55 protein-coding genes and 1 riboswitch (2 of these 56 cut by a window edge) are annotated in these 55,091 nt (G+C 62.2%); of the genes, 27 read left to right on the forward strand and 28 right to left on the reverse strand.

The window, feature by feature from the left end; genetic code table 11:
* The 3 genes from kdpB to N2A41_RS30755 all read right to left on the reverse strand — a co-directional run.
* A protein-coding gene (gene kdpB / locus N2A41_RS30745; protein ID WP_260111830.1) for a potassium-transporting ATPase subunit KdpB crosses the window boundary here: on the reverse strand, positions 1–1,289 show its 5' portion. The gene continues 772 nt to the left of window position 1, outside the view; the window shows 1,289 of its 2,061 coding nt (coding positions 1–1,289); the start codon lies at positions 1,287–1,289; its stop codon lies beyond the left edge, outside the window.
* A gap of 207 nt (positions 1,290–1,496) precedes the next feature.
* Positions 1,497–3,200 carry a potassium-transporting ATPase subunit KdpA gene (kdpA, locus tag N2A41_RS30750; RefSeq protein ID WP_170277682.1) on the reverse strand — a complete coding sequence of 568 codons (1,704 nt, stop codon included), beginning with the start codon at positions 3,198–3,200 and terminating at the stop codon, positions 1,497–1,499.
* Positions 3,201–3,269: 69 nt separating this feature from the next.
* Entirely contained in the window at positions 3,270–3,359 is a 90-nt protein-coding gene (locus N2A41_RS30755) for a K(+)-transporting ATPase subunit F (protein WP_003547774.1), read from the reverse strand.
* 490 nt (positions 3,360–3,849) lie between these two features.
* Here N2A41_RS30755 and N2A41_RS30760 point away from each other — a divergent pair, with 490 nt between their 5' ends.
* Complete coding sequence (locus tag N2A41_RS30760; RefSeq protein ID WP_260111831.1) at positions 3,850–4,893, forward strand: NAD(P)-dependent alcohol dehydrogenase; 1,044 nt, start codon at positions 3,850–3,852, stop codon at positions 4,891–4,893.
* 12 nt (positions 4,894–4,905) lie between these two features.
* Here the strand turns inward: N2A41_RS30760 and N2A41_RS30765 are convergent, their stop codons facing one another.
* The 4 genes from N2A41_RS30765 to N2A41_RS30780 form a co-directional block, all read right to left on the reverse strand.
* The gene (locus tag N2A41_RS30765; RefSeq protein WP_260111832.1) at positions 4,906–5,475 is read right to left on the reverse strand and encodes a DedA family protein; all 570 of its coding nucleotides are present in this window, start codon (positions 5,473–5,475) and stop codon (positions 4,906–4,908) included.
* A gap of 30 nt (positions 5,476–5,505) precedes the next feature.
* Entirely contained in the window at positions 5,506–6,867 is a 1,362-nt protein-coding gene (locus tag N2A41_RS30770; RefSeq protein ID WP_222280270.1) for an FAD-containing oxidoreductase, read from the reverse strand.
* On the reverse strand, positions 6,864–7,322 hold the full coding sequence (locus N2A41_RS30775) for a DUF4126 domain-containing protein (RefSeq protein WP_162115298.1): 459 nt from the start codon (positions 7,320–7,322) through the stop codon (positions 6,864–6,866). Before N2A41_RS30775 ends, N2A41_RS30770 begins: the two co-directional genes overlap by 4 nt.
* A gap of 92 nt (positions 7,323–7,414) precedes the next feature.
* A complete protein-coding gene (locus N2A41_RS30780; RefSeq protein ID WP_260060262.1) occupies positions 7,415–8,602 on the reverse strand; it encodes an acyl-CoA dehydrogenase in 1,188 nt (395 codons plus the stop codon).
* 171 nt (positions 8,603–8,773) lie between these two features.
* Between N2A41_RS30780 and N2A41_RS30785 the strand changes: the two genes are divergently transcribed.
* Positions 8,774–9,133 carry a cupin domain-containing protein gene (locus N2A41_RS30785; protein ID WP_260111833.1) on the forward strand — a complete coding sequence of 120 codons (360 nt, stop codon included), beginning with the start codon at positions 8,774–8,776 and terminating at the stop codon, positions 9,131–9,133.
* Between the two features lies 1 nt (position 9,134).
* Here the strand turns inward: N2A41_RS30785 and N2A41_RS30790 are convergent, their stop codons facing one another.
* Entirely contained in the window at positions 9,135–10,088 is a 954-nt protein-coding gene (locus tag N2A41_RS30790) for a LysR family transcriptional regulator (protein ID WP_170258358.1), read from the reverse strand.
* A 175-nt stretch (positions 10,089–10,263) separates the two neighbouring features.
* On the opposite strand from N2A41_RS30790, the gene N2A41_RS30795 reads away from it, so the two are divergent.
* The 7 genes from N2A41_RS30795 to mmsB all read left to right on the forward strand — a co-directional run bounded on the left by N2A41_RS30795 (position 10,264) and on the right by mmsB (position 17,460).
* Positions 10,264–11,469, forward strand: coding sequence for an ABC transporter substrate-binding protein (locus N2A41_RS30795; RefSeq protein WP_170279524.1), 1,206 nt, complete (start codon positions 10,264–10,266; stop codon positions 11,467–11,469).
* Positions 11,470–11,474: 5 nt separating this feature from the next.
* Positions 11,475–12,257, forward strand: a complete 783-nt coding sequence (locus N2A41_RS30800; RefSeq protein ID WP_170279523.1) for an ABC transporter ATP-binding protein — start codon at positions 11,475–11,477, stop codon at positions 12,255–12,257.
* Positions 12,257–12,958: an ABC transporter ATP-binding protein gene (locus N2A41_RS30805; protein WP_260111834.1), complete on the forward strand. Its 702-nt coding sequence runs from the start codon at positions 12,257–12,259 to the stop codon at positions 12,956–12,958. Before N2A41_RS30800 ends, N2A41_RS30805 begins: the two co-directional genes overlap by 1 nt.
* Positions 12,959–12,962: 4 nt before the next feature.
* On the forward strand, positions 12,963–13,850 hold the full coding sequence (locus N2A41_RS30810; protein WP_003553893.1) for a branched-chain amino acid ABC transporter permease: 888 nt from the start codon (positions 12,963–12,965) through the stop codon (positions 13,848–13,850).
* Between the two features lies 1 nt (position 13,851).
* Complete coding sequence (locus N2A41_RS30815; protein ID WP_170279521.1) at positions 13,852–14,841, forward strand: branched-chain amino acid ABC transporter permease; 990 nt, start codon at positions 13,852–13,854, stop codon at positions 14,839–14,841.
* Between the two features lie 132 nt (positions 14,842–14,973).
* Entirely contained in the window at positions 14,974–16,566 is a 1,593-nt protein-coding gene (locus tag N2A41_RS30820; protein WP_222385258.1) for a GMC family oxidoreductase, read from the forward strand.
* 12 nt (positions 16,567–16,578) lie between these two features.
* On the forward strand, positions 16,579–17,460 hold the full coding sequence (mmsB, locus tag N2A41_RS30825; protein WP_222385259.1) for a 3-hydroxyisobutyrate dehydrogenase: 882 nt from the start codon (positions 16,579–16,581) through the stop codon (positions 17,458–17,460).
* A 17-nt stretch (positions 17,461–17,477) separates the two neighbouring features.
* On the opposite strand, the gene N2A41_RS30830 is transcribed toward mmsB, so the two are convergent.
* From N2A41_RS30830 to N2A41_RS30865, 8 genes are all read right to left on the reverse strand, one after another.
* The gene (locus N2A41_RS30830; RefSeq protein WP_170279519.1) at positions 17,478–18,236 is read right to left on the reverse strand and encodes a fumarylacetoacetate hydrolase family protein; all 759 of its coding nucleotides are present in this window, start codon (positions 18,234–18,236) and stop codon (positions 17,478–17,480) included.
* Between the two features lie 79 nt (positions 18,237–18,315).
* Positions 18,316–19,695, reverse strand: a complete 1,380-nt coding sequence (locus N2A41_RS30835) for an FGGY-family carbohydrate kinase (protein WP_222385260.1) — start codon at positions 19,693–19,695, stop codon at positions 18,316–18,318.
* Positions 19,692–20,012, reverse strand: a complete 321-nt coding sequence (gene rhaM, locus N2A41_RS30840; RefSeq protein ID WP_260111835.1) for an L-rhamnose mutarotase — start codon at positions 20,010–20,012, stop codon at positions 19,692–19,694. Before rhaM ends, N2A41_RS30835 begins: the two co-directional genes overlap by 4 nt.
* Positions 20,009–21,016, reverse strand: coding sequence for an ABC transporter permease (locus N2A41_RS30845; protein WP_130703870.1), 1,008 nt, complete (start codon positions 21,014–21,016; stop codon positions 20,009–20,011). The genes rhaM and N2A41_RS30845 overlap by 4 nt, the downstream gene beginning before the upstream one ends.
* The gene (locus tag N2A41_RS30850; protein ID WP_170258347.1) at positions 21,013–22,014 is read right to left on the reverse strand and encodes an ABC transporter permease; all 1,002 of its coding nucleotides are present in this window, start codon (positions 22,012–22,014) and stop codon (positions 21,013–21,015) included. The genes N2A41_RS30845 and N2A41_RS30850 overlap by 4 nt, the downstream gene beginning before the upstream one ends.
* A 9-nt stretch (positions 22,015–22,023) precedes the next feature.
* On the reverse strand, positions 22,024–23,559 hold the full coding sequence (locus N2A41_RS30855; RefSeq protein WP_260111836.1) for a sugar ABC transporter ATP-binding protein: 1,536 nt from the start codon (positions 23,557–23,559) through the stop codon (positions 22,024–22,026).
* A 75-nt stretch (positions 23,560–23,634) separates the two neighbouring features.
* Entirely contained in the window at positions 23,635–24,630 is a 996-nt protein-coding gene (gene rhaS / locus N2A41_RS30860) for a rhamnose ABC transporter substrate-binding protein (RefSeq protein ID WP_260111837.1), read from the reverse strand.
* Between the two features lie 48 nt (positions 24,631–24,678).
* Positions 24,679–25,491, reverse strand: coding sequence for a DeoR/GlpR family DNA-binding transcription regulator (locus N2A41_RS30865; protein ID WP_170277693.1), 813 nt, complete (start codon positions 25,489–25,491; stop codon positions 24,679–24,681).
* A gap of 198 nt (positions 25,492–25,689) precedes the next feature.
* On the opposite strand from N2A41_RS30865, the gene N2A41_RS30870 reads away from it, so the two are divergent.
* Complete coding sequence (locus N2A41_RS30870; protein ID WP_170258345.1) at positions 25,690–27,786, forward strand: bifunctional rhamnulose-1-phosphate aldolase/short-chain dehydrogenase; 2,097 nt, start codon at positions 25,690–25,692, stop codon at positions 27,784–27,786.
* A 215-nt stretch (positions 27,787–28,001) separates the two neighbouring features.
* Positions 28,002–29,294, forward strand: a complete 1,293-nt coding sequence (rhaI, locus tag N2A41_RS30875) for an L-rhamnose catabolism isomerase (protein WP_260111838.1) — start codon at positions 28,002–28,004, stop codon at positions 29,292–29,294.
* A 94-nt stretch (positions 29,295–29,388) separates the two neighbouring features.
* Here the strand turns inward: rhaI and N2A41_RS30880 are convergent, their stop codons facing one another.
* Positions 29,389–29,847 carry a carboxymuconolactone decarboxylase family protein gene (locus N2A41_RS30880; RefSeq protein WP_260112011.1) on the reverse strand — a complete coding sequence of 153 codons (459 nt, stop codon included), beginning with the start codon at positions 29,845–29,847 and terminating at the stop codon, positions 29,389–29,391.
* A gap of 124 nt (positions 29,848–29,971) precedes the next feature.
* Between N2A41_RS30880 and N2A41_RS30885 the strand changes: the two genes are divergently transcribed.
* Positions 29,972–30,841, forward strand: coding sequence for a sigma-70 family RNA polymerase sigma factor (locus tag N2A41_RS30885; protein WP_260111839.1), 870 nt, complete (start codon positions 29,972–29,974; stop codon positions 30,839–30,841).
* A 265-nt stretch (positions 30,842–31,106) separates the two neighbouring features.
* Positions 31,107–32,315 (forward strand): amidohydrolase/deacetylase family metallohydrolase, encoded by a 1,209-nt coding sequence (locus N2A41_RS30890; RefSeq protein ID WP_260111840.1) that lies wholly within the window; start codon positions 31,107–31,109, stop codon positions 32,313–32,315.
* A gap of 22 nt (positions 32,316–32,337) precedes the next feature.
* Here the strand turns inward: N2A41_RS30890 and N2A41_RS30895 are convergent, their stop codons facing one another.
* Positions 32,338–33,186 carry an IclR family transcriptional regulator gene (locus N2A41_RS30895; protein ID WP_032985793.1) on the reverse strand — a complete coding sequence of 283 codons (849 nt, stop codon included), beginning with the start codon at positions 33,184–33,186 and terminating at the stop codon, positions 32,338–32,340.
* A 152-nt stretch (positions 33,187–33,338) separates the two neighbouring features.
* Here N2A41_RS30895 and N2A41_RS30900 point away from each other — a divergent pair, with 152 nt between their 5' ends.
* Positions 33,339–34,196: an SDR family oxidoreductase gene (locus N2A41_RS30900; protein WP_170260465.1), complete on the forward strand. Its 858-nt coding sequence runs from the start codon at positions 33,339–33,341 to the stop codon at positions 34,194–34,196.
* Positions 34,197–34,316: 120 nt separating this feature from the next.
* Here the strand turns inward: N2A41_RS30900 and N2A41_RS30905 are convergent, their stop codons facing one another.
* A complete protein-coding gene (locus N2A41_RS30905; RefSeq protein ID WP_222360358.1) occupies positions 34,317–34,532 on the reverse strand; it encodes a hypothetical protein in 216 nt (71 codons plus the stop codon).
* 127 nt (positions 34,533–34,659) lie between these two features.
* Here N2A41_RS30905 and N2A41_RS30910 point away from each other — a divergent pair, with 127 nt between their 5' ends.
* On the forward strand, positions 34,660–35,283 hold the full coding sequence (locus N2A41_RS30910; protein ID WP_017968388.1) for a TetR/AcrR family transcriptional regulator: 624 nt from the start codon (positions 34,660–34,662) through the stop codon (positions 35,281–35,283).
* Between the two features lie 80 nt (positions 35,284–35,363).
* Positions 35,364–35,552 carry a hypothetical protein gene (locus N2A41_RS30915; protein ID WP_003547852.1) on the forward strand — a complete coding sequence of 63 codons (189 nt, stop codon included), beginning with the start codon at positions 35,364–35,366 and terminating at the stop codon, positions 35,550–35,552.
* Positions 35,553–35,601: 49 nt separating this feature from the next.
* On the opposite strand, the gene N2A41_RS30920 is transcribed toward N2A41_RS30915, so the two are convergent.
* Together N2A41_RS30920 and N2A41_RS30925 are read right to left on the reverse strand one after the other, a co-directional pair.
* Positions 35,602–36,042, reverse strand: coding sequence for a DUF1810 domain-containing protein (locus N2A41_RS30920; RefSeq protein WP_162115321.1), 441 nt, complete (start codon positions 36,040–36,042; stop codon positions 35,602–35,604).
* 73 nt (positions 36,043–36,115) lie between these two features.
* Positions 36,116–36,394, reverse strand: a complete 279-nt coding sequence (locus tag N2A41_RS30925; protein WP_017968391.1) for a hypothetical protein — start codon at positions 36,392–36,394, stop codon at positions 36,116–36,118.
* Between the two features lie 276 nt (positions 36,395–36,670).
* On the opposite strand from N2A41_RS30925, the gene N2A41_RS30930 reads away from it, so the two are divergent.
* Both N2A41_RS30930 and N2A41_RS30935 read left to right on the forward strand, forming a co-directional pair.
* Positions 36,671–38,041, forward strand: coding sequence for an amidase (locus N2A41_RS30930; RefSeq protein WP_260111841.1), 1,371 nt, complete (start codon positions 36,671–36,673; stop codon positions 38,039–38,041).
* Positions 38,042–38,107: 66 nt separating this feature from the next.
* The gene (locus tag N2A41_RS30935; protein ID WP_260111842.1) at positions 38,108–38,968 is read left to right on the forward strand and encodes a sugar phosphate isomerase/epimerase family protein; all 861 of its coding nucleotides are present in this window, start codon (positions 38,108–38,110) and stop codon (positions 38,966–38,968) included.
* A 138-nt stretch (positions 38,969–39,106) separates the two neighbouring features.
* On the opposite strand, the gene betC is transcribed toward N2A41_RS30935, so the two are convergent.
* Entirely contained in the window at positions 39,107–40,615 is a 1,509-nt protein-coding gene (gene betC / locus N2A41_RS30940; protein WP_260111843.1) for a choline-sulfatase, read from the reverse strand.
* A gap of 144 nt (positions 40,616–40,759) precedes the next feature.
* On the opposite strand from betC, the gene N2A41_RS30945 reads away from it, so the two are divergent.
* The 3 genes from N2A41_RS30945 (at position 40,760) to N2A41_RS30955 (ending at position 42,878) form a co-directional block, all read left to right on the forward strand.
* Complete coding sequence (locus N2A41_RS30945; protein ID WP_170260461.1) at positions 40,760–41,662, forward strand: choline sulfate utilization transcriptional regulator; 903 nt, start codon at positions 40,760–40,762, stop codon at positions 41,660–41,662.
* A gap of 120 nt (positions 41,663–41,782) precedes the next feature.
* Positions 41,783–41,986 carry a hypothetical protein gene (locus tag N2A41_RS30950; RefSeq protein WP_026154593.1) on the forward strand — a complete coding sequence of 68 codons (204 nt, stop codon included), beginning with the start codon at positions 41,783–41,785 and terminating at the stop codon, positions 41,984–41,986.
* A 100-nt stretch (positions 41,987–42,086) separates the two neighbouring features.
* Entirely contained in the window at positions 42,087–42,878 is a 792-nt protein-coding gene (locus N2A41_RS30955; RefSeq protein WP_162115326.1) for an HpcH/HpaI aldolase family protein, read from the forward strand.
* Positions 42,879–42,881: 3 nt separating this feature from the next.
* Here the strand turns inward: N2A41_RS30955 and N2A41_RS30960 are convergent, their stop codons facing one another.
* The 5 genes from N2A41_RS30960 to N2A41_RS30980 form a co-directional block, all read right to left on the reverse strand.
* Positions 42,882–43,562 carry a spermidine synthase gene (locus N2A41_RS30960; RefSeq protein WP_170277703.1) on the reverse strand — a complete coding sequence of 227 codons (681 nt, stop codon included), beginning with the start codon at positions 43,560–43,562 and terminating at the stop codon, positions 42,882–42,884.
* A gap of 161 nt (positions 43,563–43,723) precedes the next feature.
* Positions 43,724–44,533 carry a bifunctional hydroxymethylpyrimidine kinase/phosphomethylpyrimidine kinase gene (gene thiD, locus N2A41_RS30965; RefSeq protein ID WP_260111844.1) on the reverse strand — a complete coding sequence of 270 codons (810 nt, stop codon included), beginning with the start codon at positions 44,531–44,533 and terminating at the stop codon, positions 43,724–43,726.
* Positions 44,530–45,165: a thiamine phosphate synthase gene (thiE, locus tag N2A41_RS30970; protein WP_260111845.1), complete on the reverse strand. Its 636-nt coding sequence runs from the start codon at positions 45,163–45,165 to the stop codon at positions 44,530–44,532. The genes thiD and thiE overlap by 4 nt, the downstream gene beginning before the upstream one ends.
* The gene (thiM, locus tag N2A41_RS30975; protein WP_260111846.1) at positions 45,162–45,965 is read right to left on the reverse strand and encodes a hydroxyethylthiazole kinase; all 804 of its coding nucleotides are present in this window, start codon (positions 45,963–45,965) and stop codon (positions 45,162–45,164) included. Before thiM ends, thiE begins: the two co-directional genes overlap by 4 nt.
* Before the next feature lie 50 nt (positions 45,966–46,015).
* Positions 46,016–46,112, reverse strand: a riboswitch (TPP riboswitch).
* Positions 46,113–46,298: 186 nt separating this feature from the next.
* Positions 46,299–46,883 carry a DUF1349 domain-containing protein gene (locus N2A41_RS30980; RefSeq protein WP_260111847.1) on the reverse strand — a complete coding sequence of 195 codons (585 nt, stop codon included), beginning with the start codon at positions 46,881–46,883 and terminating at the stop codon, positions 46,299–46,301.
* Between the two features lie 226 nt (positions 46,884–47,109).
* Here N2A41_RS30980 and N2A41_RS30985 point away from each other — a divergent pair, with 226 nt between their 5' ends.
* The 6 genes from N2A41_RS30985 (at position 47,110) to N2A41_RS31010 (ending at position 54,220) form a co-directional block, all read left to right on the forward strand.
* On the forward strand, positions 47,110–48,636 hold the full coding sequence (locus tag N2A41_RS30985; RefSeq protein WP_170279495.1) for an ABC transporter substrate-binding protein: 1,527 nt from the start codon (positions 47,110–47,112) through the stop codon (positions 48,634–48,636).
* Positions 48,637–48,716: 80 nt separating this feature from the next.
* A complete protein-coding gene (locus N2A41_RS30990) occupies positions 48,717–49,658 on the forward strand; it encodes an ABC transporter permease (protein ID WP_168340072.1) in 942 nt (313 codons plus the stop codon).
* Entirely contained in the window at positions 49,658–50,527 is an 870-nt protein-coding gene (locus tag N2A41_RS30995; RefSeq protein WP_260111848.1) for an ABC transporter permease, read from the forward strand. The genes N2A41_RS30990 and N2A41_RS30995 overlap by 1 nt, the downstream gene beginning before the upstream one ends.
* Before the next feature lie 50 nt (positions 50,528–50,577).
* A complete protein-coding gene (locus tag N2A41_RS31000) occupies positions 50,578–51,090 on the forward strand; it encodes a RidA family protein (RefSeq protein WP_170261597.1) in 513 nt (170 codons plus the stop codon).
* 68 nt (positions 51,091–51,158) lie between these two features.
* Complete coding sequence (locus N2A41_RS31005; protein ID WP_260111849.1) at positions 51,159–52,355, forward strand: aminotransferase class V-fold PLP-dependent enzyme; 1,197 nt, start codon at positions 51,159–51,161, stop codon at positions 52,353–52,355.
* A 29-nt stretch (positions 52,356–52,384) separates the two neighbouring features.
* The gene (locus N2A41_RS31010; RefSeq protein ID WP_260111850.1) at positions 52,385–54,220 is read left to right on the forward strand and encodes an ABC transporter ATP-binding protein; all 1,836 of its coding nucleotides are present in this window, start codon (positions 52,385–52,387) and stop codon (positions 54,218–54,220) included.
* 32 nt (positions 54,221–54,252) lie between these two features.
* Here N2A41_RS31010 and N2A41_RS31015 read toward each other — a convergent pair whose 3' ends face one another.
* Positions 54,253–55,091, reverse strand: the 3' portion of a protein-coding gene (locus N2A41_RS31015; protein ID WP_162115336.1) for a polyhydroxyalkanoate depolymerase. Its footprint extends 376 nt past the window's final position; 839 of the gene's 1,215 nt are visible here — the last part of the coding sequence; its start codon lies off the right edge, out of view; its stop codon occupies positions 54,253–54,255.

Below are 55,091 nucleotides of genomic sequence, written 5' to 3' on the forward strand. Positions count from 1 at the left end.
GATTTGGCGACTTCGTCGGCGATCGACTGCAGTTCGCGCACGACCTCGCTGCCGTTTTTCGAGGATGAATCGCCGTTGACATAGGCCAGCACGGCATCGACCGCACCTTTGCGGATCGAGGCTCCTTCGAGATCGACGCCGCTCATGCGGGTCTGGGCGGTGAAGGGCACGAAGGTTGCTTTCAGGCTTGCCATGTCGCGGCCGCGGATCGCGTATTTCTCCTTGGCGAGCACGACGATCGAACGACCTTCCGGCGTTTCGTCGGCAAGCGAGGCGAGCTGGGCGGCATCGGCGAGATCCTGTTCGGAAACGCCGCGGACCGGACGGAAGGTCGTTGCCTGGCGATTGCCGAGCGTGATCGTGCCCGTCTTGTCGAGCAGCAGCGTGTCGACGTCGCCGGCAGCTTCGACCGCGCGGCCGGACATGGCGAGCACGTTGAAGCGGACGAGGCGGTCCATGCCGGCGATGCCGATTGCCGAGAGCAGTGCGCCGATCGTCGTCGGGATCAGGGTGACGAAGAGGGCGACGAGCACGATGATCGGGATCGAGCCGCCGGCATAGATGGCAAAGCTCGGGATCGTCGCGGTGGCAAGCACGAAGATCAGCGTCATGCCGGCAAGCAGGATGTTGAGTGCGATCTCATTCGGCGTCTTCTGGCGTTCGGCGCCTTCGACGAGCGCAATCATCCGGTCGATGAAGGTCGAGCCGGCAGCGGCGGTGATGCGGACACGGATCCAGTCGGAGAGTACCTGCGTGCCGCCGGTGACGGCCGAGCGGTCGCCGCCGGATTCGCGGATGACAGGGGCGGATTCGCCTGTTATCGCCGCTTCGTTGACGGAGGCTACACCTTCGATCACTTCGCCATCCGACGGGATGATGTCGCCGGCCTCGACGAGCACGATATCGCCGACCTTAAGGCTGGTGCCCGGCACCATGCGGTAGCCGCTGCCGTTGTTGGCGGTGAGTAGCTTCGCCTGGGTTTCGGTGCGCGCTTTGCGCAGCGAATCCGCCTGCGCTTTGCCGCGGCCTTCGGCGACGGCTTCGGCGAAGTTGGCGAAGAGGACGGTGAACCAGAGCCAAAGATTGATCTGAAACGAGAAGCCGAGATTACCGTTGCCTGCTACGAAATCGCGCAGGAAGAGCACGGTGGTCAGCACGGAGACCGTGGCCACGACGAACATGACCGGGTTTCTGGCAAGCGCGCGCGGGTTCAGCTTCTTGAAAGCGGCGCCCACGGCCGGAATGAGGATGCGAGAATCCATGATGCTCGCGGATTTTGCCTGGCTCATAAGAGACTCCAGCTTTGAAACGAGGATGGCGAACCGGCGGCCGGTCAGCCCTGTAGGATTTTGAAGATGGCGGCGATGACGAGGAGCCTGCCATCATCACCAGGATGACGTCGGGGGCGCGGGTCGTCGGGCCATTCCCTCGTCCCGGCGCACCGGGACGAGGGTGGGAGCGTTGCGAAGCCTGTGACGGAGGATCATGGCATCACCTCAGAAGGTCTGGCCGGCGATCATGACCAAGTGCTCGACGATAGGGCCGAGCGCCAAGGCCGGAAAGAAGGTCAGGCCGCCGACGATCAGGATCGTGCCGACCAGCAGGCCGACGAAGAGCGGTCCATCCGTCGGGAAGGTGCCTGCCGAAGCCGGAACCGTCTTTTTGGCGATCAGCGAGCCGGCGATGGCAAGCGCCGGGATGATGACCAGGAAGCGGCCGGCGAGCATGCCGATGCCGAGCGTCACGTTGTACCAGGGCGTGTTGCCGGTCAGGCCGCCGAAAGCCGAACCGTTGTTGGCCGCAGCCGAGGTATAGGCATAGAGGATTTCGGAGAAGCCGTGCGGACCGGCGGTGCCGATCGAGGCGACGGCGGAGGGCAGCACGGTGGCGATTGCGGTAAAGACCAGCATGGCGAGCGGCAGGCAGAGAATGGCGAGAACGGCCATCTTCATTTCCTTCGCCTCGATCTTCTTGCCGAGATATTCCGGCGTCCGGCCGACCATCAGGCCGGCGACGAAGACGGCGACGATGATGAAGAGAAGGATGCCGTAGAAACCCGCGCCGACACCGCCGACAATGATTTCGCCGAGCTGCATGTTGATCAAAGGGATCAGGCCACCAAGCGCGGTGAAGCTGCCGTGCATGGCATTGACCGCGCCACAGGAAGCGGCCGTCGTAATGACCGCAAAGAGCGAAGACAAGGCAACGCCGAAGCGGACTTCCTTGCCTTCCATATTGCCGCCGCCGAGACCGAAAACGTGCATCAGCGGGTTGCCGGCAGCTTCCGCCCAATATGTGACACCGACACCTGCGAGGAACAGCACGCCCATCGTGGCAAGGATCGCCCAGCCCTGGCGCTGGTTGCCGACCATGCGGCCGAAGACGTTGGTCAAAGCCGCGCCGATCGCGAAGATTGAGACCATCTGGATGAGATTGGAGATCGCGTTGGGATTTTCGAACGGATGGGCCGAATTGGCGTTGAAGAAGCCGCCGCCGTTGGTGCCGAGCATCTTGATCGCAAGCTGCGAGGCGACCGGGCCGACGGCAATCGTCTGCTGCGCACCTTCGAGCGTGGTCGCATTGACATAAGCGCCAAGCGTCTGCGGCACGCCGAGATAGACGTAGACGATGGTCAGCACGATGCAGATCGGCAGCAGGATATAGAACGTGCCGCGGATCATATCGACCCAGAAATTGCCGATCGCCTTGCCCGACGCCCGTGCGAAGGCACGGATGAAGGCGACCGCGATCGCCATGCCGGTCGCGGCCGACAGGAAGTTCTGCACCGTGAAGCCGGCCATCTGGGTCAGATACGACATGGTGCTTTCGCCGCCATAATTCTGCCAATTGGTATTTGTGGGAAAGCTGACGGCGGTGTTGAACGAAAGCTCCGGCGGGACGGCGGCCATGCCGGCCGGATTATAGGGCAGGACGTCCTGCAGGCGCAGGAGCGCGTAGAGGACGAGGACGCCGAGGAGGTTGAACATCAGCATCGCGAAGGCATAGGAGGTCCAGTGCTGCTCTTCGCGCTCGCTGGTGCCGGCAATACGGTAAAGCCCCTGTTCGATCGGGACGAGGACCGGGGAGAGGAATGTGCGCTCTCCGTTATAGACACGCGTCATATAACCGCCGAGCGGTTTGACGAGCACGAGGACGATCCCGCAGTAAAGCAGGATCTGAAGCCATCCGTTGAGGGTCATGGAGGTAAACTTTCAATACCCGGCTGCTTCTCGGTCGCGCATGCGCGACCCCAGAAGCGCCAGTTCTCTTCAGAAGCGTTCTGGGCGAAGGAGAGCGTAGGTGAGGTAAACGGTGAGAAACACGGTTACGGCACCGCTCAAGACATAATCGAGGGTCATCGTCGTTTCTCCTGTCAAAGCCTGTCGCAGGCTCGGGTGTAGGCAAAGCACAGCGCAAAGAATATGATCGCCGTGCCGAGTAGAATGATATCCATTATGATCGTGACTCCTGTCGTTCTTCTTGGAGTCAGACAAGACAAAGGGCGCTGGGAGGCCGCCTTTCATGCTTTCTGGCGTGGAGACGATCTTTCGATCTCTCGGACGTCAATATGGAGCCGAAGAGCATAAAGGTTCGAGACGGACGACAGGCCATCAATATAAAAATCTTATAAATGCGCTTGCGAGGCCGCTCACCATCGGACCAGGTTGGCGCAGTTTTCGGACGGGCCGCTGCCGGCACTGAGCCTCGGCAAGTACGAGTGAGCATTTTTTCATTTGTTGAGCAAAAGCCTTCGCAATCTGGTTGAATTGGGAAGGCTTCGGGCTTTATAGTCGGCTGCAACGCTGCCCGATGGAGTCATGGGCAAGCCATTAGGGAAGGAAACCGACGATGACCAAAGTCCGCGCGCTTGTCCTCGAGCGCCAGCATGAGCTTGCGCTCCGCGATATCGATCTGCCGCTCGAAACCGGCCCCGGCGAGGTGAAGATCAGGATCCACACGGTCGGCGTCTGTGGTTCGGACGTGCATTATTACACCCACGGCAAGATCGGCCCCTTCATCGTCAACGCGCCGATGGTGCTCGGCCATGAGGCGGCGGGCACGGTGGTCGAGGTCGGTACCGGCGTCACGCATCTGAAAGTGGGCGACCGCGTCTGCATGGAGCCCGGCATTCCCGATCCGAATTCGAAGGCAAGCCGGCTCGGCATGTACAATATCGACCCGGCTGTCACCTTCTGGGCGACCCCGCCGATCCATGGCGTGCTGACGCCAGAGGTCGTGCATCCCGCCAACTACACCTTCAAGCTGCCCGACAGTGTCAGCTTTGCCGAAGGCGCCATGGTCGAGCCCTTCGCCGTCGGCATGCAGGCGGCTGCCAAGGCGAAGATTACGCCTGGTGATACTGCCGTCGTTCTCGGCGCCGGGCCGATCGGCACGATGGTGGCGATCGCGGCGCTTGCCGGCGGCTGCGCCCGCGCGATCGTGGCTGATCTTGCCCAGCCGAAGCTCGATATCGCCGCACAATACCAGGGCGTCATCCCGGTCAATATCCGCGAGAAGAACCTGGCCGAAGAAGTTGCCCGGCTGACCGACGGCTGGGGCGCCGATGTCGTCTTCGAATGCTCCGGTTCGCCAAAGGCCTGGGAGACGATCATGGCGCTGCCGCGCCCGGGCGGCGTCATCGTCGTCGTCGGCCTGCCGGTCAACCCGATCGGCTTCGACGTCTCGACGGCATCCACCAAGGAAATCCGCATCGAGACGGTGTTCCGCTACGCGCACCAGTATGAGCGCTCGATCGCGCTGCTCGGCTCGGGTCGCGTGGATCTGAAGCCGCTGATATCAGAGACGTTCAAGTTCGAGGATTCCATCAAGGCGTTTGACCGCGCCGTCGAGGCGCGGCCGAGCGACGTGAAGCTGCAGATTGTGATGGAATAGGACGCCATACCTCTATGAGTGCTTGGCGTTCAGTTTCATCTTGCGAAAGGCAAGAGCCGCGGCTGCGACGACAGCCGCGGCTCCGACTGCGATCAGGAGATGGCGGTGAAGCGGAAGGCGGCCCAATGTCTGTTCAAGGCCGTGCCCAAACAAATAGCCCAGCGCCGTGAAGAGCTGCCCCCACACCAGCGCGGCCACGGCATTCAGGATCATGAATTTCCCGGTCGCTATTCGCGTCGTGCCGATGACGATCGGGCTGATCGTCCGCAATCCCACCAGGAAACGAAACGCAAGGATGAAGCCTGTGGGATATCTTTCCAGGAGCCGGGTTGCACGCGCCAGCGCCGGTGTCTCCATCAGCCGGCGGACGAGACCCCATCGAGCCGCATAACGGCCGGCGAAGAACCAGAACTGATCGCCGGCGAACGATCCTGCCGTTGCCGCAAGCGACGCCGACCAATAGGTCAGCAGCCCGCGGTGGGAAATCACGCCGCCAAGGAAGGCGGCTGTTTCGCCTTCGAAGGCTGAACCCAGAAATATCGCCAACAGGCCGTAGTGCTCGATCAGCAGTTCGATAGACACGCAGCTGTCCTCGGCCCGGGGTTTCTACAGCTAAACTGGCTTCAAATCCCCAAGCAGCGTCGGGATCAGCTCCGACACCGTCGGATGGATCGGCACCGACCATTGCAAGGCCGGATAGGTCGTTCCCGCATTCATCGCGTCTATGATGCCGTGGATCACCTCGTCGCCTTCGATGCCGAGGATCGCCGCACCGAGGATTTTTTTGGTCTCGGCGTCGGCGATCACCTTCATGAAGCCTTTGGTCTCGCCGCGCTCGTTGGCGCGGCCGACGCGGCTCATCGGCCGGGTCGAGATCATGATCTTGCGTCCCGAGGCACGCGCCTGCTTCTCCGTCATGCCGACGCGGCCAAGCGGCGGGTCGATATAAAGGGCATAGGCCAGGATGCGGCTCGAGACCTTGCGATCGTCGCCGTCGAGCAGGTTGGCGGCGGCGATCTCGAAATCATTGTAGGAAGTGTGGGTGAAGGCGCCGCGGCCGTTGCAGTCGCCGAGCGCTAAGATGCCGTCGACATTGGTGGCAAGCCTGTCGTCGACTGTGATATAGCCGTGCTTGTCGGTGATGACGCCGGCGGTATCGAGGCCGAGATCGTCGGTATTCGGCTTGCGGCCCGTGGCGATCAGCACATGGCTCGCATCGATTCTCGCTGAATCGGTGGCGACCGTTATTCCGTCGCTGCTCTTGGCGAAGGCGATGTCGCTGGCGCCGGTATGAATGTCGATGCCCTCCGAGCGCAGGACATCAGCGATCGCGTCGGATATATCCTCGTCCTCGCGCGATGCGAGCTTCGGGCCATGCTCGATGACGCTGACTTCGGCGCCGAAGCGGCGATACATCTGTGCGAATTCCAACCCGATATAACTGCCGCCGATGACGGCCAGATGCCGCGGCAGCGTGTCGAGATGGATGATCGAGGTGCTGGTGAGATAGTCGATATCGTTGATCCCGGGCAGGTCGGGGATGACGGGCCGCGCGCCGACATTGAGGAAGATGCGCGGTGCGGTCAGCGTCTCGCCGTTGACGCTGACGGTCTTCGGGCCCTCGAAACGGGCGTGGCCGTAAATCACGGTCATACCGTCCATGCCGGCGAACCAGCTGATCAAGCCGTTGCGGGCGTTCATGGTCACGGTTTCGGCACGGGCTTTGACCACCTTCATGTCGATGGCGATCTCGCCCTGGAGATTCACGCCGTAAACGGCGCCGTTTCTCGCGACATGGGCGGCGCGGGCGCTGGCGACCAGCGTCTTCGTCGGCATGCAGCCGGCATTGACGCAGGTGCCGCCGAGGAATTTGCGCTCGATCAGCGCCACCTTCATGCCCTTTTCGACCATCCGGGCAGCGAGGAAGGGGCCGGACTGACCGGCGCCGATAACGATGGCGTCGAAGCTCTTCATGACACGGCCACGATCAGCAGCGCGCCGATGACGGCGACGGCATCCTCGATGAGAGCAGCCGGCAGATCCTTGCCGAAGGACGCTGCGAGCCTGCCGCGGACGGCAGCACCGCCATATGTGCCGATGACGGCGCCGATCACCCCGACAATCAGCCCGCCGAAGAGCAGGCTGTTGGCGGCGCCGATCGTGGCACCTGCCAGCCCGCCCATGACAATGCGAGCGCCGAATTGCACCGGCACCTTGCGCGAAGGCGTAGATGGCAGCTGGTCGGTAATCAGTTCGACGACGGCGAGAAGCGTGAAGATCCACGGCGTCCATTGGTAAGCCATGAACGCAAGCGGCGTCTGCGAGACATCAAACCAGCCAAGCGCCGCGCCCCAGGCGACGGCGGCGGGCGCGGTCATGGCGCGAAGCCCGGCAATGACACCAATCAGCAATGCAACAAGCAGAAACATGCATGGTCCCCCCTTTTTGCCGGCTCTTGCCGCCTTCAGCGAAGGTTGCACATTGTCAGGCGCGTGGCAATTCGCCCTTTCGCGCCAAGAGGCTAGTTCGCAAAGGCGGCAATGCCGGTGATCGCCCGGCCGATGATCAGCGCGTGGATGTCGTGCGTGCCCTCATAGGTGTTGACCACTTCGAGGTTGACGAGGTGACGGGCGATGCCGAATTCGTCGGAGATGCCGTTGCCGCCGAGCATGTCGCGGGCCGCCCGCGCAATCTCCAGCGCCTTGCCGCAGCTGTTGCGCTTGAGGATCGAGGTCAGTTCCACCGGCGGATGGCCTTCCTCCTTCATGCGGCCAAGCCGCAGACAACCCTGAAGGCCGAGCGCGATTTCCGCCGCCATGTCGGCGAGCTTCTTCTGGATCAGCTGGTTGGCGGCAAGCGGCCGTCCGAACTGCTTGCGCTCGAGCGTATATTGCCGGGCTCTCGCATAACAATCCTCGGCAGCACCGAGTGCGCCCCAGGCGATGCCGAAGCGGGCCGAGTTGAGGCAGGTGAACGGCCCTTTGAGGCCTGTCACATCAGGCAGAAGGTTTTCCTCAGGCACGAAGACCCCGTCCATCACCACTTCACCGGTGATCGAGGCGCGTAAGCCCACCTTGCCGTGGATGGCGGGAGCCGAAAGCCCTTTCCAGCCCTTTTCGAGGATGAAGCCGCGGATGAGGCCATCCTCGGTCTTTGCCCAGACGACGAAGACATCGGCGATCGGTGCGTTGGAGATCCAGGTCTTCGAGCCGGTCAGGCTGTAGCCGCCGTCGACCTTTTTGGCACGTGTAGCCATCGAGCCGGGGTCGGAGCCGTGATCCGGTTCGGTCAGCCCGAAGCAGCCGATCCATTCGCCGGTGGCGAGTTTCGGCAGGTATTTCAGCTTCTGTGCCTGCGACCCGAAGGTTTCGATCGGCACCATTACGAGTGATGACTGGACGCTCATCATCGAACGATAACCACTATCGACCTTTTCGACCTCGCGGGCGATCAGGCCGTAGGCGGTGTAACCGAGGCCGGCGCCGCCATAATCCGGCGAGACCGTCGGGCCGAGCAGGCCGAGTTCGCCCATTTCGCGGAAGATCTCAGGATCGGTCTTTTCGTTACGGAAGGCGTCGAGAACGCGGGGCGCAAGCTTTTCCTGCGCATAGGCGTGGGCAGTATCCTGCACCATGCGCTCTTCGCTGGTCAGTTGCTCCACCAGGCGGAACGGATCGGCCCAGTCGAAAACTTCGCGCGTATGCTGCATGGCGGCGTCTCCTCATGGTTCAGGCTTGCCTCGCTCAAGTTGGCCATAGACCCGCCAGCCGACCGCGTCAACAGAAGGTCGTCGCGCCGAAAAGACGGGCCACGCCATCTTTTCAAAAGCGTCGGCATGATCCACTTTGCCCGCGATCGATTCTGGAACGAGGAGGCGGAAATGTCGTCAAGCGATCTGTTCGTATCGGCCGAAGGCGCCGAATGGGTCAATCCCGAGCCCGGCGTCGTCCGGCGCATCATGACCTACCTGCCCGAGATGATGATGGTGGAAGTGGCCTTCGAAAGCGGTGCCGTGGGTGCCGCCCATTCGCATCCGCACATCCAGGCGAGCTATGTCGCCGAAGGCAGTTTCGAAGTGACGATCGATGGCCGGACCGAGGTGCTCAAGCAGGGCGGCAGCTTCATCGTGCCCCCCAATCTGGTCCATGGCGTCAAGGCGCTGGAAAAGGGCCGACTGATCGATGCATTCACCCCGCACCGGGCCGAATTCCTGAAAGAGCTGGCATCATGCCACTCATGATCTAAACATCCGCTCTTGCCCGGCGCGCGGGGCCGGCGGCGGTGACATAGGGCGGGACGAAGCGCGCATCCTCGCCGCGCACCGCCTCACGGAGGAAATCGATGACGGCGCGCACGCGGGGCGCCTGTTTCAGGTCGCGATGGCAGGTGATCCAGTAATGGCGCTTGAGGTCGATCTCGTCTGGCAGCACGCGCACGAGTTCGGGATAACGGCTGGCGAAGAAATAGGGCAGGATGCAGAGGCCGAGGCCGTTTCTCGTGGCAGTCAGCTGCGCGAAGATGCTGGAGCTCTGGAACTGCGGCTTGATGCGCGGGTGCACATCGCCCAGATAATCCAGGCCCGGCGCGAAGATCATTTCCTCGATATAGCTGACGAAGGGATGGCTGAGCAGGTCTTCGCGGGAGTTGATGTCAGGCGCCTTGGCCAGATAATCGCACGAGCCGTATACCTGCAGGTGGTAATCCGTCAGCTTCTCGGCGAAATACGCCCCGCCCTTCGGTTCGTCGAGCACGACGGAAAGATCGGCCTCCTTGCGCGACAGCGACATGATCTGCTGGATCGTCACCAGTTCCAGCGCCAGGTGCGGATGCTGGGCGGCAAACTGCGGCAGCACGGTTGCGAAGAAGAAATTGGCAAAACCCTCCGGCGCGCTGAGCCGCACAAGGCCGCGCTGCGCCATCGAGCCGTCGGCGAGGTCGGCGCGCAGCCGTTCGGTCTCCTGCTCCATCCTCTCGGCCGTCTCGACGAAGCGCGTGCCCATGGCGGTTAGCACGTAGCCGCGGGGATTGCGCTCGAACAGCTTGACCTTGAGGGTGAACTCCAGCCGGTCGATGCGGCGCGAGACGGTGGCATGGCTGGAGCGCAGTTGCCTGGCGGCGGTCGACAGCTGTCCGGTGCGGGCGACGGCTAGAAAAAACTGCAGATCGTCCCAAGTAAACTGCGGTGGATTGTTCATCGCGATCCTCATCTGTTCAAAAACGAACAGATACTGTTTGGAATTAGTTGTAAACCACCCGTTGCTTCAACGGGGAATTTCCGTGATCGTAAGGGCAGGGTCCGCCGCTCTGAGGAGTGCGGCTGGCCAAATCTGAACAGATCCGCAATCTGGCCAATCTCTGGGAGGAGAGAATATGCGTAAGAATTTCATTGTATCAGTTGCATTTCTGCTCGCGAGCAGCACTGCGGTACTCGCGCAGAGCGCGACCGACGGCAAGGTCAAGATCGGCATCCTGAACGATCAGTCGGGTGTCTATGCCGATTTCGGCGGCAAGTCTTCTGTCGAAGCCGCCAAGATGGCGGTCGAAGATTTCGGCGGCAAGGTGCTTGATGTGCCGGTCGAGATCGTCGATGCCGACCACCAGAACAAGCCGGATATAGCCTCCAACATCGCCCGCCAGTGGTACGACACCGAGCAGGTGGATGCGATCATGGAACTGACGACCTCGTCGGTGGCGCTCGCCGTGCAGGCGATCGCCAAGGAGAAGAAGAAGATCGACATCGTCACAGGTGCGGCCACTACGGATCTCACCGGCAAGGCCTGCTCGCCTTATGGATTCCATTGGGCCTACGACACCCATGCGCTAGCTGTCGGCACCGGCGGCGCGCTCGTCAAGCAGGGCGGCGACAGCTGGTTCTTCCTGACTGCCGACTATGCCTTCGGCTATTCGCTGGAGCAGCAGACCAGTGATTACGTCAAGGCGAGTGGCGGCAAGGTCGTCGGCGCCGTCCGCCACCCACTGTCGACCCAGGACTTTTCGTCCTTCCTGCTGCAGGCGCAATCGTCCGGCGCCAAGGTGATCGGCCTTGCCAATGCCGGCCTCGACACCTCGAACGCCATCAAGCAGGCGGCCGAATTCGGCATCACCCAAGGCGGCCAGCATCTGGCGGCACTACTCTTCACATTGGCCGAAGTCCACGGTCTCGGCCTCGATGCGGCGCAGGGGCTAACGCTGACGGAAGGTTATTACTGGAACCGCGACGACGAAAGCCGCGCCTTCGCCAAGAAATTCTTCGCCCGCACCGGCAAGATGCCGAACATGATCCACACCGGTACCTATTCAGCAGTGACGCAATATCTGAAGGCGGTGCAGAAGGCCGGCACCGACGAGACGGAAGCCGTCGCCAAGCAGCTGCATGAACTGCCGGTCGACGACGTCTTCGGCCGCGGCGGCACGGTCGGCGCCAATGGCCGCATGATCCACGACATGTACCTGCTGCAGGTCAAGAAGCCTGCCGAAAGCAAGGAGCCGTGGGATTACTTCAACGTTCTCGCCACCATTCCCGGCAAGGAAGCCTATATCGATCCCGCCAAGAGCGGCTGCGATCTGGTGAAGTAAGCACGATGGCGGTCTCCGCAATTGAAACTCAGGAAAAGCCGCGGGTGGTATTGTCCGCCCGCGGCTTGCGCCGCGATTTCGGTGGCTTCACGGCCGTCAAGAACGTCGATCTCGACGTGCATGACGCGAGCGTGCATGCACTGATCGGCCCGAACGGCGCCGGCAAGACGACGGTCTTCAACCTGCTGACCAAGTTCCTGCAGCCGACCTCCGGCACCATCACGCTGATGGGCACCGACATCACCAAGACGCCGCCCGACAGAGTGGCGCGCATGGGGCTCGTTCGCTCCTTCCAGATCTCGGCGGTCTTTCCGCACCTGACCGTTCTCGACAATGTCCGCGTGGCGCTGCAGCGGCCGAACAATCTTTCCACGCAGTTCTGGCAGCCGCTGTCCGCGCTCGGCCGGCTGAACGAGCGCGCCGACGAACTGCTGGCGAGCGTCGGGCTGTCCAAGGAGCGCGATCACATCGCCGCCGATCTTTCCTATGGCCGCAAGCGCGTTCTGGAGATCGCCACCACGCTGGCATTGGATCCGAAAGTGCTGCTGCTCGACGAGCCGATGGCCGGCATGGGGCAGGAGGATGTCGGCGTCGTCTCGTCGATCATACGCGACGTCGCCCGCGACCGGGCGGTGCTGATGGTCGAACACAATCTCTCCGTCGTCGCCAATATCTGCCAGCATGTCACCGTGCTCCAGCGCGGCGAGATCCTCGCCGAGGGCGACTATGCCACCGTCAGCCAGGACGAGCGCGTGCGCGTGGCCTATATGGGCACGGAGGAGCATTGATGGCCGCTCTCCTCGAAGTCCAGGGGCTCAATGCCTGGTACGGCGAAAGCCACGTCCTGCACGGCGTCGACATGCGTGTGGCCGAAGGCGAGACGATCACCATTCTCGGCCGCAACGGCGTCGGCAAAACGACGACGCTGCGCACCATCACCGGCATCGTGGGGGCCCGCAGGGGCAAGATCAGCTTTGCCGGCAGCGATATGATGCAGGTGCCGCTGCACAAGACGGCGCATCGGGGCATCGGCTTCGTGCCGGAGGAACGCGGCATCTTCTCGACGCTGACCGTTTCGGAAAACCTGCTGCTGCCGCCTGTCGTGGCAGCGGGCGGCATGACGCTCGACGAGATCTATGAGCTCTTCCCCAATCTCCACGAGCGCCGCGGCAGCCCGGGCACCAAACTATCCGGCGGCGAGCAGCAGATGCTGGCGATCGCCCGGATCCTGCGTACCGGCGTCAGGCTGCTCATTCTCGACGAACCGACGGAGGGGCTTGCCCCCGTGATCGTCCAGCGCATCGGCGAGGTGCTGAAGACGCTGAAGGAGCGCGGCATGACGATCCTGCTGGTCGAGCAGAATTTCCGCTTCGCCAGCCGTATTGCCGATCGCTTCTATCTGATGGATCATGGGCAGATGGTGTCGGAATTCCCGGTCGGTGAACTGCCGCAGCGCATGGATACGCTGCACAAGGTTCTGGGAGTGTGACCAGATGACGATGATCTTCGGCATTCCCCTGCAGGCGCTGCTCGGCCAGCTGCTGATCGGCCTGATCAACGGCTCGTTCTACGCGCTGCTCAGCCTCGGCCTCGCCATCATCTTCGGCCTGCTTAGGGTGATCAACTTCGCCCATGGCGCGCAATATATGCTCGGCGCCTTCGTCGCCTACCTGCTGCTGACCTATGCCGGCATCGGCTACTGGCCGTCACTGATCCTGGCGCCCGTTATCGTTGGCCTTGCCGGCGCTATCATCGAGCGGCTGTTCCTGCGGCGGCTCTATGATCTCGATCCGCTCTACGGCCTGCTCTTCACCTTCGGACTGGCGCTCGCGGTCGAGGGCACCTTCCGTTATCTCTACGGCTCTTCCGGCCAGCCCTATGCGACACCGGCGGCCCTTGCCGGCGGGGCCAATCTCGGCTTCATGTTCCTGCCGATCTATCGCGGCTGGGTGGTCGTCGTCTCGCTCGTCGTCTGCCTTGGCACATGGCTGCTGATCGAAAAGACCAAGCTCGGCGCCTATCTCAGGGCCGCCACCGAAAATGCCGTTTTGGTGCAGGTCTTCGGCGTCAACGTGCCGGTGCTGTTGACGCTCACCTATGCGCTCGGCGCCGGTCTCGCCGCCTTTGCCGGCGTGCTGGCGGCGCCGATCTACCAGGTCTCGCCGCTGATGGGCTCGAATATGATCATCGTCGTTTTCGCCGTCGTCGTCGTCGGCGGCATGGGATCGATCATGGGCGCGATCATCACCGGTTATGTGCTCGGCATCGCCGAGGGCCTCACCAAGGTCTTCTATCCCGAGGCGTCGAACATCGTGATCTTCGTCATCATGGCGATCGTGCTTCTCATCAGGCCCGCGGGCCTCTTCGGACGGGATGCTTGACATGGCCGACATCACCGACACCATCCGAACGGAAAAAAACAGAACCGCCCTTTCGGTGCAGGCGGGTTTCCTGCTGGCCGGGCTGCTGCTCCTGCTACTGGCGCCGTTTTTCTTCTATCCGATCTTCCTGATGAAGCTGCTCTGCTTCGCGCTCTTTGCCTGCGCCTTCAACCTGCTGCTCGGCTATACCGGCCTGCTTTCCTTCGGCCACGCCACATTCTTCGGCGGTGCTGCCTATTTCACCGCCTATACGGTGAAGGCATGGGGCTTGCCGCCGGAACTCGGCATCCTGATCGGCGTGGCGGGGGCGGCGTTTCTGGGGCTCGTCATGGGTTTCTTCGCCATCCGCCGGCAGGGCATCTATTTCGCGATGATCACGCTGGCGCTGTCGCAGATGTTCTTCTTCTTCTGCCTGCAGGCGAAGTTCACCGAGGGCGAGGACGGCATCCAGTCCGTGCCACGCGGTCATCTCTTCGGCTTCATCGATCTGAACAGCTCGACCAACATGTATTATTTCGTGCTGGCCGTGTTCATCATCGGCGTGCTGATCATCTGGCGCTTCATCAATTCACCCTTCGGCATGATCCTGAAATCGATCCGTGAGAACGAGCAACGGGCGATCTCGCTTGGCTATTCCGTGGCGCGCTACAAGCTCGGCGCCTTCGTCATGTCGGCAGCGCTTGCCGGGCTCGCGGGCGCGGTGAAATCGATCGTTTTCCAGTTTGCAACGCTGACCGACGTCGCCTGGCAGATGTCGGGCGAGGTGATCCTGATGACGCTGCTCGGCGGCATCGGCACGCTGATCGGCCCGCTCTTCGGCGCCGGGCTGGTGGTGGCGCTGGAAAACTACCTCGCCACGTCGGAATTCCCGGTGACGATCATCACCGGCATCGTCTTCATGGTCTGCGTGCTGATCTTCCGCCGTGGGATCATCGGTGAATTCTACGCCTCTCGGCTGGGGCGGAAACTGGGCTTCGTCTATCGCCGCTGAACGGGCGGACCTCTCTCTTTCCGGGAAGAATTACTTTTCCCCAGAAAAGAGACGGGCGGCGACGCTGCGACTCTTCCTCTCCCCGGGCTGCGGGGAGGGGGAAGCGGCAAGCATCTGGAGTCTCGTCGGGGCATGGATCGTTACGACTATATCATCATCGGGGCAGGCAGCGCCGGCTGCGTGCTCGCCAACCGGCTGTCGGCCGATGGCCGGAGCCGGGTACTGCTGCTCGAAGCCGGCGGCAGCGACAATTATCACTGGATCCATATTCCAGTCGGTTATCTCTATTGCATCAACAATCCGCGCACCGACTGGTGCTTCACCACGGCGCCGGAAGCGGGGCTGAACGGCCGGGCGCTGAGCTATCCGCGCGGCAAGGTGCTCGGCGGCTGTTCGTCGATCAACGGCATGATCTACATGCGCGGTCAGGCGCGCGACTACGACCTCTGGCGGCAGATGGGATGCAGCGGCTGGGGCTGGGACGATGTTCTGCCCTTCTTCCGCAAGTCCGAAGATTTTTATCGCGGCGAAGACGAGATGCATGGTGCCGGCGGCGAATGGCGCATCGAGAAGGCGCGCGTGCGCTGGGCCGTGCTCGATGCCTTCCAGCAGGCTGCCAAGGAAGCCGGCATTCCGGAGACCGCGGATTTCAACCGCGGCAGCAATGAGGGCTCCGGCTATTTCGACGTCAATCAGCGTTCCGGCATTCGCTGGAACACGTCGAAGGCCTTCCTGCGCCCGGCGATGAAACGCTCCAACCTGACCGTGCTCACCAAGGCGCAGGTCCGGCGGCTGCTGGTGGAGGAAGGCGCCGTTGCCGGCGTCGAATTCCAGCATCGGGGCTTGGCGAAACGCGCCTATGCCGCGAAAGAAACCGTCCTTTCGGCCGGTTCGATCGGCTCTCCGCATATCCTGGAACTGTCGGGCATCGGCCGGGGCGAGGTTCTCAGCCAAGCGGGCGTCGATGTCGTCACCGAGGTCAAGGGCATTGGCGAGAACCTGCAGGACCATCTGCAACTGCGTCTGGCCTACAAAGTCACGGGCGTTCCGACGCTGAACGAGAAGGCGACGAAGCTGATTGGCAAGGCGGCGATCGGGCTCGAATATCTCGTCCGTCGCTCCGGACCGATGGCGATGGCGCCGAGCCAACTCGGCATTTTCACCCGATCGGGCCCGGACCGGGAAACGCCCGACCTGCAATATCATGTGCAGCCGGTCTCGCTGGAAAAGTTCGGCGATCCCATCCATCCTTTTCCGGCGATCACCGCGAGCGTCTGCAACCTCAGGCCGGAAAGCCGCGGTTCTGTCCACCTGTCGAGCCCGGATTTCGCCGCCCAGCCGACGATCAGCCCTAGATACCTCTCGACGCAGCGCGATCGTGACATAGCTGTCCGTTCAATACGGTTGACGCGCAAGATCGTCGCGCAGCCTTCGTTTGCCCGTTTCAGGCCGGAGGAATTCAAGCCGGGGCCAGCCTATCAGACGGAGGCCGATCTGGAGCGGGCGGCAGGCGAGATCGGCACGACGATCTTCCATCCCGTCGGCACCTGCCGCATGGGTGCCGACAGGGACAGCGTCGTCGATCCCAGGCTGAGACTCCGGGCGCTCGGCAAGCTCAGGATCGCCGACGCCTCGGTGATGCCGTCGATCACTTCGGGCAACACAAATTCGCCGACCATCATGATCGCCGAAAAGGCGGCAGCGATGATCCTCGAAGACAATTGATAGGAGAAGACCATGGCAAAGATCGCATTCATCGGCCTCGGCAACATGGGCGGGCCGATGGCCGCCAATCTGGTCAAATCAGGTCATGAGGTTTTCGGCTTCGACCTCGCGGCTTCGGTGCTGAAGGCGGCCGAGGAGAGTGGCGTCAAGCCGGCAAGCCATGCCAGCCAGGCGGTCAAGGACGCCGACATTGTCATATCAATGCTGCCGCAGGGCAGGCACGTGCTGACGGCCTGGACCGATATCCTGCAGTCCGCGGCGCAAGGCACGCTGGTCATCGATTGCTCGACCATCGATGTCGAAAGCAGCCGCAAGGCGCATGAAATGGCCAAGGCCGCCAGCTGCCTGTCGCTCGACGCTCCCGTCTCCGGCGGCACGGGCGGGGCGACCGCGGGCACGCTGACCTTCATGGCCGGCGGCACGGAAGACGCCTTCGCCAGGGCAAAACCAATCCTCGAGGCCATGGGAAAGAAGATCGTCCATTGCGGCGAGGCCGGCGCCGGCCAGGCGGCGAAGATCTGCAACAACATGATCCTCGGTATCTCGATGGTGGGCGTCTGCGAAGCCTTCGTGCTCGCCGAGAAACTTGGGCTCTCGCATCAGGCATTGTTTGACGTTGCCTCGACCTCGTCAGGCCAGTGTTGGTCGATCAATACCTATTGTCCGGTGCCCGGACCGGTGCCGAACTCGCCTGCGAACAATGGCTACAAACCGGGTTTTGCCGCGGCACTGATGCTGAAGGATCTCAGGCTCTCGCAGGAGGCGGCCCTGGCGAGCGGCGCCTCCACCCCGCTCGGCGCGGAAGCAGCACAGCTTTATGCGCTTTTCGAAAAGCAGGGCAATGGCGGAAGGGATTTTTCCGCTATCATCGAGATGTTCCGCGACAAGGCGTAGGGCACCGCGGCGTCAAATCAGACCTTCGACACCGAGAAGCTGAGGCTGCTATTGCCGAGCAGGATGTCGATCTCGCCGGGTTCGGTCAGTTCGATCGCGCCGCTCAACGTGCCTGTGGTGATGAGCGCACCCGTCTTCAGCGATGTCTCAGGGCGCAAGCCGTCATTCGCGTAATCGACGAGCCAGGTGAGAACGTCGCCCTTCGGATGCTGTGCTGGACCATCATAGATCGTGCGGCCGGCATGGGTGACCTTGAGCGGCGTGCCGGCGACGGTGTCGACGACGCTTTTTTCGACCTCCGGGCCGAGCACATAGCCGCTATTGCCGAGCCGGTCGGCGAGGAACAGCAGAAACGATACGCTGCCGCTTTCCTTGACAGCGCTGATCAACAGTTCGGCGCCGAGATAGACAGCGGAGATCGCCTCGACCACCTCGGCGCGGCTGTAGGGAACGCCTGTGCGGATCGGCAGGTCCCTGCCAAGACGGACGGCGATCTCGGTTTCGAATTTCAGGCCCGGATACCAGGGAATGTCAGCGCCTGAGACGGCTTCGGCATAGGGATGCAGCGGGCCGGTGACCGCCTGGCCCTGCGGCGAGACCGTCACCTTCCAGGCATTGCTCGAAATACCGTTCGCGGCGGCAAGCAAGTCCTGCGCCTCCATCGCCTGATGGAGATCGGCTGGCAGCGCGAAAGTGTCCGTTGCCTCCTGACGACCGGCCTGTCGCAGGCTGTGAAGCCCGGCTGCAAGCGCGCGCGGATCGAATGTCTCTGTCATGCTATCTCCTCGACCTGATTTTCGAGGTGCACACTAATCACAAGACAGGGATGAACAAGGTCTGTTCTTGGAAAAGCTCCTATTCCATCGCCGCGTGCCAGCGGGTGCGATAGGCGGTCAGTCCGGGGATATCGGTCGGCGGAATATGCGTCTCGGCGCTCGACACCGGCCGGATGCCGGTCAGAAGGGCGGCACCCTGGCTGGTGCCGGTCGAACCTGGAAGCGCCATGACCTCGCGGCCGGTCAGGACCGCCAGCAGTTGGAGATAGGTCTCATTCAGCGCAAACGGCCCTTCGACGATAGCCGGGCCTTTGGCGCCGATCAGTCCGAGGCAGGCATCGGTCATCAAAGCGAGATAGAGGCAGGCAGCGGCAAAGCGCTCCTCGCGGCTTGCTTCTTCGGCACCGATCCAGCGGCTTGCCTTTCCTGGGAAAGGCCCGGAACCGAGGGCGATATTTGGCAGCAGCATCATGCCCTTGGCGATGACTGGACCGATTGCTGCCTGAGCGGCTTCTGCGTCGACAGGGCCGATCTCGGCCGAAAGGATCTCGAATTCCCGCCCACCCATGAAACGGGAAGAGGGGACGGCCCGGCCATAGGCATCGACATTGGCGAGGGTATCGCGTTTCGGATCGAGATGATCGAGATCGCCGCCGACGCCGAAATTGATGACCCATGTGCCTGTGGAGACGACGGCAAAGGGTGCCTCCCGATGAACCAGATGCGGCAGCAGCGAGGCATTGGAATCGTGAATGCCGCAATAGACCGGCACGGGCGCGGCAAGGCCGAGCTCAGCGGCGATGTCGGGCAGGACCGGGCCGAGCGCATCGAAGGCGGAGCGGATCGGCGCCATGAGGCCGCGGATGGCGAGCCTGTCGACGAGTGAGGAATAGCGGCCGGCCCTCGGGTTCCAGAGGTCGGTGTGGCAGCCGAGCGAAGTCAGCTCATTGGCGGCAACACCGGTCAGCCGCGCCGTCCAGTATTGCGCATAGGTGAGGATGGTCGCCACCTCGGCGAATTCCTCGGGAAAGGCGCTCTTCTGGTAGTGCAGCTGCGCGCCGACATTGAGACCCATCGCGAGGCGCGGCGAGAAGGTTTCATCGAAGGAGGGGCGCAGCCGCGTATAGGCATCGCGGATGTCCTGCGGATATTCGTGTTCATAGTCGATCACCGGCATGGCAAGCGTGCCGTCCCGGGCAAGCAGTGCTGCAGAGGCGCCATGGGTGGTGATCGAAATGGCGTCGAAGCCGGGCGCGCGCGCAAGGTTCTTCAGCGCATCGAGCGCAAAGGACCAGAGAGCCTCTACGTCGTAATGCGGATAGAGGCCGGTTTTGATCGTGATATTCGGCCGTTTCAACACGGCGATCTCAGCGCCCGTCTCGCTGTCGAGCACGACGACCTTGGCATTGGTCTTACCGATGTCGAGGACGGCGATGCGGCGATAGGAGGTGGCGTTCATGGCATATGGAAGACGGTGACCAGGTCGCTCTGGACCGGTGAATTATCGGGATTGGTCGCCATGATATCGGCCATATAAGCCCACCATTTTTTCACGACGGGATGCTCCGGCAGGCTCGCCATCGTGTGATCAGTGGACCGCGTCAACACGCCGAACAGCGTGTTGGTCTCGCGGTCGAGATGGATGGAATAGTCGCTGGCGCCTGACTTGCGCAGGAGATCGACCAGTTCCGGCCAGATCTCGTCATGCCGCCTGCGGTATTCGGCTTCCATGCCGGGGTTGAGCTGCATCTTGAAGGCGTGTTTTTCTGATGTCATCGGGAGCTCATGAGCTTGATACGGCGGGCGATGATCGGGATGGCGATGGTGATGATCAGAAGCAGGCCGATGAAGATCGACATGACGATGCCGGGCACGTTCAACAGGCCGAGGCCGAAGGTGACGAGACCCATGACGAAGGCGGCGATGACGACGCCGACGATGGTGCCGGAGCCGCCGAGGATCGAGATGCCGCCGAGCACGACCATGGTGACGACCTCGAGTTCCCAGCCCTGGGCGATCGACGGCCGGGTCGAGCCGAGGCGTGAGGTCAGGCAGACGGCGGCGATGCCGCTCATGACGCCGGTCAGCAGGAAGAGGATGAATTTGACGCGTTCGACCGGAATGCCGGAAAAGCGGGCGGCGAAGTCGTTGTTGCCGATCGCATAGACCTGCCGGCCAAAATTCGTCGCATGCAGCAGGATGGCGAAGAGGATCGCCAGCACAATGAAGAGCACGAATTCGAAGGAGAATACCCAGACGACATAGCCCTGGCCGAAATAGGCGAAATCCGCCGGGTATTTGCCATAGGCCTGGTCGCCAAGCACGATATAGGAAATGCCGCGGAAAAGGCTCATCGTACCGATGGTGACGACGATCGACGGCAGTTTCAGCACCGAGACCAGCACGCCGTTGAAGATGCCGCAGGCAAGGCCGGTGCCGATGCCGATCGCGACCAGCCCCGGTGTGCCGATGCCGACCTGCGCTGCCGCGCCCATCGCCGTCGAGGCGAGCGCGATGATCGCGGCGACCGAGAGGTCGATTTCGCCTGATATGACGAGCAGCGCCATGGCGAAGGCAATCATTGCCTTTTCGGTGAAGTTGAAGGTAGCGTCCGAGAGGTTCCAGGCATCGAGGAAATAGGGCGAGGCGAGCGAATTGAAGATGAAGATCAGCACGGCGACGGCAAAGAGCAGCACTTCCCAGCTCGCGAGGATGCGGCGGAAGGGCGTGCCGAGGCGGTCGGGAATGACCCGCTTTTCGTGTGTGGACACGGCGCTCATGCTGCGGCCTCCGTTCTGATCTCGGCCGCGGCGCGGTCGCGCAGGATGATTCGGCCGCGGTTGCGCTCACGCCTGGCGTTGAAGGCGACTGCGAGAATGATGACGGTTCCGGAGATCGCCATTTGCGTGAAGGGTGAAATTCCGATCACCGGCAGCGCATTCTTGATGACGCCGAGGAAGAGCGCGCCGAGCACGGTGCCGGCGACCGAGCCGACGCCGCCGGCAATCGAAATGCCGCCGATGACACAGGCCGCGACGCTGTCGAGCTCGAAGCCGTTGGCGATATCGACATAGGCGACGGCATAACGCGACACCCAGAGATAGCTCGAGAGGCCGGCCAGCGCGCCCGACAGAACAAACGCCAAAAATTTCGTCCAGCCGGTATCGATGCCGGCATAGACGGCCGCGGTCGGATTGCCGCCGGTCGCATAGGCCGAGCGGCCGAACTGGGTGTATCTGAGCAGGACATACATCAGAAGCACGATGACGATGCCCACCCAGCCGAGAACCGGCAGGCCGAGGATCGGCGTGCGCGGCACCGACAGAAAGATCGGCGTCATCTGGTGGGCGTTGACCCATGCCCCGCCCGAAAGCACGAAGGCCATGCCGCGATAGATGGTAAGCGTGCCGAGTGTGACGACGATCGGCGGGATTTCGAGCGCCCAGACGAGAAAGCCGTTGATGGCGCCGAGGCAGGCGCCGATGACGATCGCGGCAAGGATGAGCACGATGAGCGGCAGGTCGGGATAGGCGGCATTCATCATCGCGATCGCCATGCCGGTGAAGGCGAGATTGGCGGCAACCGACAGGTCGATCGATTTCGTCAGGATGACCGTCATCTGCGCGAGCGCCAGGATGATCAGGATGGAGGTATCGTTGAAAATGCCGGCGAGATTCTCCGGCGTTGCGAAATCGGCGGCGCGCGTCGAAAAGATCGCGATCATCACCACGATGATGAGGAACAGCAGGGTTTCGCGTTTTCTGATCAGTCTTGCCATGCTTTTACCTTATGCATTGCCGGTGGCGGCGCGCACCAGCGCTTCCGGCGATAGCTCGGCGCGGTCGAATATCCCGGCGGCGAGACCCTCCTTCATCACCAGGACGCGGTCCGACATGCCGATGATTTCGGGCAGTTCGGACGAGACCATGATGATCGACAGGCCCTCGGCGGCGAGTTCGCTGATGAAGCCGTGCACGGCTGCCTTCGAGCCAATGTCGATGCCCTTTGTGGGTTCATCGAGGATGATGACCTTCGGCGCCGTCGCCAGCCATTTGCCGATGACGACCTTCTGCTGGTTGCCGCCCGACAGCGTGCCGACCGGGACGGAAAGGGCGGCTGCGCGCAGATCCAGGCGCTCGGCATATTTGCGGGCGAGGGCGAATTCTTCTGCCACCCTGAGGAAGCCCCGGCGCGAGGTGCGGCTAAGCGAAGGCAGCGTCATGTTCTGGAAGATCGGCATCGGCAGCGCTAAGCCGTGGCGGCCGCGCTCCTCCGGCACATAGACGATGCCGGCGCGGATCGCGTCCTGCGGCGAATGGATGGTGATTTCGCGGCCTTCGAGCATCATGGTGCCGGAGAGCGGCCTGGTGATGCCGAAGAGCGATTGGGACAGTTCCGAACGGCCGGCACCGATCAGGCCGTATATGCCGAGAATCTCGCCCTGGCGCAGGGTGAAGGAGATGTCGCGGAATTCGGTGCGATGGGTGTAGTTGCGGATCTCCAGAACTGGGCCGCCGATGGCGACGTCGACCTTGGGAAAAGCGTTCTCGACGTCGCGGCCGACCATCATGCGGACGATCTCGTCCTGCGGCGTTTCCTTGAGCCGGCCCTGGCCGACGGCGCGGCCGTCGCGGAAGACGACGAAATCATCGGCGATCTCGTAGACTTCGTCGAACTTGTGGCTGATGAAGAGGATCGCCTTGCCCTTTTCCTTCAGGCCCCGGACGATGCGGAAGAGATCGTCGATCTCCTTGCGGGAAAGCGCTGCCGTCGGCTCGTCCATGATGACGATGCGGGCCTCGATCGACAGAGCGCGCGCAATCGCCACCAGGTGGCGCTGCGCGATCGAAAGGTCCTTCAGGCGGATCGTCGGGTCGATATTGCTTTCGAGCGCGGTCAGCAGCGCTTTGGCGCGGCTGTTCATCGCCTGCCAGTCGATGGTGCGCAGACGCGTGCGCGGCGCATGGCCGAGGAAAATGTTTTCGGCAACCGTCAGTTCGTCAAACAGCACGGTTTCCTGATGGATGGCGGTGACGCCGGCGTCGATTGCGGCCTGGGCGCTGGCAAAGGTCACCGGCTGGCCGTCGACCAGGATCTCGCCTTCGTTCGGCCTGTAGATGCCGGTGAGGATCTTGACCAGCGTCGATTTGCCGGCGCCGTTTTCGCCGATCAGCGCGGTCACCGTGCCGGGATGCAGCGCGATGCTGACATTGTCGAGCGCCTTCACGCCCGGAAAGATCTGGGAGATGCAACGCATTTCCAGAATGGCGGGCGCATCACCGGTTTTGCTGTCCGTGGCGGTTTGTTGAAAGGCGGCGTTCATCAAGCTTCTACCAGTGTCGAATGAGAATTCCCGGCGGCCATCGAAGCCGCCGGGCTTTTATGCGATGGCTCTAGATCAGAAGACCTTGGAGAACTGGTCGATATTCGAAGCATTATAGACGAAGGGATCGGCCATGGCGGCTTCACCATTGGCGCCGACCTTGATCTTGCCCATGCGGCCGGCTTCGATCTCGCTGCCCGGCTTGCCGTCGGTCTCGCCCTTGACGAGGCGATAGGCGATCTGCGTTGCGGAGTAACCGAGATCGATCGGGTTCCAGATGGCGAATTCCTTCGTCGCGCCCGACTTGATCGCGCCGGCCATTTCGGATGGCAGGCCGAGACCGGTGACGTAGACCTTGCCGATAAGGCCCTTGTCTTCGACGACCTTGGACGCGGCGAGAACGCCGACCGTCGTCGGAGCGACGATGACCTTGATGTTCGGGTTCGCCTTCAACAGGCCTTCGGCTTCACGATAGGACTTGTCCGAAAGGTCGTCGCCATAGACGGTGGTGACGAGGTTGAGGCCCGGGAAATCCTTGAGCTGCTTCTTCATCTGGTCGATCCAGATGTTCTGGTTGGTCGAGGTGGTCGTGGCTGACAGGATGGCGAAGTCACCCTTGCCGCCGTCGAGATGGTCCTTGACCAGCGTCAGGCACATCTTGCCTATCAACTCGTTGGACGACGGGTTGAGCTGCAGGATACGGCCTTCAGGTGCGACGCCGGAATCCCAGGAGATGACCTTGATGCCGCGCTGTGTAGCCTTCTTCAGCGCCGGAACGAGCGCGTCGGGATCGTTGGCCGAGACCGCGATGGCGCTGACGCCCTGGGCGATCAGCGAGTTGATGACTTCGATCTGGCCTTCGGCCGTCGTCGTCGTCGGACCGGTATAGATGACCTCGACGCCGCCGAGTTCCTTGGCGGCTTCCTGCGCACCCTTGTTGGCGGCATCGAAGAAGCCGTTGCCGAGCGACTTGACGACGAGACCGATCTTGATGTCGGCAGCACTTGCCGTTCCGGCCATCATGCCGACGGCAAATGCCACGCCTATTGCGAGTTTCTTTGCGAGTTTCATGCTTTCATCCTCCCACTTGATTGACACTCTTCACACCTCCCCGGCGCCTTATGCGACCGACGAGGAATCCTCCTTGATTGCCTGGGCGACCGGGCTCGCGACAATGAGCCTGATGCCGGCATTCTCGATCATCCTGGCGGCTTCCTCTGGAATGCCGTCATCGGTGATGATGGTAGACACACGCTCGAGCGGGCACAGAATGAGGCTCGACCGGCGATGGAATTTGCTGGAATCGGCCATGACGACCAGTTCGTCGGCCTGATGCATCAGCTTCTGCTCGCTCTGGATGATCAGCGCGTCGGCTTCCATGATGCCGAGCGGGCCGATGCCCTGCGCGCCGATGAAGAAGCGGCGGGCGTAGAAATTGCGGATCGCGTCATTGTCGAAGGGGGAGAGGATCAGGCTCTGCTCGCGATAGATCGCGCCGCCCGGCACCGTCACCGTGTTCTTCGAGTGCTTGACCAGATGTTCGGCGATCGCGAAAGAATTGGTCATCACCTGCAGGCGGTGCGCCGCCATGAAATGCACCATCTGGAAGGTGGTCGTGCCACCGTTGATGATGATCGCGTCGCCCGGATCGCAAAGCTCGACCGCCTGGCGTGCGATTGCGCGCTTCTTATCGATATTGACCGATTCCGAAACGCGGAAGGGGCGCCCGGCGAGATTTCCGAGCTGCGGCGGATGCACCGCTTCGGCGCCGCCGCGCACACGCCGGATCTTGCCCTGGACATGAAGAGCCGCGATGTCGCGCCGAATCGTCGCCTCGGAAGCCTCGGTCAGTTCGGAAATATCCTGAACCGTCACGACGGACTTTTCCTGAACGGCGCTCAGTATGATGCGATGGCGTTCGCGTTCGTGCATGGGGCTCCTCCTTGAACCGTTTATTTCGCACATATGACAATGTGTCAATCAAAAACGATCATAAATTTTCATATTGCGCTGCACAATAATCGAATTTGATCGTTTTCGATTGACAACCTCCATTTTAATGCGCGATACCGTGAGCGAAAAGCGGCGCGAACTTTGCGTCTCGATGAAGATTTCATATGGGAGGATGACATGGCGGCGAACGTCCGGCTTCTGGAAAACCGGTGGGATGAGGCTTACGCGGCAGGCCTCGATGAGCCTGGCAAACTGCTCTATCGCTCCAACCTGCTCGGCGCCGACAAGCGCATCACCAATTATGGCGGCGGCAACACCTCGGCGAAGGTGATGGAAACCGATCCGCTGACCGGCGGCAAGGTCAAGGTGCTCTGGGTCAAGGGCTCGGGCGGCGACGTCGGCACGATCAAGCTCGACGGTTTCGCGACGCTCTACCAAGACAAGCTGGAATCGCTAAAGGGCATCTACAAGGGTGTCGAGGACGAGGACCGCATGGTCGGCTTCCTGCCGCACTGCACCTTCAACCTGAATGCCCGCGCTGCCTCAATCGACACGCCGCTGCACGGTTTCGTGCCTTTCACCCATGTCGACCACATGCATCCCGATGCGATCATCGCGATCGCTGCATCGAGGAATTCCAAGGAATTGACGCAGCAGATCTTCGGCGACGAGATCGGCTGGCTGCCCTGGCGCCGTCCGGGCTTCCAGCTCGGCCTCGATCTCGGCGCTTTCGTTGCCGCAAATCCGAATGCCAAGGGCGTGGTGCTCGAAAGCCATGGCCTCTTTACCTGGGCGAACGATGCGAAAGCCTGCTACGAGCTAACGCTCGATATCATCAACAAGGCGATCGTCTGGTTCGCTGAAAAGACCGAAGGCAAGACGATTTTCGGCGGCGCGGTCACGCAGAGCTTGGCTGTAGCCGAACGCCGCGCCATCGCCGCCCGGCTGATGCCGGAGATCCGCGGCCGCATCGGCAAGCAGGAGCGCAAGCTTGGTCATTTCGACGATCAGGACGCCGTGCTCGAATTCGTCAATTCCAGCGATCTGCGCCCGCTCGGCGCGCTCGGCACCAGCTGCCCTGACCATTTCCTGCGCACCAAGATCCGCCCGCTGATCGTCGATTTCGACCCGGCCAAGCCGGATGTCGACGCGATCGTCGCCGGTCTCGACAAGGCGCTGGAGGACTACCGCGCCGACTACGCCCGCTACTACAACGACTGCAAGCATGACAATTCGCCCGCCATGCGCGACGCCAATCCCGTCATCTTCCTGGTACCCGGCGTCGGTATGCTGTCTTTTGCCCGCGACAAGGCGACGGCCCGCATTGCCAGCGAATTCTACGTCAACGCCATCAACGTCATGCGTGGCGCCTCGACGGTCTCCGAATATCAGGGACTGCCCGAGCAGGAAGCTTTCGACATCGAATATTGGCTGCTCGAAGAAGCCAAGCTGCAGCGCATGCCGAAGCCGAAGGGCCTTGCCGGCCGCGTCGCCTTCGTCACCGGCGGCGCCGGTGGCATCGGCCGCGCGACGGCCGCGCGCCTCGTCGGCGAAGGCGCCTGCGTGGTGCTTGCCGATATCGACCAGGCAGCGCTCGAAGGCACCGAAGCCGATTTCGTCAAGAAGTTCGGCGCTGACGCCGTGCGTAGCGTCCGGCTCGACGTCACCAAGGAAGATGCGGTGATCGCCTCCTTCGCGGAAGCCTGCGTCGAATTCGGCGGCATCGATATCCTCGTCTCGAATGCCGGCATTGCCTCCTCCGCACCGATCGAAGCGACCGAACTGTCGACGTGGAACCGCAATATCGATATTCTCGCGACCGGCTATTTCCTCGTCTCGCGCGAAGCCTTCCGGCTCTTCCGCCGCCAGGCGCTCGGCGGCAACGTCGTCTTCGTCGCTTCGAAAAACGGTCTTGCCGCCTCGCCGAATGCATCTGCCTATTGCACGGCAAAGGCTGCCGAAATCCATCTTGCCCGCTGCCTGGCGCTGGAAGGTGCGGATGCCGGCATCCGTGTCAACACCGTCAACCCGGATGCCGTCCTGCGCGGTTCGAAGATCTGGAGCGGCGAATGGCGCGAGCAGCGCGCCGCCTCGTCCAAGATCGAGGTGGACGATCTCGAGGAGCATTACCGCAAGCGTTCGATGCTGAAACTCAACGTGTTTCCGGAAGATATCGCCGAGGCGATCTATTTCCTCGCATCGGACCTCTCGGCAAAATCGACCGGCAACATCATCAACGTCGATGCCGGCAACGTGCAGAGTTTTACGCGGTGATTTTTGATGGGGCGGGTGCGTCTGCCCCTCATCCTAACCCTCTCCCCGTCATGACGGGGAGAGGGGATTTGCCCAACGAAATGTTGGAGTGAGACGGAGACGGTGCGGCATATCCCCTTCTCCCCGTCTGAACGGAGAGAAGGTGCCGGCAGGCGGATGAGGGGCTGTCCCACGACAAAGTCCCAATGTTTAAATTGCATAATCGGGAGGAAGACATGGCCGAATTCAGGATCGCGCAGGATCTGGTTGCGACGGATAACGACAAGCGGGTAGCGGCGCTGAAAGCCGACTATGAAGCGCTGGGCGCGACGCTTGCCCGTCGCGGCGTCGATATCGAGGCGGTCACCCGCAAGGTTGCGGAATTCTTCGTTGCCGTTCCCTCCTGGGGTGTCGGCACCGGCGGCACGCGTTTTGCCCGTTTCCCCGGCACCGGCGAGCCGCGCGGCATCTTCGACAAGCTCGACGATTGCGCCGTCATCAACCAGCTGACGCAGGCGACGCCGAACGTCTCGCTGCATATCCCCTGGGACAAGGCGGATGCTAGCGAATTGAAGGCCAAGGGCGACGCGCTCGGCCTCGGCTTCGACGCGATAAATTCCAACACCTTTTCCGATGCGCCCGGCCAGGCCCATTCCTACAAATACGGCTCGCTGAGCCACACCGACGCGGCGACACGGGCGCAGGCGGTCGAGCACAATCTCGAATGTATCGAGATCGGCAAGGCGCTCGGCTCCAAGGCGCTGACGGTCTGGATCGGCGACGGCTCGAACTTCCCCGGCCAGAGCCATTTCACCAAGGCTTTCGAGCGTTACCTCGCCTCGATGGCTGACATTTACAAGGCGTTGCCCGATGATTGGAAGCTGTTCTCCGAGCACAAGATGTACGAGCCGGCCTTCTATTCCACCATCGTCCAGGATTGGGGCACCAACTACCTGATCGCCCAGACGCTCGGTCCCAAGGCCTATTGCCTCGTCGATCTCGGCCACCATGCGCCGAACACTAATATCGAGATGATAGTCGCCCGGCTGATCCAGTTCGGCAAGCTCGGCGGTTTCCACTTCAACGATTCGAAATATGGCGATGACGATCTCGACGCCGGCTCAATCGATCCCTACCGGCTGTTCCTCGTCTTCAACGAGCTGGTCGACGCCGAGCAGCGCGGCGTCAACGACTTCAACCCGGCCCATATGATCGACCAGTCGCACAATGTCACCGACCCGATCGAAAGCCTGATCAACAGCGCCAACGAAATCCGCCGCGCCTATGCGCAGGCGCTGCTCGTCGATCGCAAGGCGCTCTCCGGTTACCAGGACGACAACGACGCGCTGATGGCGTCGGAAACTCTGAAGCGCGCCTATCGCGCCGATGTCGAACCGATTCTGGCCGAAGCCCGCCGCAGGGCCGGCGGCGCGATCGACCCGATCGCCGTCTACCGCGCCAGCGGCTATCGCAGACAAGTGGCGGCCGAACGTCCGGCATCCGCTGCCGGCGGCGGCGGCATCATTTGAACGGCTGATTGTCTCGCATGGCCTGAAGCCATGCTGATTAGGGATGTGGGTTGCCGGCAGCGCAGGGGTGACGCGCTGCCGGCAACCTCGCCGTTTACGGCTTCCAGGCCCCGGCGATCTGGCGGGTGGCGATGTTCAGCCGGTTCCAGACATTGATGTTGGCGATGGCGATGACGAGTGCCGCAAGGCTCCTGCCGTTATAATGTCGGGTCGCCTCGTCCCAGATATCATCCGGCACCGGGTCGGCGCGGTCGCTGATGCGGGTCACCGCCTCGGTCAGCGCAAGGGCTGCCCGCTCGGCATCGCTGAAATAGGGCGAGTCGCGCCAGGCGCCGATGGCAAAGAGCCTTTCGTCGGTTTCGCCGAGCTTCTTTGCGATACGGGGATGACCGTCGACACAGACGCTGCAGCCGTTGATCTGGCTGGCGCGCAGGTTGACGAGTTCGAGCAGCTTCGGTGAAAGGCCGGTTTCGGCCGGCACCTTGCTGAGAGCATTGAGCGCCTGCATGGCTGCGGGAAGGACGAGGGCGGGATTTCCCATTCGCTCCTGCATGACCATTTTTTCCTGCATGGTATGTCTCCTTGATGCGTTTATGGTTCGACGATCCGGCGGCTGTCACATCGGCCGGGTTTCATTCGTCATGGCCTTGACGGAACGCAGCGGAGGAATGTGACAAATGGACGAGAAAAAATGGCTGGCCGATGAGTTCGAGGCGAACAGAGCGCATCTGAGGGCCGCAGCCTATCGCATGCTCGGCTCGCGCAGCGAGGCGGAGGACGCCGTTCAGGAGGCCTGGCTGCGGCTCAGCCGCACGGACACGACAGGGGTCGGCAATCTCGGCGGCTGGCTGACGACGGTGGTGGCGCGCATCTGTCTCGACATGCTGCGCACCCGCAAGACCCGGCGCGAGGAGCCGCTGGAGGCGCCTGTTCATGGCGGGATCGCCGATCCCGCGAACGATCCCGAGCGCGAAGCCGCCTTTGCCGATTCGGTCGGTCTGGCGCTGGTCGTCGTGCTGCAGACGCTGGCGCCCGCCGAACGTGTCGCCTTCGTGCTGCACGACATGTTCGATCTGCCCTTCGACGAGATCGCGCCGATCATCGGCCGCTCGTCCGGCGCCACCCGCCAGCTCGCAAGCCGCGCCCGTCGCCGGGTGCAGGGGGTGGACGAAACGCCTGATGTCGATTTCGGCCGCAAACGGACGATCGCCGAAGCCTTCCTCACGGCGTCGCGCAACGGCGATCTGGAGGGATTGATCGCAGTGCTTGCCCCTGACGTCGTCTTCCGGCCGGATGCGACGGCGGCCCGCTTCGGCACCATTGGCGAAACGCGCGGAGCGGCTCACGTGGCCGAAGCCTTCAAGGGGCGGGCGCAGGCGGCAGAAATCGCCATGGTCGACGGCGAGCTCGGATTCGTCGTGGAGATCAAGGGCCAGCTCCGCGTCGTGGTGGCGCTGACGATCGCCGAGGGCAGGATCGCCGCAATCGACGCCATCGCCGATCCGGATCACTTGGAACGGCTTGACTATTCGATTCTTCGGGATTGAAAATAAAGGCGAATTTACCGGATCTTCGAAAAAGGCGCGCTTCGCAAGGAGCGCACCGCTTACGTTTCGTCTACGCGACGACCGCGTCATTTTCCTTGACAGCTTCCTCTTCGGCTTTATTCTATTATAAAGCCTTATGTATCATAGTTACGGAATTTCCGATACGGCGCCCTGAGAGGCCATCTCTAGCTTCCATTGCTCTTCCATAATGACCCGGATGGCCGAGGCGTGATCCCGGTCCGAGACTTCGAAAGGAATGCATATCATGCCCGGCGACCAGGCGAAGAAGCCGCTTCTCCTCACCAATGTCAAACCGATGGCTTTTGGTGCGGGCACACAAGAGGGGGCAATCGACATTCTCGTCAATGCCGACGGCAGGATCGCCGAGACCGGTCCGTCGCTTTCTGTCTCGCAGGATGTTGTGCGCATCGACGGCAAGGGCGCCTTCATTTCGCCCGGCTGGGTCGACCTGCACGTGCATATCTGGCACGGCGGCACCGATATTTCTATACGTCCGTCCGAATGCGGCGTCGAGCGCGGCGTCACCACGCTGGTCGATGCCGGTTCGGCCGGTGAGGCGAATTTCCATGGCTTCCGCGAATATATCATCGAGCCCTCGCGCGAGCGCATCAAGGCCTTCCTCAATCTCGGCTCGATCGGCCTCGTCGCGTGCAACCGCGTCGCGGAATTGCGGGATATCCGTGATATCGATCTCGACCGCATTCTCGAAGTCTATGCGGCAAACAGCGAGCACATTGTCGGCATCAAGGTGCGCGCCAGCCATGTCATCACCGGGTCCTGGGGCGTCACCCCGGTCAAGCTCGGCAAGAAGATCGCCAAGATCTTGAAAGTGCCGATGATGGTGCATGTCGGCGAGCCGCCGGCGCTTTATGACGAGGTGCTTGAGATCCTCCGACCCGGCGACGTCGTCACCCATTGCTTCAACGGCAAGGCCGGGTCGAGCATCATGGAAGACGAGGACCTCTTCAACCTCGCCGAGCGCTGTGCCTCCGAGGGCATCCGTCTCGACATCGGCCATGGCGGCGCCTCCTTCTCCTTCAAGGTCGCCGAGGCGGCGATCGCACGCGGGCTTCTGCCGTTCTCGATTTCGACCGACCTGCACGGCCACTCGATGAATTTCCCGGTCTGGGACCTGGCGACCACGATGTCGAAGCTGCTCAGCGTCGGCATGCCTTTCGTCAAGGTGGTGGAAGCCGTCACCCATGCGCCGGCATCCGTCATCAAGCTGTCGATGGAGAACGGGCTTTCGGTCGGCTCGCAAGCGGAGTTCACCATTTTCGACCTGGTCGATTCCGATCTTGAGGCGACGGATTCCAACGGCGACGTGTCGGTCCTCAACAAGCTGTTCGAGCCGCGCTATGCGGTGATGGGCGCGGATGCCTTTACCGCCAGCCGCTATGTGCCGCGGGCGCGCAAGCTGGTGCGGCACAGCCACGGCTATTCCTATAGGTAGGATCCACCGAAGGGCGCAATGCTCAGCGGTTGCGCCAGCCCATCAGCTTTTCGATCCGTTCCGCTGAACTGCGGACATGGGCGGTATAGTGGTTTTCGTCGGAAAAGGCCTTCTGTTCCGGCAGCACGATGGAAATGGTGGCGACGCACTGGCCGTCGCGATCGCAGATCGGCGAGGCGATGCAGGCAACCGCATAATCGGATTCCCCCGCCTGGATCGACAGGCGAGACTCGAAGGCCTTGCCGGCGGCTTCCGACAACGTGCCCGGATCGATCTCGGCGCGGCCGGTCGGTGAAGAGCGGGCGCAGCGCTTGAACAGTTCGATGCGCTCCTCCTCCGCCAGGTGGCCGACGAGCAGGCGGCCGGAGGCCGTCCAGTTCAGCGGCACCCTTGTGCCGACGCGGGACGCCACCTGAAAATGGCTCGGGCCGTCGGCCATGGCCAGCACCAGCATATAGTCGCCGTCGCGGCCGCAGACCTGCACGGTTTCGCCGGCCTGGCGGCAGAGATCGTGCATTTCGTGGGTGGCGATGCTCATGAAATCCAGCGACCTGGCATACGCAAGGCCGTAATGGTAGAGCCGCGCGCCGAGCCAGATCGAGCCGTCCGCCTGACGTGTCAGCATGTTCTTCTCGACGAGATCGTCAACGATGACGTAAACGGTCGATAGCGGCGCCTTCACCGCCTTGGCGATGGCATAGACGCCGGCAGGCGATCCGGTCTCGTAAAGATGGTCGATCACTTGAAGCGCCCGGTCGATACCGCTGACACGCGCGCGGCGCGCGCCCTTGCCAGCAGCCTCGTCGGCAACGCCCTCATCTTCGGAGTAAACCGGGGGGGATGTCTTTCCGTCCAATTCCACGCACCTCATGAAAAACGCCGTTATGTTACATTACTATGGCATAGCGGTGGCTATGGCAAATCGCAACATCTTGTAGGTTGATCGTGTGGGCAGATGCGACAGCTCGGCGTGGAACAACAAGCCGCAGTCCGAGTTTGACCCCCTCAACCCAGGAGGTCATGATGCCAAATTATCCCACACCACCTTTTCCCTCTCAGAAACAGCCGATGCCGGGTTTCACGGCACAGATGGACCCCGTTCCCGATCATGGCGAAAAAAGTTATCGCGGTTCCGAGCGGCTGAAGGGCAAGCGTGCGATTATCACCGGCGGCGATAGCGGCATCGGCCGGGCCGTGGCGATCGCTTATGCCCGTGAAGGGGCCGATCTGGTGATCTCCTACCTCGACGAGGACGAGGATGCCGACGAGACCAAGCGGCTCGTCGAGCAGGCTGGGCGCAAGGCCATTCTCGTCAGCGGCGACATCCAGGATCCCGCCCACTGCAGGCAGATCGTCGAGACGGCGGTCAAGGAGCTCGGCGGCATTGACATTCTCGTCAACAACGCCGCGCATCAGGCAAGCTTCAAGAGCATCGACGAAATCAGCGACGAGGAATGGGAATTGACTTTCAAGGTCAATATTCATTCGATGTTCTACCTGACCAAGGCAGCCGTCGCCCATATGAAGCCCGGCAGCGCCATCATCAATACGGCTTCGATCAATTCGGACAATCCGAACCCGACGCTGCTTGCCTATGCGACGACCAAGGGTGCGATCCAGAATTTCACCGCCGGCCTTGCTCAGCTTCTGGCCGAGAAAGGCATTCGCGCCAATGCGGTGGCGCCCGGGCCAATCTGGACGCCGCTCATCCCTTCGACACTGCCTGAAGAAAGCGTCAGCAATTTCGGCAAGCAAGTGCCGATGAAACGGCCGGGACAGCCGGCCGAGCTTGCGACAGCCTATGTGATGCTGGCCGATCCCTTGTCGAGCTATATCTCCGGCACGACGATCGCGGTCACCGGCGGCAAGCCGATCCTCTAAAGCGCGTCGCGATCCTTGCGCTGCGCGACATGCTTTAAAGCGGCAAGGGCCGCCGTCTGGTTGTGACGGCAGCCCTTGACGGGGGCAGGGAGAGATCCCCAAGCTGTTCAGGCGGCTTCTTCAGCCGAAGCAGGGCATTGCCGGCAGATTGGCGCGGCTTGCAAGCGCTCCGATCATATTGCCCACCGAAGTCGAGCGCGGTTCGCGTTTGCGGGCGGCCGTCTCCAGGAGTTGCTTGAAGTCTTCAAGCTTTACGCCGTCGGCGCGCAACACCATGGCGATCAGGGGGTCGTGAAGGGCTTCGGATATCGTCAGGTCGTCTCTGGTCTTTCTCATGGTTGTCCTCCTTTCGTGGGCGGTCGCCCGTGTTCCACTTTCCGCTGCCATGCCCTCGGCATTGACTTTCGCGTTTTGTGGTGTTACCGGTAAGTAACAATGCATTTGTTACCGATCGGTCACATTGATGTCAAGGACTACGTCCGCAAAAAAATCAGAAACTTCGAATGAAATCTCCGCAGCCGTTCCAGAAGATCGCATCCCGCCGCGGGAGCGTATCGTCTCGACCGCCTCGGAGCTTTTCCGCGAGCGCGGCATCCGCGGTATCGGCGTCGATGCCATTGCCGACGCGGCTCTGACCAACAAGATGACGCTCTACCGGCATTTCGGCTCGAAGGACGAACTCGTCTGTGAGACGCTGCGCCGGGCCTCCGAAAAGGCGGGTACCATCTGGCGCGATCTGGAAGCGGCCTATCCCGGCAATCCGCGCGCCCAGCTGGACGCCTGGGTGGAGTTGCGGGCGCAATGTCTGAACGGCGAGCCCGCCGGTTGCGATCTTGCCAATGCTGCCATCGAGCTGAAGGGCGAGGGCCATCCCGCCCATGAAATGATCGAGCGGCACAAGGCCGAACAGCGTGATCGCCTGGCCGCGCTCTGTTCGGCGGCCGGCGCGCGCGAACCCCAGCTTCTTGCCGATACGTTGACGCTGCTGCTCGAAGGCGCGCGTGTCAGCCGCCAGGCTATGGGTGCTGCCGGCTGCTGCGGCCATTTCGCCAAGGCCTGCCATGCGGCAATCGCTTCTTTCGCCTGACCACCGCAAGTGTGGGAGGGGAACCTTACTGCTTCCATGCCGTTTTCACACTAACCCGAGAGCGATGTGGAGGCAGGGAGATGAACTACGTCTATCTCAAACGCCTGTATGCCAAACGCGCCGAGCTCGAAGCCAAGCTGGAGCTCCATGATGCGCGCTATTGTTTCGGCGAGGAAGAAGTCGATGATGGCACCGACAGCGATCTGCGTCAGCGGTTGAGCGAGATTTCCGAGGAAATCGCTACGCTGGAGAGCAGGCCGGGCCGCTAACTGTTTCATTTTGGAACGTGTTCAGATTCCAGGCCGGCCTGGCCTAAAATCATCCTGTGCTGGCGCTAAGGATTTCCATCGTCCGAGCGTCGAATTTTCCCTGATAGAAATGCTCGATCACCCGGTGGAAGGGCGAACCATGGTCGCTGATCGCGGCAAACAAGGTCATCGACGAGCGCAGCTTGAGGTCGTCGGGTGAGCCCAGGATTTCGTGCGCCGATCGGCCGTTCACGGACAGGATCGCCTCGACGCAGCGCAGCAGCCGGCTTGAGAGAATGGGATCGGCGAGATAGGCGGCGGCTTCCTCGGCCGAGCGGATCGCATATTTTTCGGCCATCGCCGACGTGCCGAGACCGGCGATCTGCGGGAAGATGAACCACATCCAGTGGGACGTCTTGCGTCCGGCTTTCAGCTCTAAAAGCGCCTGTTCGTAGACGCCGTTTTGGGCATCGATGAACCGATCGAGATTATAGTCAATTTCACCGGCCATGGTCCTTTTCCCTTTTCCTGCTGTCGATGCAGCCTGGGCCAAGGTCTCCATGCCCGGCGAGCTAGCTTTCCTGTTAGCAGACCCTCTCAGCGTAGGGGCTGCTGTCGCGGCAATGGCCGTAGGCCGGATGCGGCGGCATGTTATCGCCGCCCGTGACGGCAATGGCCGATGTCGTCATCGGGTCCGTATTGCCGGAAGAATAGGCGGCAAAACCCGCAAAGCTCAAGAGAACCAGCGCTCCGACCACGACAATGCGCTCGAAGGCCGAAAGTTTCTGGGCGCTGACATGGTCTACATAATCACGCTCGCCTAAACCGGCTGTTTCGTCTTCTTTTACATGAAGGGTCACCATATCCTGGCGACGGGTCAAAGTTTCACAATCTGTCATTTTTAATTACTCCTGCAACACATGCGGAGCCGGTCTCTTAAGAGCAGACTCTTACCCTCGCGCCGAACCGCTTCCGCATGCGTGCAGCATGTGTGTCTTCGATCGTGGTAATTGAAGGGGCGATATTCAAACTCAGTGTTCAAAAAATCGTACCAATAAATGCAAAATATCGTGAACCTCTGGTTCACCGGAATGATCCGGGGTAGTCCAGAGAGGAACATCTTTTTTCTGGATAGTCCCATGAGCAAATCCTTCGGCGCGATGTCGGTCGCGCAGCTTTCCGTCCTCATTCAAGCTGGCGCGGCCGATCCGGTCGAGGTGGCGGAGGCGGTCTTCGATTCCATCGCGCATTATGCCGACAAGGCCGTCTTCACCACACTGCTCGAAAGCCGGGCGATGGCGGAGGCACGCGCTTCGTCGCGACGTCTGCGGGAGGGGCGCTCGCTTGGATTGCTGGACGGCATTCCGATCGCCTGGAAGGATCTTTTCGACATGGAAGGCTTGCCGACGACGGCCGGTTCCGTCGTACTGGCAAAGGATATGCCGGCCAAGCGCGATGCGGCTGTCGTCGCTTTGCTCAGGCAGGCGGGCATGGTCGCCGTCGGACGCACCAATATGAGCGAATTCGCCTTTTCCGGCCTCGGCATCAATCCGCATTACGGCACGCCGGTAAATCCGCGCGGCACTGATCTCCCGCGCATTCCGGGCGGCTCGTCCTCGGGCGCTGGTGTCGTCGTCGCTGCCGGATTGGTTCCGGTCGCCATTGGCACCGATACTGGCGGCTCGGTGCGTATTCCCGCCGCCTTGAACGGCATCGTCGGCTACAAGGCGACGCGTGGCCGCCACGCGATGGCAGGCGTCTATCCGTTGGCAAAGAGCCTGGATTCGCTAGGACCGCTCTGCCGCAACGTCACGGACGCGGTCTGGATCGATGCGGCGATGCGTGGCCTGACCGCGCCTGATGTCGTTGCGCATCCCCTGCAAGGGCTGGAACTCATCGTGCCTGAAAATGTCGTCTTCGACGGAGCGGAACCCGGCGTCGTCGCCGCGTTCGAGGCGGCTTTGGAACGTCTTCAAAAGGCCGGCGCCAAGGTTGCCCGCACCGTCATCCCCGCCTTCGACGAAATCTTCGAGCTGATGACGAGATATGGTCCGCTGGTCACGGCGGAGGCTTTCGCACTTCATCAGGAACGCTTGGCCGGACCGGACGCGGACAGGATGGATCACCGTGTCGTCTTGCGTACCCGTCTCGGAAGCAAGACGACGCTGCCCGATTACCTCAGAATCCTCGAGGCGCGCAGCCGCCTGATCGCCGATGTCGAGCTCCTGGTCGGCGACCGGCTGCTCGCCTTTCCCACTGTCGCCCATGTCGCGCCGCCGATCGGGCCGCTGGTGCAGGATGACGAGCTGTTCTTCGCGACGAACAACAAGATGTTGCGCAACACCGCGCTCGGCAATTTCCTCGACTGGTGCGGCGTTTCCATTCCGTGCGGCACCGGCGAGGCTGGCATGCCTGTTGGACTGCTGCTTTCCGCCACGGCCCATCGCGATGAGGCGCTCCTGGGGATCGCCCTTGCCGCCGAGCCGGTCATCCGCGACGACTTTGCCTGAATTGGCAATTGAACCGCCGGGAATTAGTTGCCATTGATGGCGTGAGGAGATCCCGGAGGAAAGCAAGTGCAGGTTTTGCAAAACGGACGTTTCGCGGTTTCGACATGGTCGCTGCATCGGCTGCTTGGCGCCGTTCACGCCTATAGTCCCGATCCCGACAAAAGCGCTGCGCCGAAAGAGCCCTATGGCCCAGGCGGCGCGGTGCTGATCGACGTGCCGGCGGCGCTTACGGCACGTGGCGTCAACCGGCTGGAGGTCTGTTCCTTCCATCTGCCGAGCCTCGACGCCGCCTATATAAGCGAATTGCGCGAGGCGATGGCGGCCTCGAACGTGTTGTTCCAGACGCTGCTGGTCGAGGACGGCGATCCGAGCCATCCCGAGACCGCCGAACGCGACGTCAGATGGATGGCGGAGTGGATCGACATCGCTGCAGCCCTCGGGGCGCAGAGGATGCGCGTCATAGCCGGCAAGCAGAAGCCGACGGAAGAAAACCTCGCCCGCGCCGCCCGCCATCTGAACTGGCTGGCCGAAAAGGCGGAAGGCAGCGGCGTGCGTGTCGTCGTCGAGAACTGGTTCGACCTGCTGCCGTCCCCCGTCGAGATGAACTGGCTGCTGGACCGGCTGGATGGCAGGGTCGGCCTCAACGGTGACCTCGGCAACTGGGCGGCGCCGGCGAAATATCAGGGCCTTGCCGATATCATGGGCCGGGCGGAAATCTGCCATGCCAAGGCCGATTACGGCGTTAGCGGCCTCGAAGCCGAGGACTACCGCACGTGCCTGGAGATGTGCGAGAGGGCCGGTTATGCCGGTCCCTTCACGCTGATCTACGACTCGTCCTTCTTCCCGGATGAATGGGACGGCATCCTGCTGCAAAAGACGTTCATCGAGGATTTCCTGCGCGAGTCGCCGGCGCGCAGGACGGCTTAAATCAGAAGCACTTCTCGCTCATCCCTAGAGCATGATGCCGAAAAAGTATGAGCGGTTTTCGGACGACATCATGCTCTAACGACATAATGTAGAACAGGATTCAGATTTTAGGCCGACCCGGCCTAAAATCATCCTGTTCTAGCGCGGGAACCTTTGGTTTTCCTCCAGCACGTTCAGATCCATGTGATTGCGCATGTAGCGTTCCGAGGCTTTCTGCAACGGCTGATAGTCCCATGGATAATAGGCCCCATTGCGCAGCGCCGCGTAAACCACCCAGCGGCGCGCCTGGCTTTCGCGCACGGCTGCGTCGAAATCGGCAAGGTTCCAGCGCCGGCCGGCCTGTTCGACAAGCCTTGCCAAAATCTCGGCATGCGCCGGATCGGCCGCCAGATTGTCGAGCTCCTGCGGATCGGCCTCGAGATTAAACAGCATCGGCGGGTCCTTCTCGCAAAGCGAGAGTTTGTATCGTCCGTCCCGGATACAGACGAGCGGCGCCTCGGAACCCTCTGCGGCATATTCCATCGGGACCGGGCCGCGGCTGCCGGTGCCTTGGGCAAGCGCTGCGAGATTCTCGCCCTCGGTCCATGGCTTCAGCGAGGCGATATCGATCCCGGCAAGTCCTGCCAGCGTCGGCGTCACGTCGAGCGTGGAGACGGGCTGGTCGATCCGTCTGGCCTTCCAGCCGGGTGCTGCAATCATCAGCGGAACGCGGGCCGATCCTTCGAAGAAGTTCATCTTGAACCAGAGGCCGCGATCGCCGAGCATGTCGCCATGGTCGGAGGCGAAGAGGACGATGGTGTTTTCAGCCATGCGGCTCCGTTCCAGGACGCCAAGAATGTCGCCGATCTTCTCGTCGACATAGGAGATATTGGCGAAATAGCCGCGCCTTGCCCGCCTGATCTGCTCATCGCTGATGTCGAAAGCATCGTGATCGCAGGCTATCATCAGGCGCTGAGAGTGCGGGTCCTGGCGCTCGAAGGCAATCGGCGCTACCGCCGGGTCAAGTGCCGGGCAATCCTCATAGAGGTCCCAGAATTTGCGGCGCGCGACATAGGGGTCGTGCGGATGGGTGAAGCTGACGGTCAGGCACCAGGGGCGCTCGTCGTGTCCGCGCGAGAGATCGAACAGCTTGCGGGCGGCGTGGTAGGCGACCTCGTCGTCATACTCCATCTGGTTGGTGATCTCGGCAATGCCGGCGCCGGTGACCGAACCCAGATTGTGATACCACCAGTCTATGCGTTCGCCGGGCTTGCTATAATCCGGCGTCCAGCCGAAGTCGGCCGGGTAGATGTCCGTCGTCAGACGCTCCTCGAAACCATGCAACTGGTCGGGGCCGACGAAATGCATCTTGCCGGAAAGTGCGGTCTGGTACCCGGCCGCGCGCAGGTGATGCGCATAGGTCGGCATGTCAGAGGCAAATTCCGCCGCATTGTCATAGACGCGGGTTCGGCTTGGCAATTGTCCGGACATGAAGGAGGCCCGCGCCGGTGCGCAGAGCGGGCTTGCGGTATAGGCGTTGGTGAAACGCACGGAACGCTCCGCCAATGATTTCAGATGCGGCGCATGCAGAAAATCGGCCGGGCCATCGGGAAAGAAAGTGCCATTCAACTGATCGACCATCAGGATGAGAATATTCGGACGCGCCATGTGAAATTGTCTCCTGTGGTCTCAAAGGCCGGGAAGGTCCCGCTGAGGCGCACGTCGCCCCTTGCTATTTGCAGATCTTATCAAAGCCAGTATTGTCATGCCTGTAAAGCTGGCTTTTTTCGATAGTTGCCAAAAGGAATTTTTATGCGAGATCGCCCGCCTGAGCTGGGATCGATGCGCATCTTTACGGAGGTCGCAAGGCTCGGCAGCTTTTCGGCCGCAGCGGCAGGTCTCGGCCTTACGCAGCCGGCCGTCAGCTATCAGATTCGGCGGCTGGAAGAGCAGTTCGGCGTTGCCCTGCTGCGCCGCCAACACCGCGGCGTCGAGTTGACCGCGGAGGGGGAGCGGCTTTTCCAGGTCGCGGCCAAGGCGGTCGGTGACATCGATGCCCTGGCGCGCAGTTTCCGCACTGAGGCTCAAAGGCCGGTCGTCAGACTGAGAACCGACTATGCTTTTTCAGCGCTTTGGCTGATCCCGCGCATGCACGGCTTTCGCCTGCTTCACCCCGAAACGGATATACAGATCGTCGCCACCCAGAGGCTTGAGCCCGGCCTTCGTGACGACGCCGATGTGGTTGTGGTTTTCGGGACGCGGGCGGAATTCGGCGCCATCGGATCGCTTCTGCTGCAGGAAAAGGTCGTGCCCGTCTGCACGCGAGGCTTTCTCGATCGCAACGGCCCGTTCGACGATCCGCAGCAGCTTGCCAAAGCGATCCTGATCCATCTCGACTCGCCAATGCCATCGCCCTGGTTCGACTGGCGAAGCTATTTTGCCGAATTCTCCGTCATTCGCGATCTCCATGCCGGCCGCGGCGATGTCAGTTTCAACACCTATTCGCTGGTCGTCCAGGCCGCTCTCAGCGAGCAGGGCGTGGCGATCGGCTGGATGGGCCTGGTCGATACGCTTCTCTCCACACATATGCTGGTGGAAGCCGGGCGGCCGCTCGAGGCACCCGACCGCGGATACTGGCTGATACCGCCGCGATCGGCAAATATTCACAGCGAGAGGCTCAGCACCTGGCTGGTGGATGAAGTCGGCAGGACATGACATTCGGACCGAGGCCGGCGCGTCATTGCATCGCGAATATGCTAGCGCTCAGGAGAGAAGCCTTGTCATGACTGGCGTCGATCGACATTGTGGCATCGATTCATAAGGAAGGGCCGAAACATGTCGCGAACCGTCGGATACATCGTTGGACTGCTCATGATCCTCCTGGGACTGATCTGGATCGCCCAGGGAAGCGGCTATTTTCCCTATCCCGCGTCCAGTTTCATGATCAACCAAAGCATCTGGGTTCTCTGGGGAAGCATCATGGTCGTCGCCGGGCTCGCTGTGACAATTATTATTTCACGGCTGCGCCGGAGAGGATGAGCCGGCAACCCGTGCACGGCTTTGAGGGAATTCGGCATCGACGAGTTCCTCGAGGTGAAATATCTGGCCGCTGGCGGCCTGTCGAATTGAGGAGAATGGCATGAGCGCAGCTGATATCGACGGATTTGCGGACAGGATCAGGCAGCACCGGGGCGGCATGATCTCCGCCTGGATCGGTATTCCCGACGCTACGCTCGCCAATCACCTGGCGCAGGAGGCCTTCGACACCATCGTGCTGGATATGCAGCACGGCATGTGGGACATGCCCTCGGCAGCGAACGCCGTTGCCCAGGTGCGCCTTGCCGGCAAGCCGGCGCTGGCGCGCATTCCGGTCGGTGATTTCGCGTCCGCCTCGCGCCTGCTCGATGCCGGCGCCTCTGGCATCATCGCGCCAATGATCAATTCGGCCGAAGACGCGCAAGCCTTCGTCAAGACCACCAAATACCCGCCTCTCGGCGAACGCAGCTGGGGACCGTCGCTGGCGCTCAACCATACAGGCCTGTCGGCCGATGATTATCTGAAGAACGCCAATGCGCTCACCGTCGCCGTCGCCATGATCGAGACCCGGGCAGCCCTCGAGGCGATTGACGGCATCCTCGGCGTTGCCGGCATCGATGGCATTTTCATCGGCCCTTCCGACCTTTCGATCGCGCTGTCGAACGGCGATCAGGTGGCGCCGAACGCCGCCGAGATCGACAGCGCCATGCAGCATGCGGTTTCGCGCTGCCGTGCCCATGGCAAATTCGCCTGCGCCTTCGCCGGTGACGGCGAGCGGGCTGGCGAACTGCTGAAGTTCGGCTTCGATCTGGTCATTGCCGGCGCCGAGACCGCGCAGTTGCGCTCCGGCGCCCGCCGCGCCATCAATGCCGCCCGCAGGATCGCTTCTGCTTGAGCGTCATTTCACCGATTTGACGGCCAGCCAGATGACGTGGCGGGCGCCGCCGCGTTTGCCGTTGGCGCGCGTGTTGACCGCATCGACGGAAAAACCGCTATCCTTGAGACGCCGCGTGAAATCCGGGTCCGGACCGGACGACCAAACGGCGAGCACGCCGCCTGGGCGCAACGCGTCGCCGGCGGCGCGAAGGCCGGCAAAATCGTAGAGCCGGTCGTTGGATTTGCGGGTCAGGCCATCAGGACCGTTATCGACATCGAGCAGAATGGCGTCATAGGCGGCCTTGCCGGTGCGGATCGCGTCGCCGACATCGCCCTGATGGATGCCGACCCGCGGATCGTCGAGACAGCCCTTGAAGACCTCGGCCATCGGCCCGCGTGCCCAGGCGACGACGGCCGGCACCAGTTCGGCGACGGTGACGCCGGCATCTTCGGGAAGGACGGCGAGGGCGGCGCGCAGGGTGAAGCCCATGCCGAGGCCGCCGATCAGGATCCGCGGCTTCGGGTGCGCCTTGATCCGATCCCAGGAAAGGGTCGCCAGTGCCTCCTCCGAGCCGCTGAGACGGCTGTTCATCAGCTCGTTGGCGCCGAGCATGATCGAGAACTCGCTGCCGCGCCGCTTCAGCCGCAATTCGCCGTATTCACCGGGAATGGTCGCGGAATCGAGCTGGATCCATGGCAGCATGACGGCTTCGCCTCTTATGAAAGGGACTGTCCCCTAGCATAGGGCAGGCGACGAGGCCAGCAAGCCGCTTCAGATCATCCGCACCGACGGGTCCGCCCAGCTCTTGTAAAGCTCGCCCAATGGCCGGCCGTTTCGGTCGGCATGTTTGGTTGAGCGAGTGCCTATTCGCCGCCTTTCCAGAGTGCATGAAAATGCTGGACAGGTCCATGGCCGGAGCCGACGGTGAGGTAGCCGGCAGCCGCGACCGCGCCGGCGAGGTAATCCTTGGCGATGGCGACGGCCTCCCGCGCCGAAGCGCCCTTGGCAAGCTCGGCCGCCAGCGCGCTGGACAGCGTGCAGCCGGTGCCGTGGGTGTTCTTGGTCGGCACGCGCCTGGCTTCGAACCAGTGCAGACCGGCGGCGGTAGCAAGCACGTCAGGGCTCTCGTCGCTGTCGAGATGGCCGCCCTTGACCAGCACCGCGACCGGGCCAAGCGCCAGCAGGCGCTCGGCCTGCGCCGCCATGTCAGCGCGGTTTGTCGCGACCGGCTGGTGCAGCAGGGCGGCGGCTTCCGGCAGGTTCGGAGTCAGAAGCGTGGCAAGCGGCAGCAGCCGGCGGGTCAGGACGTCGACCGCTTCGGGCGCCAGTAGGGCGGCTCCACCCTTGGCGATCATGACAGGGTCGATGACGATCGGAATGTCGCGGTGGTCGGTCAGCGCACCGGCAACGGCGTCGGCGATGCCGGCATTGGCGATCATGCCGATCTTGACGGCATCGACGCGCACATCGGCAAAGACGGCATTGATCTGATCGGCGACGAATTGCGGCGGCACCAGATGCACGCCGCTCACCCCTTGCGTGTTCTGCGCCGTCAGCGCGGTCAGCACCGCCATGCCGTAGACGCCGCGGGCGGAAAAGGCCTTGAGGTCGGCCTGGATGCCGGCGCCGCCGGAGGGATCGGAGCCGGCGATCGAGAGAACGTTGCGGATCATGCGCGGGCCTTTCGAATTTCTGCGGCGATGCGGCGGGTGGCCGCTTCGGGGTCGGGCGAACCGCAGATGGCGGAGACGACGGCAAGCCCCCGGGCGCCGGCGGCGAACACCTGGCCGACATGATCTACCTTGAGCCCGCCGATCGCGACGGATGGCACCGGCGAGGCCTTGACCAGCCTTGCAAGGCCGTCAAAGCCGATCGGCTGCTTGTGATCGGCCTTGGTCGGTGTCGCAAACACCGGCCCGACGCCGGTATAGTCGACCAAGCCAGGATCGACGGCGTTCGCAAGCGCCTCGCTCTCGACCGACAGGCCAAGGATCATCTCGGCACCGACCATGGCCCGCGCTCTGCGCGCATCCATATCCTCCTGGCCGATGTGCAGGCCATCGGCGCCGATGGCGATGGCCGCCTCGACGTCATCGTTGACGATGAGAAGCGCGCCCGTCCCATCCAGCGCCTGTTTCAAGGCGCGGCCGGTCTCGATCATCCTGATGGTGCCGGCATTTTTGTCACGCAACTGCACCATGGTGGCGCCGCCGGCAACGGCAAGGCGCGCTGTTTCGACCATGCCGATCCCGGCGCAGAGATCGGGGTCGAGGACGAGATAGAGCGAAAGGTCGAAAGCCTTCATGCGGCTGATATCCTTGCCCGGGCATCCAGCGTTTCGGCGTCGAGCGCGGCCAGCGCATCGAGGAAGCGCCAGGAGAAGGAGCCGGGGCCGGCCGCCCCAAGGGCGGCCTCCTCGCCGGCGATGGCGAAGGTTGCAAGGGCTGCGACCGTCGCGCCGAAGATATCCTGAGGTGCCGTCGCGGCAAAGGCGCCGACGAGGCAGGTGAGCGAGCAGCCGAGTGCCGTGACCTGCGGCATCAGGACCGATCCGCCTTCGATGCGCACGGCCCGCTCGCCGTCGGTGACGAAATCCACGGCGCCGGTTACGGCGATGACCGCCCGCTGCCGCTCGGCAAGCCATCGCGCCGAACCTTCCGCTTGCTCGACCGGGTCGCGGCTGTCGACCCCCTGGCCGCGGCTTTCTCCGCCGGCAAGCGCGATGATCTCGGACGCGTTGCCGCGGATGATGGTTGGGCGCAGCGCCAGCAGTTCGGCGACCGCATTGCGGCGGAAGGCGGTGGCATAATGGGCGACCGGATCGAGCACCCAGGGTTTGCCGGCTGATGTCGCCGCCTTCGCAGCCGCCTGCATGCCGTCGATCCATTGCGTCGACAGCGTGCCGATATTGATTGTCACAGCGCTGGCGATCGCGGCGAATTCGCCGGCTTCTTCCGCGGCATGCACCATGGCGGGCGAGGCGCCTGATGCAAGCAGGACATTCGCGGCGATGTTCATGGCGACGTAATTGGTGATGCACTGAACGAGCGGCGGCTTCTCGCGCATCGCCTTCAGCATCGCTCCTGGTGTGGTCCTGGTCTGCATATGGCCCCTTTCAGGCGGGGGCGGGCACGGGGCGGTTCATGCGGACGGTGCCGCGGCCCCGAGCGACTCCCTCCGCCGGCATTATCCGGTTCAGGTTCGAAGGGTGCTTCTCAGCCCGTCTGTCGACGAACGCCCCTGTCTCTCATCACGCCCTTTTTCGCAGAGAACGGGGCGGATGTCATCTCGAAAATGACAGTCCTGCGGCTGCGCCGCGCGATGACGATGAACGATTTTAAGAGATGCGCACCCCGCGGATAATCTCTGCCGGGGTGCCTCTTGGACTCCACTATCTGGATTCGTATATTGCCGTCGAGAATACGACATCGAAATCCGCTAGCTCAAGTCATGAAGATCGGTGGTAATCGCCGGCCCAATCGAAAACTCCGAAAACCGCACCCTCAGCCCGCTGCGCTCCGGCGTGCAGGCGGTCGGGCCGACTTCGTAGCGCTCGGCAGCCGGGAGGGGCGCTAACCGCAGTAGCGGCCAGCGGCGTCCGTCGCGTGAAGCCTGGATGCGCATCGCGCCGTTGGCGACCGTCACGCGGATGCGGAAATCTTCCAATTCGCGGAAGGGCTGAGCGACGGACCAGTCGGATTTGCCGTCGGTGACGACGGTGCTGAGGAAGGCTTCGCCGTCGGTGAACTCGACGCCTGTTTTCATCCAGCGTTTCTCGTCGATGCGCACCATCAGGCCGGCCTGGTCGTAGAGGGTGCGGAATTCGCCCTGGACGCGGATCTGCGCGGTGAAGCCGTCGGTGGTGGGAAAGGCGAGGAAATGGCCGCTGTCGCGGGTGAAGCCGTAATGGGTTTCTCGCCAGAAATCGGTTTTCTCATCGGTGGTCAAGGTAAGGCCGGCTTCGTTCGCCTGCCAGTGTGCGGGCTCGTTCAGCCATTTGCCGTCATTGAAGTCGATGCTCATCCTGTTCTCCCGTTCCGTTGAAGCCTCACCGCAGGGCGATCGCCTCACCTTGGCATAATGCGCGGCCGTGGTGCAGGCCGGCGCAGCCGAAGATTGTGTGTTTTTCCGGCGTCCGGCTATCCGCCCTAGCATAATCCGTCGCTCGTGCTTGACAGGATCGATCCATCTCCTATTCTGTTACAAAAAGATGAATTACATAATTGTGGAACTAAACGGGAGCTCTCACATGAAAAGACTGGTCGCATTCCTTCTCGGCACTGCACTCGTCGCCCTGCCTTCGACACTCCTTGCCCAGGAAAAGGGTGGCGTCATCAACGTCGCGACGATTGGCGAACCGCCGACGCTCGATCCGATGTCGTCGACGGCCGATCTGGTCGGCATCGTCACGCAGCACATTTTCGAAACGCTCTACACCTTCGACAAGAGCTGGAACGTCACGCCGCTTCTGGCCGAAAGCCTGCCTGAGATCAGCGCCGACGGCAAAACCTATACGATCAAGCTCAGAACCGGCATCAAGTTCCACGACAATACCGATATGACCTCGGAAGATGTCGTCGCCTCGCTTGGCCGCTGGATGAAGATCGCTTCGCGCGGCAAGCAGGTGGCTGGCTTCATCGAATCCGTCACCGCCGTCGATCCGGCGACCGTCAAGATTGCGCTGAAGCAGCCCTATGCGCCGCTGACCTCGCTGCTTGCCTTCAACAATTCGGCCGCGATCATCATCCCGTCGGAAAAGCAGGACGAGCCGATGAAGGACTTCATCGGCACCGGTCCCTACATGCTGAAGGAGCGCAAGGCCGACCAGTATATCCAGCTCGTCCGTTTCGATGCCTATAAGTCACGCGAAGGCGACAGCAATGGTTATGGCGGCGCCCGTCATCAATATCTCGATGAGATCCGCTTCGTGCCGGTGCCGGATCCGAACACCCGCGTCGAAGCCGCTGTTTCCGGCCAGTATGATTATGTCGACTCGATCCCCGTCGAATCCTACGACAAGCTGAAGGCTTCGACCGCCTCGCAGCCGATCATCCTCAAGCCCTTCGGTTATCCGGTCTTCGTCTTCAACACGAAGGAAGGTATTGCCGGGAATGTCGAGGTCCGCAAGGCGATCCGCCAGGCGCTCAGCATGGAAGACATGCTGGCCGCCGCCTTCGGCAGCAAGGATTTCTATGCGCTCGACGGCGCGATCTATCCGAAGACCTTTGCCTGGTCGACCGATGCCGGCGTCGAAGGCGCTTATAATGTCGCCGATCCGGAAGGGGCGGCGGCCGCCGCCAAGAAGGCCGGCTATAATGGCGAGCCGATCCGCATCCTGACCAGCCGCCAGTACGAATTCCATTACAAGATGGCGCAGGTCGCCGCCGAATATCTGAAGCTTGCCGGCTTCACCGTCGATATGCAGGTTGTGGATTGGGCGACGCTGACGCAGCGGCGCACCGATCCGAAGCTCTGGGATATCTACATCACCCATAGCCCCTTCCTGCCGGAGCCGGCGCTGATCGGCTCGCTCTCGACCAGTTCGCCGGGCTGGTGGGATACGCCGGCCCGCAAGGCCGCCGTCGATGCCTTTACATCGGAAGTCGATCCGAAGAAGCGCGTGGCGCTCTGGGCCGATGTCCAGAAGGTGATCTATGCCGATGCACCCTTCATGAAGATCGGCGACTTCAACGCGGTTTCGGCGGAATCGACCAAGCTCGAAGGCGTCGATCCGGCTCCGTGGCCGTATTTCTGGAATGCTTCGATCAAGAAGTAAACATCGCCAGCGATACCGGCCCGTCGTGGCCGGTATCAGTCTTCTTTTTTGCAGCATCTGCAAGGGTTTGCCAGACGTTCATGATACGCTACATCCTCCAGCGCCTGTTCGGCATGATCGTCGTGATGTTTCTCGTCGTCACGATCGTCTTCGTCATCGTGCGTGTGACACCGGGAGATCCGGCCGCCGTCATGCTCGGGCCGGATGCGACGCCGCAGGATATTGCCGACCTCAGGTCCCGGCTCGGCCTCGATCAGTCGCTCGGCCTGCAATATGTCTATTATATCGGCCAGATGCTGAGAGGTGATCTCGGCCAGTCGATCTTCCTCAACATGCCCGTCACCTCGGCCTTGCTCGACCGCGCCGAGCCGACCTTCTTCCTGACTTTGTTTTCGCTCGCAATCGCCAGCATCATCGCCCTGCCGATCGGCATCTATGCCGCCTATCGGCGCGGTTCCTTCATCGATCAGGCGGCAACGACGCTCGCGATGTTTGCCGCCAGCATTCCAAGCTTCTGGCTCGGCCTGATCCTGATGCAGTTCTTCGCCGTCAGGCTGAACCTCTTCCCGGTCTCGGGTTATGGCGGTCCCGGCTCGACCTTCTTCGAGCGCATGTATCACCTGACGCTGCCTGCCTTTGCGCTCGGCATTGTCTCTTCGGCGCTGATCCTGCGCTTCACCCGCGCGTCGATGCTCGATGTGCTTGGCGACGATTATATCCGCACGGCCCGCGCCAAGGGGCTGATCGAGCGCCGGGTCATTCTCAAGCACGCTCTGAAGAATGCGCTGATCCCGATTCTGACGGTGATCGGTCTGACGGCAGCGGTGCTGATTTCGGGCGCCGTCGTCACCGAGACCGTCTTCGGCCTGCCGGGTGTCGGCAATCTCGTCGTCTCGGCGGTCCTGCGCCGCGACTATCCCGTCATCCAGGGGGCGCTGCTCGTCATCGCCGCCCTCTATGTGCTGATCAATTTTGCGATCGACATGCTCTATCTGCTGATCGATCCAAGGGTGCGCTACTGATGGCCGATATCGCAATCAAACCCGCGGAAGGCGAGGGCAGCAAATTCGCCAGGCGGCTGCTGAAGCGCAAGACGGTCGCCTTGGGCCTGCTGATCCTGACGATCTTCGTGCTTCTGGCGATCTTGGCGGCTCTTGTCGCGCCCTATTCGCCGTCGAAGCTTTCCATCGTCAACCGGCTGAAACCGCCGAGCGGCACCTTTGTCTTCGGCACCGACGAGTTCGGCCGCGACGTCTTCTCGCGCACGATCTTCGCCGGCCGCCTGTCGCTGCTCGTCGGTGTTGCGGTCGTGACCTTGTCGGCCGTGATCGGCGTAACGCTCGGTCTGCTTGCCGGCTTCTTCCAGAAGCTCGATACGCCGATCGCCCGGCTGATCGATGCGATGATGGCATTCCCCGATATTCTGCTGGCGATCGCGCTCGTCGCCGCCCTCGGCCCGTCGTTGACGACGGTGATCATCGCGCTGTCGATCGTCTATGCGCCGCGCCTTGCCCGGATCGTGCGCGCTTCGACGCTGGTCATTCGCGAGCTGCCCTATGTCGAGGCGGCGAGGGCGCTTGGCATTTCGACCTTCCATATCATGACCCGGCATGTGCTGCGCAATCTGCTGTCGCCGATCCTGGTGCAGGCGACGTTCCTTTTCGCCAGCGCCATGCTTGCCGAAGCCGGCCTGTCTTTCCTCGGCCTCGGCGTCAGCCCCGAAATCCCGACCTGGGGAACGATGATCGCCGCCGGCCGCCAGTATATCGGCCAGGCCGACTGGATGACGCTGTTTCCGGGCGTCGCCATCATCCTCTCCGTGCTGTCGCTGCAGATGGTCGGCGACGGCCTCAGGGACATGCTCGATCCGAGACTTCGCAAGGATCTTTAATCCGCCGACCAAGCGTCGGCCCAATCGAAATTCGCTAAATCGAAAATTGCATGACAGGAGTTTGCGTGAATCAGTTTCCCACCGCCGCCGGCAAGGTCGAGAACTCGCCTTACGAACGGCTTGCTGCCCTCGGCATAACGCTTCCGCCGCCGCCGCCGCCGATCGCCAATTTCGTCACGCACGTGATCGAAGGCAATATGCTCTACCTCTCCGGCCAGGGCCCGCGCGAGGCCGACGGCTTCCTGCATGCCGGCAAGGTCGGCGGTGGCATCAGTGTCGAGGGGGCCTATGGCCATGCGCGGCTGACCGGCATCAACCTGCTTGCCGTCATGCAGGATGCGCTCGGCGATCTCTCCCGGGTCAAGCGGGTGGTCAAGCTGCTCGGCATGGTCAATGCCGTGCCTGATTTCGAGGATCATCCGAGCGTCATCAACGGCTGCTCGGATCTGCTGATCGCAGTCTTCGGGCCGGCCGGCGAACATGCCCGCTCGGCCGTCGGCTTCGGCTCGCTGCCCGGCAACATCACCGTCGAGATCGAGGCGATCGTCGCCTTGCACGGCTGATGGAAGCTCGACACATTTGATCGACCGCCCCATGTTTCGTTTTTCGACCCAGAATCCTGGAGATCTCCATGTTCACTGATATCCGCCCGTCGCTTGGCCTTCGCCCTGTCATCAATGTATCGGGCACCATGACCAGCCTCGGCGCCTCGATCGTCGTTCCCGAAGCGATCAGCGCGATGGCATCGATCCTTCCGCACTTCGTCGAGATCAACGACCTGCAGCGCAAGGCAAGCGCCGTCATCGCAAGGCTGACCGGCGGCGAGGCGGGCTTCGTCACTGCCTCCTGCTCGGCCGGTATTTCGCTCGCCGTCGCCGGCGCGATCACCGGCAATAACCTGCTGGCGATCGAGAAGCTGCCGGATGTCGTGCCGGAGAAGAACGAAGTGCTGGTGCAGATGGGCCATGTGGTCAGCTACGGCGCCCCGGTCGACCAGGCGATCCGGCTTGCCGGCGGCAAGGTCGTGCTTGTCGGGCAGGCGACCTCGACGCATCGCTTCCACATGGAAAACGCCATCACCGACAAGACCGCCGCTGCCGTCTATGTCGTCTCCCACCATGTTGTCGATTACGGCCTGCTGAACCTCAAGGAATTCGTCGAGATTGCCCATGCCAAGGGCGTGCCCGTCATCGTCGATGCCGCCTCGGAATATGATCTCAGGATTTTCCTGGAGCAGGGGGCCGACATCGCCCTTTACTCCGGCCACAAATTCCTCGGCGGCCCGACCTCGGGCATCGTTGCCGGCAGAAAGGAGCTGGTGCGCCACGCCTTCCTGCAGAACATGGGCATCGGCCGCGGCATGAAGGTCGGCAAGGAGAGCATCTTCGGAGTCATGGCAGCACTTGAAGCATGGGAAAACCGCGACCATGCCGGCATCCGGGAACGCGAGACCGGCTATCTCAACCTGTGGAAGCGCACGCTCGACGGTCGCCCGGGCGTCACCGCGCTGATCGAGCCCGACCCGACCAACAATCCGCTCGATCGGCTGCGCCTGATCGTCGATCCTGAGCAAGCCCATATCACCGCCTGGGATTTGGCCGATGCGCTCGCCAAGGGCAGCCCGCCGATCATCGCGCGCGATCACGAGGTGGAGCACCGCTATTTCTACCTCGACCCGTGCAATCTGCACCCGGGCGAAGAGACGATTGTCGCGCAGCGCCTGGCGCAGGAACTCGATAAGGCGCGCGCCTCCAACGAGATCATCGCAACGCCGATCGAGAACCGTAGCAGGCACCGCTTCGACGGTGCGCTGCGCTGGCCGGATTGAACCACCGCTTACCCGCAAGAGGAACCACCATGGCCAGCGCCCAAACGCAACCGATCCAGACGACCACCGACGTTCTTTCCGTCGAAGGGCTGACGACATCCTTCCTGGTGGACGGCGTCTGGAAACCGGTGGTGCGCGACGTCTCCTTCACCGTCGCTCCGGCGGAAACGGTGGCGATCGTCGGCGAATCGGGCTCGGGCAAGAGCGTCACCTCGCTCTCGATCATGCGGCTGCTGCAGGCGGATACGAGCCGCGTCGAGGGCCGCGTCATGCTCGGTGGACGCGACCTTCTGGCATTGCCGGAAAATGCCATGCGGCAGGTTCGCGGCAACGAGGTGGCGATGATCTTCCAGGAGCCGATGACATCGCTCAATCCGCTCTTCACCATCGGCGACCAGATATCCGAAGCGCTGCTCTGCCATTCCGATATGAGCAGGGCCGATGCCAAAGCCGAGACGATAAGGCTGCTGGAAAAGGTCCGCATTCCCTCGGCCGCCTCGCGCTTCGGCGAATATCCGCATCGTTTCTCCGGCGGCATGCGCCAGCGGGTGATGATCGCCATGGCGCTTGCCAGCCGGCCGAAACTGTTGATCGCCGACGAGCCGACAACGGCGCTGGATGTGACGATCCAGGGCCAGATCCTCGATCTCATCAAGATGCTGCAGGACGAGGAGGGAACCTCCGTTCTGTTCATCACCCATGACATGGGCGTCGTTGCCGAGATCGCCGACCGGACGGTGGTGATGTATCGCGGCGAACAGGTGGAAAGCGGCGTTACCGCCGATATCTTCCACCGCGGCAAACATCCGTATACGAGAGCGCTACTGTCAGCCGTGCCGGTGCTCGGCTCGATGCAGGGCAGGCAAAGGCCGCTGCGCTTTCCCGTGGTCAATACCTCAACGGGTGAATCGGACATTCCCGCCGAGGTCACCGATACGGTGGCATTGACGCCAGTCCTGCAGGTGAAGAACCTCACCAAGCGCTTCGATATTCATTCCGGCCTGTTCGGCCGGCTGACCAGCCGGGTGCATGCCGTCGAAAACGTCTCATTCGATCTTCACGCTGGCGAGACGCTGTCGCTCGTCGGCGAATCCGGTTGCGGCAAATCGACGACCGGCCGCGCCATCATGCGCCTCATCGAGCCGCAGGCCGGTTCCGTTCTCGTCGAGGGCAGGGAGGTGCTCGGCCTCGACCGGAAGGACCTGCGCGAGATGCGCAAATCCGTGCAGATGATCTTCCAGGATCCCTTTGCCAGCCTCAATCCGCGCATGACGGTCGGCGCAGCTATCGCCGAACCCTATCTCGAGCACAGGATGGGCAACGCGAAACAGGCAAAGGATGTCGTCGCCGATCTGCTGGTGAAGGTCGGTCTGTCCTCGGATATGGCCGCCCGTTATCCGCATGAGTTTTCCGGCGGCCAGCGCCAACGCATCTGCATCGCCCGCGCGCTCGCCTTGCAGCCGAAGGTCATTGTCGCCGACGAAAGCGTCTCGGCGCTCGACGTCTCGATCAAGGCGCAGGTCATCAACCTGATGCTCGACCTGCAGCAGAGCCTCAACCTCGCCTTCCTGTTCATCTCGCACGACATGGCGGTGGTCGAGCGCGTCAGCCATCGCGTAGCGGTGATGTATCTCGGCGAGATCGTCGAGATCGGCCCGCGATCCGCGGTCTTCGAAAATCCGCAGCATCCCTATACGAAAAAACTCATCGCGGCAGTGCCGGTGCCGGATCCCAACCGTCGCCACGAAAAGCGGATGGTGGCGAATGACGAGATCAAGAGCCCAATGCGCCCGGTCGACTATCAGCCTGCAAGCACGTCTTATCGCGAAGTCGGGCCGGGCCACCTGGTCATGGCGGATCGCTAAGACTTGCCATCGCGTTTCGGATCTGACGGGCGCTATTCCATCGCCAGGATCATGTTGCGCACGACGGGGTAGATTTCCCCCTCCCAGCGGCGGCCGCTGAAGACGCCGTAATGTCCGACATTGGCCTGAAGATGATGGCGCTTCAGATGTGGGCGTAGCGCCCGACAGAGATCGTGCGCGGCCGAGGTCTGGCCGAGTGCGCAGATATCGTCGCGCCCGCCCTCGACGGTCAAAAGCGCCGTGTTGCGGATCTGGCCGGGATCGACCTTGCGGCCATGATGGGTCAGGTCGCCGGTCGCGATTTCCGCCTTCTGGAAGACGCGTTCGATGGTTTCGATGTAGAATTCTTCGGTGAGGTCGAGCACGGCGAAATATTCGTCGTAGAAATTCTTGATCTTGCTGGCCTCGGCCGTCTCGCCCTTCGCCAGATGGTCGTAGAGCTTGCGATGGGCGTCCTGGTGGCGCTGCATGTTCATCGACATGAAGGCGACAAGCTGGAGGAAACCGGGATAGACGCGCCGTCCCGCACCCCGATAACGCCAGGGGACGTCCGTGATCAGCGAGTTTTCGAACCAGGCGAGCGATTGCGATACGGCAAGCTCGTTGACCTTCGTCGGGCTCTCGCGCGGATCGATCGGACCGGCCATCAGCGTCATGGTCCGCGGGGTGGCCGGATGCCGCTCTTCCGACATCACGGCGACGGCGGCCAGCGCCTGCACGCAGGGTTGGCAGACGGCAAGGATATGAGCGCCCGGACCGATCTCCTCCAGGAAATGCATGATATAATCGACATAGTCGTCCATGCCGAAGCGTCCGGCCGACAGCGGCACGTCACGGGCGTTGGCCCAGTCGGTGATATAGACGTCGTGGT

It is taken from the genome of Rhizobium sp. SRDI969, from assembly GCF_025152725.1.
Lineage (GTDB): Bacteria > Pseudomonadota > Alphaproteobacteria > Rhizobiales > Rhizobiaceae > Rhizobium > Rhizobium leguminosarum_I.

What these genes read in the sequence shown, in the direction of transcription:
- N2A41_RS30995 (WP_260111848.1), top strand. Translation starts at nt 49,658, where the DNA reads ATGGCCGATATCGCAATCAAACCCGCGGAAGGCGAGGGCAGCAAATTC.
- N2A41_RS31000 (WP_170261597.1), top strand. Translation starts at nt 50,578, where the DNA reads ATGACAGGAGTTTGCGTGAATCAGTTTCCCACCGCCGCCGGCAAGGTC.
- N2A41_RS30880 (WP_260112011.1), bottom strand. Translation starts at nt 29,847, where the DNA reads ATGCAGGAGCGAATGGGAAATCCCGCCCTCGTCCTTCCCGCAGCCATG.
- N2A41_RS30895 (WP_032985793.1), bottom strand. Translation starts at nt 33,186, where the DNA reads ATGAGGTGCGTGGAATTGGACGGAAAGACATCCCCCCCGGTTTACTCC.
- N2A41_RS30850 (WP_170258347.1), bottom strand. Translation starts at nt 22,014, where the DNA reads ATGGCAAGACTGATCAGAAAACGCGAAACCCTGCTGTTCCTCATCATC.
- N2A41_RS30785 (WP_260111833.1), top strand. Translation starts at nt 8,774, where the DNA reads ATGTCGTCAAGCGATCTGTTCGTATCGGCCGAAGGCGCCGAATGGGTC.
- N2A41_RS30915 (WP_003547852.1), top strand. Translation starts at nt 35,364, where the DNA reads ATGAACTACGTCTATCTCAAACGCCTGTATGCCAAACGCGCCGAGCTC.
- N2A41_RS30950 (WP_026154593.1), top strand. Translation starts at nt 41,783, where the DNA reads ATGTCGCGAACCGTCGGATACATCGTTGGACTGCTCATGATCCTCCTG.
- thiD (WP_260111844.1), bottom strand. Translation starts at nt 44,533, where the DNA reads ATGATCCGCAACGTTCTCTCGATCGCCGGCTCCGATCCCTCCGGCGGC.
- N2A41_RS30800 (WP_170279523.1), top strand. Translation starts at nt 11,475, where the DNA reads ATGGCGGTCTCCGCAATTGAAACTCAGGAAAAGCCGCGGGTGGTATTG.
- N2A41_RS30755 (WP_003547774.1), bottom strand. Translation starts at nt 3,359, where the DNA reads ATGACCCTCGATTATGTCTTGAGCGGTGCCGTAACCGTGTTTCTCACC.
- N2A41_RS30830 (WP_170279519.1), bottom strand. Translation starts at nt 18,236, where the DNA reads ATGACAGAGACATTCGATCCGCGCGCGCTTGCAGCCGGGCTTCACAGC.
- rhaS (WP_260111837.1), bottom strand. Translation starts at nt 24,630, where the DNA reads ATGAAACTCGCAAAGAAACTCGCAATAGGCGTGGCATTTGCCGTCGGC.
- N2A41_RS30905 (WP_222360358.1), bottom strand. Translation starts at nt 34,532, where the DNA reads ATGAGAAAGACCAGAGACGACCTGACGATATCCGAAGCCCTTCACGAC.
- N2A41_RS30925 (WP_017968391.1), bottom strand. Translation starts at nt 36,394, where the DNA reads ATGGTGACCCTTCATGTAAAAGAAGACGAAACAGCCGGTTTAGGCGAG.
- N2A41_RS30870 (WP_170258345.1), top strand. Translation starts at nt 25,690, where the DNA reads ATGGCGGCGAACGTCCGGCTTCTGGAAAACCGGTGGGATGAGGCTTAC.
- N2A41_RS30805 (WP_260111834.1), top strand. Translation starts at nt 12,257, where the DNA reads ATGGCCGCTCTCCTCGAAGTCCAGGGGCTCAATGCCTGGTACGGCGAA.
- betC (WP_260111843.1), bottom strand. Translation starts at nt 40,615, where the DNA reads ATGGCGCGTCCGAATATTCTCATCCTGATGGTCGATCAGTTGAATGGC.
- N2A41_RS30960 (WP_170277703.1), bottom strand. Translation starts at nt 43,562, where the DNA reads ATGCTGCCATGGATCCAGCTCGATTCCGCGACCATTCCCGGTGAATAC.
- rhaI (WP_260111838.1), top strand. Translation starts at nt 28,002, where the DNA reads ATGGCCGAATTCAGGATCGCGCAGGATCTGGTTGCGACGGATAACGAC.
- N2A41_RS30945 (WP_170260461.1), top strand. Translation starts at nt 40,760, where the DNA reads ATGCGAGATCGCCCGCCTGAGCTGGGATCGATGCGCATCTTTACGGAG.
- N2A41_RS30770 (WP_222280270.1), bottom strand. Translation starts at nt 6,867, where the DNA reads ATGAAGAGCTTCGACGCCATCGTTATCGGCGCCGGTCAGTCCGGCCCC.
- kdpA (WP_170277682.1), bottom strand. Translation starts at nt 3,200, where the DNA reads ATGACCCTCAACGGATGGCTTCAGATCCTGCTTTACTGCGGGATCGTC.
- N2A41_RS30900 (WP_170260465.1), top strand. Translation starts at nt 33,339, where the DNA reads ATGCCAAATTATCCCACACCACCTTTTCCCTCTCAGAAACAGCCGATG.
- N2A41_RS30815 (WP_170279521.1), top strand. Translation starts at nt 13,852, where the DNA reads ATGGCCGACATCACCGACACCATCCGAACGGAAAAAAACAGAACCGCC.
- N2A41_RS30855 (WP_260111836.1), bottom strand. Translation starts at nt 23,559, where the DNA reads ATGAACGCCGCCTTTCAACAAACCGCCACGGACAGCAAAACCGGTGAT.
- N2A41_RS30985 (WP_170279495.1), top strand. Translation starts at nt 47,110, where the DNA reads ATGAAAAGACTGGTCGCATTCCTTCTCGGCACTGCACTCGTCGCCCTG.
- N2A41_RS30810 (WP_003553893.1), top strand. Translation starts at nt 12,963, where the DNA reads ATGACGATGATCTTCGGCATTCCCCTGCAGGCGCTGCTCGGCCAGCTG.
- N2A41_RS30790 (WP_170258358.1), bottom strand. Translation starts at nt 10,088, where the DNA reads ATGAACAATCCACCGCAGTTTACTTGGGACGATCTGCAGTTTTTTCTA.
- N2A41_RS30795 (WP_170279524.1), top strand. Translation starts at nt 10,264, where the DNA reads ATGCGTAAGAATTTCATTGTATCAGTTGCATTTCTGCTCGCGAGCAGC.
- N2A41_RS30775 (WP_162115298.1), bottom strand. Translation starts at nt 7,322, where the DNA reads ATGTTTCTGCTTGTTGCATTGCTGATTGGTGTCATTGCCGGGCTTCGC.
- rhaM (WP_260111835.1), bottom strand. Translation starts at nt 20,012, where the DNA reads ATGACATCAGAAAAACACGCCTTCAAGATGCAGCTCAACCCCGGCATG.
- N2A41_RS30760 (WP_260111831.1), top strand. Translation starts at nt 3,850, where the DNA reads ATGACCAAAGTCCGCGCGCTTGTCCTCGAGCGCCAGCATGAGCTTGCG.
- N2A41_RS30885 (WP_260111839.1), top strand. Translation starts at nt 29,972, where the DNA reads ATGGACGAGAAAAAATGGCTGGCCGATGAGTTCGAGGCGAACAGAGCG.
- N2A41_RS30890 (WP_260111840.1), top strand. Translation starts at nt 31,107, where the DNA reads ATGCCCGGCGACCAGGCGAAGAAGCCGCTTCTCCTCACCAATGTCAAA.
- N2A41_RS30910 (WP_017968388.1), top strand. Translation starts at nt 34,660, where the DNA reads ATGTCAAGGACTACGTCCGCAAAAAAATCAGAAACTTCGAATGAAATC.
- N2A41_RS31005 (WP_260111849.1), top strand. Translation starts at nt 51,159, where the DNA reads ATGTTCACTGATATCCGCCCGTCGCTTGGCCTTCGCCCTGTCATCAAT.
- N2A41_RS30990 (WP_168340072.1), top strand. Translation starts at nt 48,717, where the DNA reads ATGATACGCTACATCCTCCAGCGCCTGTTCGGCATGATCGTCGTGATG.
- mmsB (WP_222385259.1), top strand. Translation starts at nt 16,579, where the DNA reads ATGGCAAAGATCGCATTCATCGGCCTCGGCAACATGGGCGGGCCGATG.
- N2A41_RS30955 (WP_162115326.1), top strand. Translation starts at nt 42,087, where the DNA reads ATGAGCGCAGCTGATATCGACGGATTTGCGGACAGGATCAGGCAGCAC.
- N2A41_RS30845 (WP_130703870.1), bottom strand. Translation starts at nt 21,016, where the DNA reads ATGAGCGCCGTGTCCACACACGAAAAGCGGGTCATTCCCGACCGCCTC.
- N2A41_RS30835 (WP_222385260.1), bottom strand. Translation starts at nt 19,695, where the DNA reads ATGAACGCCACCTCCTATCGCCGCATCGCCGTCCTCGACATCGGTAAG.
- thiM (WP_260111846.1), bottom strand. Translation starts at nt 45,965, where the DNA reads ATGCAGACCAGGACCACACCAGGAGCGATGCTGAAGGCGATGCGCGAG.
- N2A41_RS30920 (WP_162115321.1), bottom strand. Translation starts at nt 36,042, where the DNA reads ATGGCCGGTGAAATTGACTATAATCTCGATCGGTTCATCGATGCCCAA.
- N2A41_RS30930 (WP_260111841.1), top strand. Translation starts at nt 36,671, where the DNA reads ATGAGCAAATCCTTCGGCGCGATGTCGGTCGCGCAGCTTTCCGTCCTC.
- N2A41_RS30980 (WP_260111847.1), bottom strand. Translation starts at nt 46,883, where the DNA reads ATGAGCATCGACTTCAATGACGGCAAATGGCTGAACGAGCCCGCACAC.
- thiE (WP_260111845.1), bottom strand. Translation starts at nt 45,165, where the DNA reads ATGAAGGCTTTCGACCTTTCGCTCTATCTCGTCCTCGACCCCGATCTC.
- N2A41_RS30780 (WP_260060262.1), bottom strand. Translation starts at nt 8,602, where the DNA reads ATGCAGCATACGCGCGAAGTTTTCGACTGGGCCGATCCGTTCCGCCTG.
- N2A41_RS30820 (WP_222385258.1), top strand. Translation starts at nt 14,974, where the DNA reads ATGGATCGTTACGACTATATCATCATCGGGGCAGGCAGCGCCGGCTGC.
- N2A41_RS30865 (WP_170277693.1), bottom strand. Translation starts at nt 25,491, where the DNA reads ATGCACGAACGCGAACGCCATCGCATCATACTGAGCGCCGTTCAGGAA.
- N2A41_RS31010 (WP_260111850.1), top strand. Translation starts at nt 52,385, where the DNA reads ATGGCCAGCGCCCAAACGCAACCGATCCAGACGACCACCGACGTTCTT.